General features: G+C 32.0%; 36 protein-coding genes (2 of these 36 cut by a window edge). 25 read left to right on the top strand and 11 right to left on the bottom strand.

Features of this window, described 5'->3' with window-relative positions; genetic code table 11:
- The 3 genes in view from CLV91_RS11390 to CLV91_RS11380 are tightly spaced (at most 49 nt apart) and all read left to right on the top strand, a layout consistent with a single transcriptional unit that may run on beyond the window.
- A protein-coding gene (locus tag CLV91_RS11390; protein ID WP_211333217.1) for a glycoside hydrolase family 127 protein crosses the window boundary here: on the top strand, positions 1–1,092 show its 3' portion. The gene continues 996 nt to the left of window position 1, outside the view; the window shows 1,092 of its 2,088 coding nt (coding positions 997–2,088); the start codon falls outside the window, past its left edge; its stop codon occupies positions 1,090–1,092.
- Positions 1,093–1,110: 18 nt separating this feature from the next.
- Positions 1,111–3,168, top strand: a complete 2,058-nt coding sequence (locus tag CLV91_RS11385; RefSeq protein WP_121068041.1) for a glycoside hydrolase family 127 protein — start codon at positions 1,111–1,113, stop codon at positions 3,166–3,168.
- 49 nt (positions 3,169–3,217) lie between these two features.
- On the top strand, positions 3,218–3,628 hold the full coding sequence (locus CLV91_RS11380; RefSeq protein ID WP_121068039.1) for a c-type cytochrome: 411 nt from the start codon (positions 3,218–3,220) through the stop codon (positions 3,626–3,628).
- Positions 3,629–3,718: 90 nt separating this feature from the next.
- On the opposite strand, the gene CLV91_RS11375 is transcribed toward CLV91_RS11380, so the two are convergent.
- From CLV91_RS11375 to CLV91_RS11330, 10 genes are read right to left on the bottom strand one after another with little or no spacing between them, the layout of a single operon-like run.
- Positions 3,719–4,699: an SMP-30/gluconolactonase/LRE family protein gene (locus CLV91_RS11375; protein WP_170146749.1), complete on the bottom strand. Its 981-nt coding sequence runs from the start codon at positions 4,697–4,699 to the stop codon at positions 3,719–3,721.
- A 10-nt stretch (positions 4,700–4,709) separates the two neighbouring features.
- A complete protein-coding gene (locus CLV91_RS11370) occupies positions 4,710–6,896 on the bottom strand; it encodes a xanthine dehydrogenase family protein molybdopterin-binding subunit (RefSeq protein ID WP_121068035.1) in 2,187 nt (728 codons plus the stop codon).
- Between the two features lie 2 nt (positions 6,897–6,898).
- A complete protein-coding gene (locus CLV91_RS11365; RefSeq protein ID WP_170146748.1) occupies positions 6,899–7,357 on the bottom strand; it encodes a (2Fe-2S)-binding protein in 459 nt (152 codons plus the stop codon).
- Positions 7,358–7,360: 3 nt separating this feature from the next.
- Positions 7,361–8,377 carry a 4-hydroxy-2-oxovalerate aldolase gene (gene dmpG / locus CLV91_RS11360; RefSeq protein ID WP_121068031.1) on the bottom strand — a complete coding sequence of 339 codons (1,017 nt, stop codon included), beginning with the start codon at positions 8,375–8,377 and terminating at the stop codon, positions 7,361–7,363.
- A 2-nt stretch (positions 8,378–8,379) separates the two neighbouring features.
- Complete coding sequence (locus CLV91_RS11355; RefSeq protein ID WP_170146747.1) at positions 8,380–9,315, bottom strand: acetaldehyde dehydrogenase (acetylating); 936 nt, start codon at positions 9,313–9,315, stop codon at positions 8,380–8,382.
- Between the two features lie 11 nt (positions 9,316–9,326).
- Entirely contained in the window at positions 9,327–10,115 is a 789-nt protein-coding gene (locus CLV91_RS11350; protein WP_121068027.1) for a 2-keto-4-pentenoate hydratase, read from the bottom strand.
- Positions 10,116–10,129: 14 nt separating this feature from the next.
- The gene (locus tag CLV91_RS11345; RefSeq protein ID WP_121068025.1) at positions 10,130–10,471 is read right to left on the bottom strand and encodes a 5-carboxymethyl-2-hydroxymuconate Delta-isomerase; all 342 of its coding nucleotides are present in this window, start codon (positions 10,469–10,471) and stop codon (positions 10,130–10,132) included.
- 26 nt (positions 10,472–10,497) lie between these two features.
- The gene (locus CLV91_RS11340) at positions 10,498–11,835 is read right to left on the bottom strand and encodes a GntP family permease (protein ID WP_121068023.1); all 1,338 of its coding nucleotides are present in this window, start codon (positions 11,833–11,835) and stop codon (positions 10,498–10,500) included.
- Positions 11,836–11,853: 18 nt separating this feature from the next.
- Positions 11,854–13,578 carry an IlvD/Edd family dehydratase gene (locus tag CLV91_RS11335; protein WP_121068021.1) on the bottom strand — a complete coding sequence of 575 codons (1,725 nt, stop codon included), beginning with the start codon at positions 13,576–13,578 and terminating at the stop codon, positions 11,854–11,856.
- A 3-nt stretch (positions 13,579–13,581) separates the two neighbouring features.
- Positions 13,582–14,349: a 2-keto-4-pentenoate hydratase gene (locus tag CLV91_RS11330; RefSeq protein WP_121068019.1), complete on the bottom strand. Its 768-nt coding sequence runs from the start codon at positions 14,347–14,349 to the stop codon at positions 13,582–13,584.
- A gap of 501 nt (positions 14,350–14,850) precedes the next feature.
- Between CLV91_RS11330 and CLV91_RS11325 the strand changes: the two genes are divergently transcribed.
- The 21 genes from CLV91_RS11325 (at position 14,851) to CLV91_RS11225 (ending at position 53,609) form a co-directional block, all read left to right on the top strand.
- Positions 14,851–16,419, top strand: a complete 1,569-nt coding sequence (locus CLV91_RS11325; RefSeq protein WP_121068017.1) for a sugar porter family MFS transporter — start codon at positions 14,851–14,853, stop codon at positions 16,417–16,419.
- A 17-nt stretch (positions 16,420–16,436) separates the two neighbouring features.
- Entirely contained in the window at positions 16,437–18,422 is a 1,986-nt protein-coding gene (locus CLV91_RS11320; protein ID WP_121068015.1) for a glycoside hydrolase family 127 protein, read from the top strand.
- A gap of 160 nt (positions 18,423–18,582) precedes the next feature.
- Entirely contained in the window at positions 18,583–20,265 is a 1,683-nt protein-coding gene (locus tag CLV91_RS11315; protein ID WP_121068013.1) for a sulfatase, read from the top strand.
- Positions 20,266–20,276: 11 nt separating this feature from the next.
- A complete protein-coding gene (locus CLV91_RS11310; protein ID WP_121068011.1) occupies positions 20,277–21,773 on the top strand; it encodes a sulfatase-like hydrolase/transferase in 1,497 nt (498 codons plus the stop codon).
- Positions 21,774–21,938: 165 nt separating this feature from the next.
- A complete protein-coding gene (locus CLV91_RS11305; protein WP_211333216.1) occupies positions 21,939–26,006 on the top strand; it encodes a hybrid sensor histidine kinase/response regulator transcription factor in 4,068 nt (1,355 codons plus the stop codon).
- A 206-nt stretch (positions 26,007–26,212) separates the two neighbouring features.
- On the top strand, positions 26,213–27,685 hold the full coding sequence (locus CLV91_RS11300) for a sulfatase family protein (protein ID WP_121068007.1): 1,473 nt from the start codon (positions 26,213–26,215) through the stop codon (positions 27,683–27,685).
- A 30-nt stretch (positions 27,686–27,715) separates the two neighbouring features.
- Entirely contained in the window at positions 27,716–29,530 is a 1,815-nt protein-coding gene (locus CLV91_RS11295; RefSeq protein ID WP_121068005.1) for an alpha-1,3-galactosidase-related protein, read from the top strand.
- A 1-nt stretch (position 29,531) separates the two neighbouring features.
- On the top strand, positions 29,532–30,434 hold the full coding sequence (locus tag CLV91_RS11290) for a sialate O-acetylesterase (protein ID WP_121068003.1): 903 nt from the start codon (positions 29,532–29,534) through the stop codon (positions 30,432–30,434).
- Complete coding sequence (locus CLV91_RS11285; RefSeq protein ID WP_211333215.1) at positions 30,431–31,978, top strand: sulfatase family protein; 1,548 nt, start codon at positions 30,431–30,433, stop codon at positions 31,976–31,978. The genes CLV91_RS11290 and CLV91_RS11285 overlap by 4 nt, the downstream gene beginning before the upstream one ends.
- Before the next feature lie 11 nt (positions 31,979–31,989).
- Positions 31,990–33,540 (top strand): sulfatase, encoded by a 1,551-nt coding sequence (locus tag CLV91_RS11280; RefSeq protein ID WP_121068001.1) that lies wholly within the window; start codon positions 31,990–31,992, stop codon positions 33,538–33,540.
- A 191-nt stretch (positions 33,541–33,731) separates the two neighbouring features.
- Positions 33,732–37,535, top strand: coding sequence for a hybrid sensor histidine kinase/response regulator transcription factor (locus CLV91_RS11275; RefSeq protein ID WP_170146746.1), 3,804 nt, complete (start codon positions 33,732–33,734; stop codon positions 37,533–37,535).
- Between the two features lie 104 nt (positions 37,536–37,639).
- Complete coding sequence (locus CLV91_RS11270) at positions 37,640–41,548, top strand: DUF1592 domain-containing protein (RefSeq protein WP_121067997.1); 3,909 nt, start codon at positions 37,640–37,642, stop codon at positions 41,546–41,548.
- Positions 41,549–41,573: 25 nt separating this feature from the next.
- Positions 41,574–42,923 (top strand): DUF1552 domain-containing protein, encoded by a 1,350-nt coding sequence (locus tag CLV91_RS11265; protein WP_121067995.1) that lies wholly within the window; start codon positions 41,574–41,576, stop codon positions 42,921–42,923.
- A gap of 44 nt (positions 42,924–42,967) precedes the next feature.
- On the top strand, positions 42,968–44,293 hold the full coding sequence (fucP, locus tag CLV91_RS11260) for an L-fucose:H+ symporter permease (protein ID WP_121067993.1): 1,326 nt from the start codon (positions 42,968–42,970) through the stop codon (positions 44,291–44,293).
- A gap of 36 nt (positions 44,294–44,329) precedes the next feature.
- A complete protein-coding gene (locus CLV91_RS11255) occupies positions 44,330–45,289 on the top strand; it encodes a cytochrome-c peroxidase (protein WP_170146745.1) in 960 nt (319 codons plus the stop codon).
- A gap of 23 nt (positions 45,290–45,312) precedes the next feature.
- Positions 45,313–47,214 (top strand): outer membrane protein assembly factor BamB family protein, encoded by a 1,902-nt coding sequence (locus tag CLV91_RS11250; protein WP_121067989.1) that lies wholly within the window; start codon positions 45,313–45,315, stop codon positions 47,212–47,214.
- 102 nt (positions 47,215–47,316) lie between these two features.
- A complete protein-coding gene (locus tag CLV91_RS11245) occupies positions 47,317–48,774 on the top strand; it encodes an alpha-galactosidase (RefSeq protein WP_121067987.1) in 1,458 nt (485 codons plus the stop codon).
- 42 nt (positions 48,775–48,816) lie between these two features.
- A complete protein-coding gene (locus CLV91_RS11240) occupies positions 48,817–50,286 on the top strand; it encodes an arylsulfatase (protein WP_121067985.1) in 1,470 nt (489 codons plus the stop codon).
- A 110-nt stretch (positions 50,287–50,396) separates the two neighbouring features.
- Complete coding sequence (locus CLV91_RS11235; RefSeq protein ID WP_121067983.1) at positions 50,397–52,109, top strand: GMC oxidoreductase; 1,713 nt, start codon at positions 50,397–50,399, stop codon at positions 52,107–52,109.
- Complete coding sequence (locus tag CLV91_RS11230; RefSeq protein ID WP_121067981.1) at positions 52,109–52,675, top strand: gluconate 2-dehydrogenase subunit 3 family protein; 567 nt, start codon at positions 52,109–52,111, stop codon at positions 52,673–52,675. The genes CLV91_RS11235 and CLV91_RS11230 overlap by 1 nt, the downstream gene beginning before the upstream one ends.
- 16 nt (positions 52,676–52,691) lie before the next feature.
- Positions 52,692–53,609, top strand: a complete 918-nt coding sequence (locus CLV91_RS11225) for a hydroxypyruvate isomerase family protein (protein WP_121067979.1) — start codon at positions 52,692–52,694, stop codon at positions 53,607–53,609.
- A 133-nt stretch (positions 53,610–53,742) separates the two neighbouring features.
- Here CLV91_RS11225 and CLV91_RS11220 read toward each other — a convergent pair whose 3' ends face one another.
- Complete coding sequence (locus CLV91_RS11220; RefSeq protein WP_170146744.1) at positions 53,743–56,421, bottom strand: outer membrane beta-barrel protein; 2,679 nt, start codon at positions 56,419–56,421, stop codon at positions 53,743–53,745.
- Positions 56,422–56,784: 363 nt separating this feature from the next.
- Between CLV91_RS11220 and CLV91_RS11215 the strand changes: the two genes are divergently transcribed.
- On the top strand, positions 56,785–57,671 hold the 5' portion of the coding sequence (locus CLV91_RS11215) for a sulfatase (RefSeq protein WP_121067975.1). Its footprint extends 484 nt past the window's final position; the window shows 887 of its 1,371 coding nt (coding positions 1–887); it begins with the start codon at positions 56,785–56,787; the stop codon falls past the right edge of the window.

The raw sequence follows: 57,671 nt of genomic DNA, 5'->3' as shown, positions 1-57,671 counted from the left end.
AGAAAGATGTATGTTACTGGTGCTCAAGGACAAACCCATCATGGAGCTACTCAAAGCGCAAGTGGTAGAACAGATATGGTTCACGAATCGTTTCAGGAAGATTTTTTAATGCCTAATAAAACTGCATATAACGAAACATGTGCAAATATTTCAAATGCAATGTTTAATTACCGTTTACTTTCTGCTAAAGGAGATGCAAAATATGCTGACATTATGGAGTTAGTAATGTATAACAGTGCATTAGTTGGTATTAGCGTAGAGGGTAAAGATTATTTTTATGCAAACCCACTTAGAATGTTAGATGGTGGAGTAGATTATACACACGCAACTACAGAAAGAAGACATCGAGTACCTTATATCCCTGTATTTTGTTGTCCTCCTAATTTAGCCAGAACTATTGCTAAATCAGCAGGGTGGGCGTATAGTAAATCTCCAAATGGAATAGCAGTTAACCTTTATGGAGGTAATAAATTAGAAACAACATTACTTGATGGTTCTGAATTAAAATTAAATCAAAAAACATTATATCCTTGGGAGGGTGCAGTAACCTTTACCGTAGAAGAATGTAAAAGCACACCTTTTGAAATTCTTTTAAGAATTCCTGAATGGGCATCTGGTACAACTATTAAAGTAAACGGAGAAGATGCAGGGATAGAAGTTACTCCTAAAACTTTTGCAAAATTAGAGCGCACTTGGAAAAAAGGAGATGTTATTTCTATGAACATACCTATGGATATTAATTTTGTAGAAGGAGACCCAAGAATTGAAGAAACAAGAAATCAAGTAGCAATAAAAAGAGGGCCATTAGTATATTGTATTGAATCTCCAGATTTACCTGAAGGAACAAGTATTTTAGATGTTTATATTCCTCAAAACGCGAAACTTAAAGCAAATCATCGTCCAGACTTTTTAGGGGGCGTAACAATGATTGATGGAGAGATAAAGCTACGTACTCAAAATGAAAACACCATGTATCGTAAACTCGAAGAACCTTCATGGAAAACGGTTAAGAGCTCATTTGTACCATATTTTGCTTGGAGTAACAGAGGGGAATCTGAAATGACAGTTTTTGCACCTATTATTTGGGAATAATTTAATCTTTATATAAAAATGAAAAATATAGTAATTACAGTATGTAGTTTATTTCTGTTTAATTCTTCTTTTGCACAAGAAAAAGGACTAATTAATAATGAGGCTACGCCAAACATGAAATTAAAGACAATCGATTTTGCTGATTGTCAATGGACAGATGGTTTTTGGGCAGAAAGACAAAAATTATGTCATGAAAATATGCTTCCAAATCTTGGAAGATTAATGGATGACCCAAATACAATTCACGCTTTTGATAATTTTAAAGTTGCTGCAGGTTTAGTTGAAGGTGAATTTAGAGGATTTTCATTTCTTGATGGCGATTTTTATAAATATGTAGAAGCTTTAGCCTATACGTATGGTGTAACTAAAGACGAAAGTTTAAATAAGCGTATGGATGAAATCATAGCTGTAGTTGCAAAGGCTCAGCGTGAAGATGGTTATTTACATACTAAAATTCAAATAGGTCATGGTATAAATAAGTTTCCACGAAAAGATCAACAAACTTTTGAAACTTTTAATAAGCCTTTCACTATAGATTTTGACCATGAGTTTTATAATTTTGGACACTTAATGACTGCAGCTTGTGTACATTATAGAATTACAGGGAAAAGAAATTTTTTAGATATAGCTATTAAAGCAAGTGACCTTATTTATGAAAAATTTATTAATCCTACGCCAGAATTAGTTGCAATAGACTGGAATCCACCACATTATATGGGGTTGGTAGAAATGTATAGAACTACAGGAGATAAAAAATATCTTGAATTAGCCCAAAGTTTTGTAGACAAGTTAGGTACTAGTAAAGAAAGTGGGGCTATGGAATCTAGAGGATTAGATCATAGTCAAAAAAGAACTCCTTTTAGAGAAGAAACAGAAGCAGTTGGTCATGCTGGTCATGGAAACTATATGTATTGTGGAATAACGGACCTTTATGCTGAAACGGGAGAGGTTGCGTTATTAAATTCATTAGAAAATGTATGGAGTAATATAGCAAATGAAAAAATGTTTGTTACAGGGGCTACAGGTTCATATCATCATACAGTTTCTAGGAATAATGATAAAATAAGTGAGGGTTATGCAGAAAGTTATGATCTTCCTAATACAGTTTCCTATAATGAAACATGTGCTAATATAGGTAATGCTATGTTTAATTGGCGTATGTTTCTATTAAATGGAGAATCTCGTTTTGCAGATATTATGGAGCTTGTTTTTTATAACAGCGCTTTATCTGGAATTGATTTAAAAGGAGAAAATTTCTTTTATACAAATCCTTTGCGTTTTGTTCAAGGTCAGTCACAGATAACAAGAGATTCTGGTGAAAGAAGAGAGTTTATGCCGGTATTTTGCTGTCCTCCAAACATTATTCGTACTATAGCAAAAATGCATAGTTACGCGTATAATACTTCGGATAAAGGGGTTTGGGTTAATCTTTATGGAAGTAATACTCTAGATACAGATTTGGAAGATGGAACAAATGTAAAATTATCTCAAAAATCTAATTACCCATGGGATGGTGCTATTGAAATAAATGTGGATGTAAAAAGAAAAAAAGAATTTTCTTTAATGTTACGTATTCCTGCTTGGGTTGATGGGGCTACTTTAAAAGTAAATGGAGAAAATGTATCCGAAACATTAAAGTCAGGTACTTATTTTGATTTAAAACGTCAATGGAAAAAAGGAGATAAAGTGGAGCTTAATTTACCAATGAAAGCACAATTAGTTACAGCTAATCCTAATGTAGAACAAACACGAAATCAAGTAGCTGTTAAATACGGGCCTTTAGTATACTGCTTAGAATCTAAAGACTTGCCTAGTGATGTTAGTTTATTAGATGTTGTTATTCCTCAGGATATACATTTAACACCTCGTTTTGATGCAAATTTATTATCAGGAGTTACAGTTTTAGAGGGCGAAGCAGGAATTCTTGAAAAACAAGATTGGACAAGTAATCAATTGTATAAAAAATTGGAACCTCGTCAATTAAATAAGGTAAATGTTAAGTTAATACCTTATTACGCATGGAGTAATAGAGGCAAAACAGATATGTCTGTATGGTTACCTGCTGAATGGAAATAAATGGAATAGTTATTGTACCCATTAGTGTGAATATAAAAACTTAAAAAAAATGAATTTCTGTAATTTTTTGTCTTTACTAATTTTAGTATTTATTTCTTTTACTGCTAAGGCTCAAAATGAATCTAGTAAATTAAAAGAGAGTATGTCTAGTGGTAAAGATATATATGCTGCTAATTGTGTGTCATGTCATATGGCTACAGGAGAAGGAATAATTGGAGCTTTTCCGCCATTAGCAAAGTCTGACTATCTAATGGAAGATGTAGAAAGAAGTATTAAAGTTATTATTGAAGGTGCAACTGGAGAAATGAAGGTTAATGGGCAGTCTTACTATGGCTCAATGGTTGGATATAATATGTTAACAGATAGGCAAGTAGCTGATGTACTTAACTATATTAGAAATAGTTGGGGTAATAAAGGTGATATTGTTGAAAGTGAAGAGGTTTCCAAAGTAAGAAAGTAAGAATATTTGAATAAAGTCATTCTTATAAAATTTAAAAGAGGTTGAATAATTTATTATTCAACCTCTTTTTTTATGTATTTAAGCACTCCGCTATTTAAGACTAACTTTCTCTAAGGTCCATGTTTTAGCATTTTTATTTTTCCAATCTTGATTAAGCACATAATATATTTCTGAATTTACTTGTGCAATAGTTGAACTTCTATTAATAGAGATTTTTTGAACTACTTTAGCTGTTTTCCATTCATCTTCAGTAGACAATTCAAAAACAAAACCTCTTTTAGGATTATCAAAATTTTTAGCGACACCAACAAGGTTTCCTTTTTCATTTAAAATCATACCATCAAATCCTCTAAAATCAAAACCTTTAATTTGTATAATTTCAGCTTTAGTTGGAGTATTGATTGGAATCTTAATTAGATTTGCTTCTTCTTTTGTGTAATATGAGACTAATAAATAACCTTTTGGGTTATAAATAATACCATTAGGAAGACCAAGACCTTCTTTTTGATATAGAATAGACGGTTTTAAATTTGTATCAATTTTATAGATAGTGTTTTCAAGTCGTCCTGTAACATAGATAATATCATTATCATCAACAATTAAATCGTTTGCTTGAAATAACTTTTTTTCAGGAAGTATCTCCGATAAATTAATAGTATGCTTCAGCAAACCACTAGTAAGATTATAAATAGCTATATGACTGCTTGATTCCAAATAATTTGCACAAGCCAATAAATAGTTGTTTTTGTAATCAATTTGTAAACCAAAACTTTCCCCTTGTTTTTTTTCTTTTTCATCTGAAAAGACCTTAACATTACCTTTAAAATCTAATGTAATAATAGCAGGGTTTTTATTAATAGAACTTAAAAAGAATAATTTTCTTTTTTTATCATATTCTATACCTTCAGGGTTTTGTCCAGGTGCCTTTGCAATAATTAATTTAGGTAAAGTGTCTAGTTCAGAAGTAATAGAATAATTTTCTTTTTTCTTTTGTTCATTGCACGATATAAAAAAAACCATACCTATTATAGGTATGGTTTTTTTTAATTGTTTTAGTTTTTTTAAAAGCATATTGTATAAGTTAAACAAGTCCATGATCAGATAAGGGTAAAGTTCGATAACGCTTTCCAGTTGCCTTAAAAATAGCGTTAATAATTGCTGGTGCAATAACAGGAACTCCAGGTTCTCCAACACCAGTTGGTTTGTCATTGCTATTAACAATTTCTACCTGTATTTTTGGAGCATTTGGCATTCTTAACACTTGGTAGTTGTGGAAATTACTCTGTTCTATTGCGCCGTCTTTAGCAGTTATTTTTCCATAATATGCTAACGACATTCCAAATATTGCCGCGCCTTCCATTTGCGCAGTTATAGTATCTCTATTAATTGCAGTTCCGCAATCTATTACTACAGATATTTTATGTATAGTTAATTTCCCATTAGTAACAGAAACCTCTATAGCAGCAGCTACATGAGAGTAAAAACTATAATGTACAGCTAATCCAATTGCATGGCCTTCGGGTAATTGTTTATCATATCCAGCATTTTTTGCCGCCGTTTTTAAGACATGTTTTAATTTACTAGTATCATATTTATAAGCATCTTTAGTTTCTTGAATGCGGTCTTTTCCAATTAAATTTAATCTAAATTCTAAAGGGTCTTTACCTGCTTCGTGAGCTAATTCATCAGCAAACACATTTATAGCAAATCCATGCGGTATGTTTATTACAGAACGTAACCAACCAATTCTAACATGCGCGTCCGCTTTACCAGCTTCAATTTGTAAATTAGGGATGTCATAAGGAACATCAGTAGCACTTCTTGCTTCCCAAGGTTGTGGTAAATCTCTTCCAGGAGTAAACGTAGACCCAATAGTAGGTAACGCAAAACGATGCAACCAACCTGTTACTTTTCCATTTTTATCTATAGCTCCTTTTAAAAATTGGGAGGAAACAGTATGATAATAACTATGTTGTATATCGTCTTCTCGAGACCACACTACTTGAACTGGTCCATTTATTGCTTTAGAAACAGCGGTAGCTTCTACAATAAAATCAGGTTTTGCTTTTCTTCCAAAGCCACCACCTAAAAAAGTTACATTTATAGTTACATTAGATTGGTCAGTTTCTAAGAAGTTTGCAACTTCCCTTCTGGCGGCCTGCGGAGATTGTATAGGTGCCCAAACTTCACAGATATCTCCTTTTACAGAAACTACTGCGTTTGGTACTTCCATAGGAGCATGCGCTAAATGAGGTAGTTTATAGGTTGCTTCATGGGTTTTATTTGCTTTTTTAAAAGCATTATCAATATTTCCAATACTTTTTTCAACCTTACCTGGTTTGTGTACGTTAGCGGTAATGCTATCCATAAAAGTTTCTGAATTATAGGAGGTGTTTTTACTATAATTCCATTCTATTTTTAAAGCATCTCTACCTTTAAAAGCTGCCCAAGTATTTGTTGCAATAACAGCTACACCACCTAAAGGACCAAATGCCTTAATTAGCATAGGTACTTCAACAACATCTAAAACGCCATTTATTTTTAATGCTTCCGTTTTATCTACAGATTTAACGGTTCCAAAAGCTACAGAACAGCGTTTTATAGCAGCAAACTTCATATTTGGTACACGCTTGTCTAAACCAAATACAGCACTCCCGTTTGATAAATTTTCTACATCAATACTCGGTAGTTTTTTACCTATGAATTTAAAATCTTTGGGGTCTTTTAATATTACGTTTTCTGGTATAGAAATTTCTTTTGCGATTTCTACTAAATCGCCAAAACCAATTTTTTTACCACTAGAGTGGATTATAAAATGATTTTTTGCAATACATTCGCTTTCAGGGACTTTCCAAGATTTTGCTGCTGCTGTTATAAGAACTGCTTTTACAGTGGCTCCCATTTTACGCATGGTTTCAAAGAGTGTTCTTACGCTTCTTGATCCATCTGTATTTTGGTTTCCATATTTGGCATCACCAGTAGCTTGTTTAACTATTACTTTATCCCAATCTGCCTCCATTTCATCTGCAATGACAGATGTTAATGAGGTTCTAACTCCTTGGCCCATTTCAGAACGAGAAGCGACTAAAATTAGGCTGCCATTAGAATTTAACTGCACAAATAAATTTGGATTAAATTCTAGTATATCCTCTTCTTTAGAACCAAAATTAGAGAATGAGTATGCGCTTGAAGCTAAAACCAATCCGCCAGAAGCTAAGCCAATACCTTTGATAAAACCTCTTCTGCTTATATTTTTAATAGGCGCCATAATTAACCTTTATTTTTTAATTCAACACAATGAGTAATAGCTTCTTTAATTCTTGTATAGGTGCCACATCGGCAAATATTACGAGACATATTTCCATTAACTTCATCTTCACTAGGGTTTGGATTATTATTTAGCATGGAAGTTGCTGTAATTAATTGTCCTGATTGACAAAAACCACATTGTGGAACATTAAATTCTGCCCAAGATTTTTGAAGTGCTTGAAGGTTTTCTGTTTTCCCTTCAATGGTTACTATTTCTTTTCCTTGTATTGCAGAAATTGGCATTTGACATGAGTTAATAGCATTTCCATCCATTAGAACCATACATGCACCGCATAAGCCTTTGCCGCAGCCAAATTTTGTACCAGTAAATCCAATAATATCACGAATTACCCATAATAGGGGCATTGTAGGATCCACATCTACGGAATGTTCTTTTCCGTTAATTTTTAGTGTTATCATAATTTACATTTTAGATTTATTAAGCATGTCTAATGCTACATCAACAATCATATCTTCTTGTCCGCCTACCATGTTTCTTTTTCCTAAAGCTTCTAATATGTGTCTTGTGTCAAGACCGTAGCGTTTTGCTGCTCGTTCTGAGTGCAATAAGAAGCTAGAATATACTCCTGCGTAGCCTAGAGATAAAGTCTCTCTATCTACTCTAACAGGACGTTCTTGTATAGGGCGAATAATATCATCGGCAGCATCCATTAGCATATATAAATCACTATTGTGATTTGCTTCCATTTTATTTAAAACAGCAATTAAAACTTCTAATGGGCAATTACCAGCACCGGCACCCATTCCGGCCAAAGAAGCATCCAATCTCGTTGCGCCATGTTGCATAGCAACTACAGTATTAGCAACTCCTAAACTTAAATTGTGATGACAATGAATACCAACTTCTGTTTCTGGTTTTAATTCGTTTCTAAATGTTTTTACACGTTCAGCAACACCATCCATAAGAAGGGCACCAGCAGAATCCGTAACGTATACACAATCGGCACCATAAGACTCCATTAATTTTGCTTGTTCTACTAAAACGGATGGTTCAGCCATGTGAGACATCATTAAAAAACCACCAACATCCATACCGAGTGATTTTGCTTTTTCTATATGTTGTGCAGATACATCTGCTTCCGTACAATGTGTTGCAACTCTAACACTTTCTACTCCAAGTTCTCTTGCTTTTTTTAAATCTTCAATAGTTCCTATGCCAGGAATTAAAAGAGTAGTTAACTTGGCATGATTTAAACTATCCGCAATGCCTTCTAACCATTCCCAATCTGTATGAGCACCAAAGCCATAGTTAAAACTAGCGCCTGCAAGCCCATCTCCATGAGAAATTTCTATAGCATCAACTTTGGCTTCATCTAAAATTTTTGCTAATTGGGTAATTTGTTCTTTTGAATATTGGTGACGAATGGCATGCATACCATCTCTCAACGTTACATCTTGTATATATAATTTATTATTCATGATTAGGCGTTTTGGTATTTTAATAGAGCTATTTTTTCAGCGGTAGCTTTTGCTGCAGAAGTCATTATGTCAAGATTTCCAGCGTATTCTGGTAAATAATGACCTGCTCCTTCAACTTCTAATAGAACCATGGTTTTAAGTCCGTGACGATAACCTAAACCTTCAATAAATACAGGTTTATCTTTAGGTATTTCATCAAATTGAACCTCTTGATGTAATCTATACCCTTTTACATATTTTTGAACCTCAGCAACCATATTAGCAATGCTTTGTCTGATTTCTTCTTTATCTGCTGGTTCACTTAATGTTAATACAGTATCGCGCATCATCAATGGTGGTTCAGCAGGATTTAAAATAATAATCGCTTTTCCTTTATCAGCTCCTCCAATTTTTTCTATAGCTTCAGATGTTGTTTCTGTAAACTCATCAATATTAGCTCTAGTTCCTGGGCCAGCAGATTTACTTGCAATAGAGGCTACAATTTCTCCATAATGAACATTTGCAATTTTAGATACTGCAGCTACTATAGGAATAGTAGCTTGACCTCCACAGGTTACCATATTCACATTATCACCTTTTGTTATAGCATCTGAATTTACTGGAGGTATTAAATAAGGACCTACAGCAGCAGGTGTTAAATCTATCATTTGCTTATTCGGAAATGCTTTAATTTTATCGTAGTTATATAGATGCGCTTTCGCAGAAGTTGCATCAAATATGATATGGATATCTTTAAACTCCTCCATTTTTATTAAGCCATCTACACCTTCATGGGTAGCTGCTGCCCCCATTCTTTTAGCTCTTGCTAAACCATCTGATTTTGGGTCAATCCCAACCATTACTGACATTTCTAGAATATCAGAATATCTTAATATTTTAATCATTAAATCGGTTCCGATATTTCCAGAACCAATAATTGCACATTTTACTTTTTCCATCATCCAGAGTTTTATAGATCACTAAATTTTACTGAAACACTTCCTAGTCCACTAATTTTGGTTACAACCTCATCACCAGGGTTTACTTTTGCCATAGGCCCTAAAGCACCTGATAAAATAACATCACCCGCTTTAAGTGGCCTCCCTAGTTTTGCCATAGTCTTAGCTAACCATAACGAGGCATTTATAGGAGAACCCATGCATGCAGCTCCTTTTCCTTCAGAAACTTTTTCGCCATTCACAAACATCTCCATTTCGCAACCAATAAGATCTAAGTTTTCTAGCTTAACAGGTTTGTGTCCTAGTACAAAATGACTTGCAGATGCATTATCTGCAATGGTATCGGTTATTTTAATGTCCCAATTAGCTATTCTACTGCCAACAATTTCAATAGACACTAAAGCATAATCTATTGCGGAAATAATATCTGCAGCACCTATTTGAGTATTAGATATATCCTTTTTAAGAACAAAAGCAATTTCTGCTTCAGCTTTTGGTTGCATTAATAAATTGAAATCCATTTCAGAACCATTCTCAATTTCCATATCATCAAAAAGAACTCCAAAATCTGGTTGGTCAACTCCTAATTGTTTTTGTACTACCACAGATGTTAATCCAATTTTACTACCAACAATTCTAGCACCAGATTTTCTACGTTTTTCGGTATTAATATCTTGAGTAGCATAAGCAGCTTCGATATCTTCAATACCTATAACATTTCTAATTGGTTCACAGTAATCCCCTGTTTGGGATGCTTTGAATAAGCGGTCTGCAATTTCTGTAATTTTATTTGTACTCATAATTAATGTAATCTTTATATCATTGAATTGTTAACGAATGTTGCTTTTTCAAACTCTCTTATGTTTATAGAGATTTTTGGCACATCAGGAAACATGTTTTTAAGTAAGGTCACTACGTTTTTTGAAAATATTTTTTTGTTTTCTAATGTTCGCCCTTCTAAAATATTAGCGAATATGTATATGAAATCATCTTTGGTTCCTAAAGTTGTATAGTGTTTATATGGAATTATTCTAACCATAACATTATTTTCAAAAGAATCTATAGCTGTTACAGTATTGTATATCTCTTTAATAAGGTTATCGGGGGATTTCTTATTTAAGATATTCTCGGAGCATTCAACAATTAAATGTGGCATTCTGTTTAGTGATTTAATTTATTTTCTTATTGTATAAATAATGAAGCTGTCCAAATGATTAAACCTGAAGTTAATCCAACAACTAAAGTTCCTCTGGTATATAATTTATAACCGGTTTTTGTATCAAAATTAGACATGGATGTAACCACCCAGAAACCGCTATCGTTGGCATGCGATACAACTGCAGCTCCAGCTCCGATTGCTAAAACAACCAAAACTTTTTGAAGTTCTGTATCAAAACCTAAAGTCCCTAGTAAAGGAGCCATAATTGAGGCTGTAGTAATTAAAGCAACTGTTGAGGACCCTTGTGCTGTTTTAATTACAGCGCATAAAAGGAAAGGTAAAATGATACCTAGGTTTAAACCTGATACCAATTCGGTGACAGAATTTGCCATACCACTGTTTTGTAATACAGTTCCAAAAATACCACCAGCTCCAGTTATTAAAAGAATATTCGAAGCCTCTCCTAAAGATTTGCCAATCCAGCCTGAAGCAGAGAACATTTTAACATCAAGTTTCTTAGGTAAAGTAAAGGCTAACAACATTCCTATTAATAATGCTATAACTGGAGTTCCTATAAAACTAATAAAATATAGAAATCCTTCTTTCATTGCTTCACTTCCCAATTTGAAATCTAAAACCGATTTACTAAGGATTAGTAAAATAGGAACAAGAATTGGTAAAAATGATTTAAAAGTACTCGGTGCATTTTTTAGTTTTTCCTGTACTTCTTCTTCAGAAACATCTGGGTTTGGGTCTATGTATGTTTTTTTGCCAATATATTTGGAATAAATAATAGCGACAATTAAAGTAGGTATACCAACCAATAAACCTGCTAGCATTACTAAGCCAACATCAGCCTTAAGTATTCCTGCAGCAGCAATAGGCCCTGGTGTTGGCGGAATTAATATGTGTGAAATAAATAATCCTAACTTTAATGCTACAGCAGTACCTGCTAATGACAGCCCTGCTCTTTTAGTTAAGCTTTTATTTAATGGAGCTAGAATAATGAAGCCACTATCAGAGAACACGGGAATGGATACAATAAAACCTGTTAAACCCATAGCCTCATGAACACGTTTTTTGCCAATTAATTTTAAGATAAGTTCTGATAATTTATAGGCTGCTCCAGATTTCTCAAGGAACGTACCCATAATGACACCAAGAATTATTACTAATCCAATTTTTCCTAACGTTTTTCCAAATCCACCATTTATAGATTCTACAATAGTTTCAAAAGCCATTCCAGAACATAGGGCAAAGAAAAATGCAGCTGCAAGTAGTGCTAAAAATGGATGAACATTAAGCTTTGCTGTAAGAAGGATAATAATGATAATACTAAAAATTAAAAGTAAAATAGTCATAAATAGAATTTATTAGTATTAGTTATCTTTTGAACCTCCAACGAGGAAATCTAAATCTGCTCCTAGATGAGCTTGTTGCACTGTATTTATAAATAAATTTGGATAACCTCGTTTTGCTTTAGACTCAGGAGCTATCCATTTATCTCTTCGCTTTTGTAACTCTTCGTCACTTATTTCCATATTTAGAGTTCGATTAGGTACATCTAGTATGATAGTATCTCCATTTTCAACTAAAGCTAAGTTGCCTCCAACAGCTGATTCTGGTGAAACATGAAGAATTACTGTTCCAAATGCTGTACCACTCATTCTACCATCAGATATTCTAACCATATCTTTAATTCCCTTTTTTAAGATTTTTTCGGGAAGGTCTAGGTTTCCAACTTCTGGCATACCAGGAAAACCTACTGGCCCTACACTTTTTAATACCATTACGCTAGTTTCGTCTATATCTAAATTAGGATCATCTATTTTATTCCTGAAATCGGTCATGTTTTCAAAAACAACTGCCTTTCCTGTATGAACTAATAATGATTCTGTAGCTGCTGAAGGTTTAATTACGGCACCATTCTCACATAAGTTACCTCTAAGAACTGCTATTCCAGCTTCTTTTTGAAGCGGATCTGACGGTTTATAAATAACATCATCTCTAAAGCAAATAGCATCATCATTATTCTCACCTAATGTATTTCCGTTTACTGTAATAGTATCATTATGAAGATAGTCCTTCATATAATTTAATACTACAGGTAGTCCGCCGGCATCGTAAAACTCTTCCATAAGATATTTACCAGATGGCATCAAATTAACTAAGAGTGGAATTTTACTTCCTAAGTCATCAAAATCTTGCAAGTTTAATGCAACACCAATTCTACCAGCAATGGCTTGTAAATGAATAATAAAATTAGTTGAACCCCCAATAGCTGCATTCACCACAATTGCATTCTCAAAAGCTTTACGGGTTAATATTTTAGATATTTTAAGGTCAGATTTTACCATTTCTACAATCTGTCTACCAGAGAGTTGTGCCATGGTTTTTTTTCTAGAATCTACTGCAGGAATTGCAGCAGCCCCTGGAAGAGTAAGCCCTAAAGCTTCTGCCATACATGCCATTGAAGAAGCTGTGCCCATTGTGGTACAATGTCCTTCACTTCTGGCAGAACAAACTTCAGCGTCCTTAACATCTTTTTGAGTAAATTCTCCTGTTTTTATTTTTTCTTTGAGTTTCCACACATAGGTACCGTTACCTATATTTTCACCCCTAAATCGGCCATTAAGCATAGCCCCACCTGGAACAACAATAGTTGGAATATCTACACTTGCAGCGCCCATAATGGTTGCGGGTGTTGTTTTATCACAACCTGTTAAAAGCACTACACCATCTAATGGATTAGAGCCAATACTTTCTTCAGCATCCATACTCATTAGATTTCTAAATAGCATGGCTGTAGGTTTTATTATAGTTTCGCCAGTACTCATTATAGGGAATTCTAATGGATAGCCTCCTGCTTCAATAATACCACGTTTTACAGATTCTGCAAGTCCACGAAGATGTGTATTACAAGGAGACAATTCTGACCAAGTATTACATATTCCGATAACAGGTTTACCATAAGTATCAGCAGGGAGTCCTTGATTTTTTCGCCATGCTTTACGGTGTACAAATCCTCCTTTGCCTCCTCCAGAGGGTGCAAACCACTTTTGGCTTCTTAATTCTTTATTATTATTATTATTATTATTTGACATTATTTATTTTGCATTAAAACTTAGATTACCTAAACTTCCAAAATTTGCTTCAATCGTATCTCCTGGATTAATAGCAATTGCAGAAGTTGCTGCACCAGCTAAAATGATCATTCCTTTTTTTAATTCTTGACCATATTTAAGAGATAAGCGAACTGCTTCTACAAGAGATTGAAGAGGGTTTCCTAATATAGCGTTTGAGTTACCAGAGGCTTCAATTTTTCCATTTGCTCCAATGGTAATACCTACATTTGAAATATCTGTATTTGGTGCATGCCACTCTCCAATGACATAACCAGATGATGAACAGTTATCAGCAATTACATCTTCTAGGGAGAACTTAAAATTTTTATATCTTGAGTCAATAATTTCGATTGCAGATGCTAATCCAGATATACAAGATTCCGCTTCCTCAATCGTTATAGTAGAGTTGATATTTTTTTTTAGTAAGAAAGCAATTTCAGGTTCTGCTCTCGGATGAATAAATTTATCTAAGTTCATAATACCTTTATCTTGAATTTCCATGGTATTTGTGAGTCTTCCCCAAATCATATCGTGAACACCCATTTGTTCCATTTTGGCCTTACTTGTAAACCCCATTTTTAGGCCTGTTAATTTTTCGCCTCTAGCTAATCTTAAATTGATACTTTCTGCCTGAATAATGTAGGATTCATTCAGTGATATTTTTTCAATAGTACTTACTTGTATTGTTGGTTTCGAATCTCTAGCAGCATTATCTAAGATGATTGAAAGTTTTTTTGTTTTTTTCTCCATTTTACAAATGAACCAAATTTAGTGTGCTGTTTGTACTTGTTATTTACCTTTGGCTTAACTTATTTTACCATGTAGTATATTTTTGTTTGAAAAAGTGTTAAATCTATGTGGTATTGTTATTTTGTTAATTAATTGGTTTTTATTCGTAGAGGTTTTTTTTGATACTATGTTTTTTTTGCTATTATCTTTATATGACTGTATTTTAACTTAAGGTATATTCGGTGCAATAATCAAATAAATTTTTAATATTTTTTAAAAAAGTATTAGTGGTAAATTTTATAATGTATAAGAATTTGTAGATAATAATTAGAGTTGTTGGTATTATGTTTTTTTATCTGTAAGTCTGCGTAAATTTAAAAGGGTAAAATAGTTTAACTATGTGTTAACTCATAAGTAGTTTTATGTATGTTATTTTATTTTTTTTGTTTGTTGGAACAGTATGGAAAAGGTTAACTTATACGATTATAATGTGTTAATGTTAACTAGATTAAATTACAACTTATGAATTCAAACAAGAGAAATGCCTATGCTTATGCAACTATAGTTGCAATGGGAGGCTTTATTTTTGGGTTAGATGCTGCTCTAATTTCCGGTACGGTTAATTTTATTTCCAAAGAATTTTCACTAGACGCTATTCAATTAGGAATAGTTGTGGGAGCTCCAAGTGTAGGTGTTTTGTTGGCTTTATTTTTTGCTGGCTATGCTTGTAATAAGTATGGAAGAAAAAGAACTTTACAAATTGTTGCTGCACTTTATCTTATTTCTGCAGTCGGTTCTTCTTTATCTCCCAACTACTGGTCTTTATTGTCTTTTCGTTTTTTAGGAGGATTAGCATTTAGTTCTATTTCATTAGCATCTATGTATATAGGCGAAATTGCACCCCCAAAATTAAGAGGAAAACTAGTGACTATGATTCAGATAAATATTGTATTGGGTTTATCTGGAGCTTATTTTATTAACTATTTAATACTTCAATTAGGAAGTTCAGATGCTTTATGGGTAAGTAGTCTAGGAATTAATGAACATACATGGAGGTGGATGCTGGGTTCAGAGATTCTTCCAGCTTTATTGTGGTTAGGTCTTTTACTTTTTGTTCCTCGTAGCCCTGCTTGGTTATTTTATAACGGAAAAAAGGAAGAAGCAAAGAGAACTTTATTAAAATTATTACCAGCTAATGAGGTTGATACGCAATTACTGGCAATGGGAGAAAGTTTAGAAAAAAGCACAGATGATAAATCTACTATAGCGCAAGTAAAAGAGATTTTTGGAAAATCAATGCGTGTAACAATGATTATTGCTATGACTTTGGCAATTGCACAGCAAGCAACAGGTATAAATGCTATTTTGTTTTATGCGCCAACTGTTTTTGAACAATTAGGAATGGGGACAGATGCTGCTTTTATGCAAGCCATTTGGATAGGAGTAACAGCATTGATTTTTACAATATTAGGACTTTTATTAGTAGATAAAATAGGGCGTAAACCCTTAATAATTGGTGGAATGTTATGGATTGTTATTAGTCTAGGAATTTCTTTTTATGGTTTCCAGACAGCAAAGTACACCTTAACCCAAGATGCTATTTCAGAAATTGTGGATTTACCTAATAAAGAAAGATTAAATACTTTAATAGGTGTTACTTATGATAGTGATATTGCTTTTAAATCGGTAGTTATAGAGTCTTTGGGGAAAGAGGACGCTAGGAATTATTCTAGTATGTTAATTCAGAAATCTGCAGATATGAATGCTATTTTAATTTTAATTGGAATCTTGAGTTTCATTGCGGCATTTCATTTTTCTATAGGACCTATAATGTGGGTTTTATTTTCGGAAATATTTCCAATTGGAATACGAGGAACTGCAATTCCTTTTTTTACTTTAATAACAAGTACGGTAAGTTCTTTTGTACAGGTGTTGTTCCCAACACAATTAGAAACAATGGGTATTAGTAATACGCTGCTTTTTTATGCCGTTACAGTATTTATAGGAATGTTAATCTTGTATAAATTTCTTGTAGAAACCAAAAATATGAGTATTGAAGATATACAATTAGCCCTGCATGCAAAAAAATAAAATAATAGTATAGGATAATGAAAATTAGTAACAATCATAAAAAAGCAATAACGAATACCTCAGAAAGTCCATATGTAAAATTAAAGAGTATAAATTTTGGCGATTGTAGATGGAGTAATGGATTTTGGGCAAATAAAGAAAATGCTGCGGCACAAATCATGGTACCGTATATGGGAGATGTTTTATGTGGTGATGTTGGTCATGGGCTAAACAATTTTAAAATTGCTGCAGGAGAAAAAGAAGGGGAACATAAAGGCTTTTATTGGCATGATGGAGATTTCTTTAAGTACATGGAAGCATGCATGTATATCTATTCTTTAACTAAAGACGAAGTTCTATTAAAAAAGTTAGACGAGTATATTGAGTGGATAGGTAAAGCTCAAGAAGAAGATGGATACATTCATACCCATATACAAATTACTGAAGGTGCAGAAAGGTATTCAAATAGGAAGTATCATGAAATGTATAATTATGGGCATTTATTCATAGCTGCTAGTATACACTATCGCCTAACAGGGCAACGAAACTTTTTAGATATTGCTATTAAACAAGCAGATTTGTTATGTGTATATTTTATGCCAGATACCAAACACTACCAACGTTTTGGATTTAACCAAACTCAGATTATGGGATTAGTTGAATTATATAGAACTGTTAGAGATGAGAAGTATTTAAAATTAGCTGAAAAATTCATTAATAGAAGAGGAACATTCAAAATAGAAGACCACTCTACAACAAAAGATTATCCTATTGGAGATATGGTACAAGAACGTACACCATTAAGAGAATCTAAAGAAGCTGTAGGTCATGCTGTTTTAGCTTTATATTATTATGCCGGCGCAGCGGATGTATATGCTGAAACTGGAGAAAAATCTTTACTAGAAGCTTTAGATAGGTTATGGGAAAATGTAACAGGTAAAAAAATGTATGTTACTGGAGCTGTAGGCCAAGCACATTATGGAGCATCTACTAGTTTAGATATGATCGAGGAAGGTTTTATTGATGCTTACATGATGCCTAACATGACAGCATATAATGAAACTTGTGCAAACCTTTGTAACGCAATGTTTAGTAATAGGATGATGGCTTTAAAAGAAGAGTCACGTTATGCTGATATTATAGAATTAGTATTATTTAATAGTGGTTTATCAGGTATTAGTATTGAGGGGAAGGAATACTTCTACTCAAACCCATTAAGAATGGTTAATGGTGCTAGAGATTATGAAGCACATGCAGATGTTACAGAAAGCCCTGTAAGGCAGGCTTATTTAGAATGCTTTTGTTGTCCTCCTAATTTAGTAAGAACTATTTGTAAAAGTTCTGGGTGGGCGTATACATTATCAGAAAACGGAGTTGTAGTGGTGTTATTTGGGGGGAATACCTTAGATACCAATTTATTAGATGGTTCTCCATTAAAGCTAACTCAAGATACAGATTACCCTTGGAAAGGTGTTGTTAAAATTACAGTGGAGGAGTGTAAAGCAGAACCTTTTGATGTGAAAATAAGAATTCCAAAATGGGCTATAGATAGTACTTTAAAAGTAAACGGGGAGGATACTGGTGTAGAAGTTGTTCCAGGAACTTTTGCAGTAATTAATCGGGAATGGAAAGCTAGCGATGTTATTGTTTTAGATATGCCTATGGAAATTAAGTTAATTGAAGGGCATAACAGAATTGAGGAAACTAGAAATCAAATAGCAGTTAAAAGAGGGCCTATTGTTTACTGTGTTGAAACTCCGGATTTACCAGAAAATACTTCTATTTTAGATGTGTATATTAAGGGAGATGCTGAATTAGTAGCAGAGCATAAGCCAGGTTTCTTAGGAGGAGTAACAGTAGTAAAAACTGAACTGCACATAAGAGAAGATAAAAATGATGAAATGTATAGAGCTGTAGTAAAGCCAGTTTTAAAATCATATAAAACACAATTAGTCCCATACTTTTCTTGGAGTAATAGGGGGCAAGCAGAGATGACTGTTTTTATGCCTGTTATTTGGTCTTAAGAGTATTTATGTTTTTGTTTAGTAAAATAATAAAAGATAATAAGTATAAAGGTAAAATACTGTTACTATCTGGTAATTTATATAAAACTAACTTTTAATAAAGTTAAGAACTTTGATGAGGCTTTTTTTATAGAGCCTCAATATATCAAAATATAATAGTATGCAAGTTGTAAATAATAGTTATTGTAAACATTTTTTTTTCTTTTTTATTGGATTAATTGTAGTTGGTTGTCAAGAGAATAAAAAAACTGTTGTTACAGAAAAGAAAAAGCCAAATATTCTTTTTTTGGCTATAGATGATTTAAGACCAGAAATAGGAGCCTATGGTTCAGAAATAGCTATTACACCAAATATAGATAAGTTGGCATCTGATGGATTATTGTTTAACAAAGCATATTGTCAACAGCCAATTTGTAGCCCATCCAGAGCAAGTTTAATGACAGGGGCAAGACCAGAAACTATTAATGTTATCGAAAACTGGACTTATTTTAGAGAAGCAAACCCTGATATTGTTACATTACCACAGCATTTTATAAAAAATGGATACGAAGCTGTTCATACTGGTAAAATTTTCCATAAAGATAAATGGTCAGATGTAGGCAAATCATGGAGTAGAGAACCTGCTTATGATAAAATGACAATAAAGAAAAGTAATGCTCCTGGTGGTTATGCATTAAAAGAAAATCAAGAATTTTCTAAAAAAAGTACTGCAGATGTAATTGCTAAATATGGTAAAAATGCACCTAGAAATGGCTTAGGTAAAGGGCCAGCCTATGAAAAAGCAGATGTTCCAGATTCTTTTTATGAGGATGGTTACAATGCGGAATTGGCAATAGCTACGTTAAAAGATATGTTGCAAAAAAATCCAGATAAGCCTTTCTTTTTAGGTATGGGTATGAAAAAACCACACTTAAATTGGTTAGCACCAGAGAAGTATTGGGATTTGTATGATCCAGAGAAGATTCAATTAGCGACAGAACCTGATGGACCTAAAGATGGTGCTACTATGGGGTTGCATCCTTCTTTTGAGTTACGTGCCAGATATGGTATTCCTAAAAAAGGCCCTATTAATAATGAAATGGCAAGAACGCTTAAACATGCCTATTTGGCTTGTGTAAGTTATATAGATGCGCAAGTAGGTTTAATGATAAATGCTTTAGAAGAAGCTGGAGTAAGAGATAATACTATTATTATTCTGTGGAGTGATCATGGATGGCATTTAGGAGATATGGGAATTTGGGGAAAAGCAACTAACTATGAGATAGCGACTAGAGTACCTTTAATAATTTGGACTCCAGACATGGCAAAAGAAGTGCGAGGTAAAAAATCTGATGCTTTAGTTGAGTTGGTCGATATGTATCCAACATTATCCGAATTAGCGGGGTTAGATTTACCTAAGCACATAGAGGGTCAAAGTTTTAAGCCTTTATTGACTAATCCTAACCAAACTTGGAAAACAGCAGCTTTTAGTCAATTTCCTAATCCGGCATTAAGAGAATGGGCTGCAAATCCGTTATCTAAAGGAATGAGAGAAACTTATTTTGGACCTTTAATAGAAGAGGTAGAAGGAAAAATTAAAGAGCAGCAAAAAGATAAATGGGATAGAGAATTTTTTGAAAATAGGTTAATGGGCTATGCAATGAGAACGCAGCAGTATAGATTTATAGTTTGGAAAGATTATACCCAACCAGAAAAAGAACCTTTGTTTATAGAATTATATGACCATAATGCAGACCCTACAGAAACTATTAACATAGCAAACGACAACCCAAATTTGGTAAGTAAACTGTTATTGCAATTTAACAAAGGTTGGAAAGGTAATATGGCTACAGTAATAAAATAATTAGGATAAGAATGAAACTATTTAAAAAAATTAACAGTGCTCTACTAATGGTATTATTGCTAACTGTTAGTAGTTGTAAGGCACAATCAAGTTTTATTAATGAATCTAAAAAGCCTAATATTCTAGTAGTCTTATGTGATGACCTAGGGTATGCAGATGTAGGTTTTAATGGATCTACAGATATTATAACTCCAGAGCTAGATAATTTAGCAAATAATGGAGTGGTATTTACATCGGCTTATGTTGCACATCCATTTTGCGGACCAAGTAGAGCATCATTATTAACAGGGCGTTATTCACAGGAAATTGGAACGCCATTTAATTTGCATAGCAATTCTAGTAAAAATAATGATGACAATATGGGAGTTCCCTTAAAGGAAACCTTTATGTCTAAAATTTTACAGAATTCTGGTTACTATACAAGTGCAATTGGTAAATGGCATTTAGGAGCTGCTCCTAAGTTTCACCCTAATAAAAGAGGATTCGATAATTTTTATGGTTTTTTAGGTGGCGGACATAATTATTTTCCAGAGCAGTATCTAAAAATTTATGAGAAACAACTTAAAGAGGGAAATAAAAATATTAGAGATTATTATTTGCCATTAGAACACAATAATAAGGAAGTAAGAGAGACTGAATATATTACAGATGCCTTGTCTAGAGAAGCTGTGAATGATATTAAAATTGCATCAAAAAAAGAAACACCTTTCTTTATTTATTTAGCATATAATGCACCGCATGTGCCATTAGAAGCAAAAAAAGAGGATTTAAAGAAATTTGCACATATTCAAGATAAAGATAGGAGAACATATGCAGCCATGGTTTATGCTGTAGATAGGGGTATGGGGAGTATTGTAAAAGCCTTAAAAGAAAATAACCAATATGATAATACATTAATTGTTTTCTTAAGTGATAACGGAGGTAATTTTGATCATGGAGCTAATAATTATCCGTTAAAAGGATCAAAAGGAGACGCTTGGGAAGGTGGTTATCGTGTACCAATGTTTTTTCATTGGCCAAATAAAATTACAAAAGGAAAAAAGTTTGATTTTCCAGTATCCTCTTTAGATTTATATCCAACTTTTGCAGGTTTAGCAAAATCTAAATTGCCAAATGCTAAAATACTAGATGGAAAAGATATTATGCTAAATGTTTTAGAAGATACGGAACCATATAAGGATGAAATGATTTATTGTTTACGTTACCGTCATGGACATTGCGATGTAGGTGCTAGACAAGGCGATTGGAAAATTACACGTGTTGGTAATGAGCCATGGAAATTAACCAATATTACTACAGATATTGGAGAAAAGAAGAATGCAGCAAGTAGGTATCCTGAACGCCTTAATGCTATGGTTTCTAAAACAAAAGAGTGGACAAAAAGTTTTATTACTCCATTATGGTTTTATTCTGCCAAAGATGAAGAAATGTGGAATGATGGCAGAATGCCTAGTTACAACGAAACTTTTGAAGTTTCTAAGTTAATTCAAAAAGCATCCAAGCAATAAGTTTATGAAACTTAATATTTTAATCTCTTCCAGGTAACTTGATCATGGTTTTTAAATCTGTTTAGCTATTTTTACAGTTAATTGTAAGCAAATAGTACTTTTATGTCTTTGGTAAAAAAAGCTTTTTTTTGTTTTGTTTGGTTGGTGTTACTAAGTTTTAATTATGTGACGTCTCAGGATGAAAAAAGATTAAAGTTTGACCAAAATTATACCCTAACAGATGGTTTGGAACACAATGGTGTAACTTCTATTCTAGAGGACTCTAAAGGGTATTTATGGTTTGGAACTTATGAGGGGCTTAATAAATTTGATGGTTATGCTTTTAAAGTGTATAAAAATTCTGTAGGTCAAGAAGTTTTGGCTAGTAATAGAGTAAGAACTATTACAGAAGATGTAAAAAATAATATTTGGATAGGTACAGATAATGGTATATCTGTATACAATTATTTAGAAGAAAAATTCACTACAATTTATTCTAATAGGAATATTAACAAAGGGGTTAAGGGGCCTATTATTAGAAAAATATTAGTTAATAAAGAAGCGAAATTAGTTTATTGTTTAACAGAAGGTAGCGGTATATTAGTTTTTACAGAGGATTATAAGTTTTCTGGACATTATGAAGTTCCTAAGGAGGATAAAAATATTAGGATAGATTTTTATGATGGATTAAAAATAAATAAAAGAACATATTTACTTACAACTTCTAACGGCTTATATTCCTTTGATTTAAAAACTAATGTATTTACTAAAGTTTTAAAAAATAAAATAAAATATTGTAATTCAATAGTAAAAGTAAGTAGTAGTAATTTAATAGTTACCACTAATTTAGGTGTTGTTCATTTAACTTTTGATAGAAATATAAAAGGAGAGGTTAGTTATAAATTTAAGAAGCGAAAATTTATAAACGAAGGCTTTAATAGTTCTTCTTTAGACCCATTAGGGAATTTGTGGTTAGGAACTTTAACCAACGGAATTATTCATATTACTAATGTAGAAAGGTTTCTAAACAACAAACCATATAAGATAGCTACTTTTAATGAAAAAGATAATGTTATAAGAACAAGTGCAATAGCATCTAACATTAAAAGTGGTTGTTGGGTTAGTACATTTAATAATGGTATATATAAATTTAATTTAAGAGAAACACCTTTTAAAAAGTATCATACTAAATTAAATTATCCTTTTGGCCCATTATCTAATAATATAACTTCTATTACTAAGTTTGAGGATAATAAAGTGCTATTAACGGCAAATAGAGGAGGTGTAGTACTTTTCAATATAGAGAAAGAAGAATTTGAACCACTTCCTTTTTTTATGCCTAATAAATATTTAGTGAGAGGGTCTCATATTTATGTAGATTCTAAAAAATGTATCTGGTTAAAAATAGCTGGTATAGGAATATTTAAAATTAAAAAAGGTAAAGTAGTAAAACTAGAAAATGATTTAATAGACATTAAAGAACCTGGACATGTTAGGTTAATTAAAGAAGATATAGAAGGTAATATTTGGATAGTAAACACAGAAAGTATTTATAAAATATATTTAGATGATAATAGAGATATTTTAAAAATAGAATCTCTCTACGATAATCCTTTTTTTAATAAAAACAAGCCCTCACTTTTTAGAGCATTATTTCTAGATCCATTAAAAAAATATATTTGGATAGGTACAGATGCAGATGGTTTATATAAACTAAAATTGAATAATGACAAGTCTCTTGAAAACGCAGAGGTAAAACAGTATATTAATATAAAAGGAGATGAAAATTCTATTTCTAGTAATTTTGTTACTTCTATTTTAAGACTCCCAAATAAAGAGTTATGGTTGGGCACAGAAGGAGGAGGTATATGTAAGATAGAAAATGAAGCAGCAGATTTAAAGTTTGTTTCTTTCACAGAAAAAGACGGCTTGTCTAATAATGTCGTAAAAGCACTAGTTGCAGATGACGAAAATTTATGGGTAGCAACAAATAAAGGGCTCAATAAATTAGATGTAACTAATCGTGTGGTTAGAAATTTTAGTATCTCTGATGGTTTACCTTTTGAAGATTTTTGGTACGTAGCCTCTATGGTAAATAGTAAATCTTTGTTCTTCTCAGGAGTAAATGGGTTTTGCTATTTTAATAAAGATGAACTTCCTAAAAAAGAAAGTTTACCAATTTTACAATTAGAATCTTTAAAGATTTTTAATAAAAAAATAATTCCTGGAGATACCATAAATGGTAGAGTTTTACTAAATAAAAGGCTAAATGAACAGAAAGAAATAAATTTAAAGCACGATGAAAATGTATTTTCTATAGATTTAGCAAGTCTTCATTTTTTAAATCCCAAAAACCATCATTTAAAATATAAATTATTGCCTACAAATAAGGAGTGGATAGAAACATCATCTGATCAAAAATCTTTATATTTTAATGGACTTCAGCCAGGAGAGTATGAGCTTAGTGTAATGGCTTCTAATTCGTTAAATGACTGGACTGCTTCTAAGAATATTAAAATAAATATAGCGCCACCATTTTGGAAAACTATATGGGCGTATTTATTATATCTACTAGGTATACTTTTAGTTTCATATATAGTAGTATTAACTCTATTAAAAATACAGTCTTTAAATCATAAAGTTGAGATTGAGCATTTAGAAATAGAGAATGTAAAAGAAATTAATAAAGCAAAACTTCGTTTTTTTTCTAATATATCTCATGAATTAAAAACTCCATTAACATTAATAGCAAGCCCTGTAAATATTTTGTTAGAAAGATATAAAGGAAATAAAGATGTTAGTGATAAACTTCAGCTAGTTTTAAGGCAATCTAGAAAGATTAGACAGTTAGTAACTCAAGTTCACGATTTTCAAAAATCTGAGGCTAACCTTTTAAAAATGAATTATTCTAGATTTAGTTTTAATGCGTTTATAGAGGATTTAGTGAGCGACTTTAAGTTTATGGCAGATAGTGATAAAAAGAAACTTACTGTCATTAGTCCAGGAAATGAAATTTTTATTTCTGCAGATAAAAATAAACTAGAAAAGGTTTTAAATAATCTACTTAGTAACGCCTTTAAATATACAGAGCCAAATGATTCTATTACAATAGATTTTAGAAGTGATGATAAAGATTTAATACTAAGTGTAAAAGATACCGGAAGAGGTATAGATAAAGAAGATTTAGAACATGTGTTTAAAAGATTTTATCAAACAAAAAGGCAAAAAAATATAAATCTCGGTGGTTCTGGTATTGGTTTAGCTTTTACAAAGAGGTTGGTAGAAATGCATTATGGCTATATATCTGTAGAAAGCGAAATAGATAAAGGTACGGATATGAAATTGGTACTTCCTGTAGTTAAGCAAGATGGAGCTTTAGAACAAGAAGAGAAAGTAGAAATAATTTTATCTGAGGAGAAAAAATTTGAGTTTAACACTCAAATTGTGAAAAACAATACGCAAGAAAAAGTTCTTTTAAAAGAAGATTACTCCACCGTTGTTGTTTATTTTGTAGAAGATAATTTAGATATGCGTGTTTTTGTGACCGATGTTTTAACTCCTTATTTTAAAGTAAAACCATTTAATAATGGAAAGGAATGTTTAAATGCGATGGAAGATGAATGGCCAGATATTATTCTTAGTGATGTACACATGCCTGAAATGAACGGATTACAACTTTGCAACAAAATAAAATCGGATATGAAAACTAGTCATATCCCAGTAATCCTTTTAACTGCTTTTACAAAAATAGAAGGTCATATTCAAGGGTTAAGAGATGGTGCAGATGCTTATATTACAAAGCCTTTTAGTGTACCTTTTTTAATAACACAAATAGCTATGTTATTAGAAAATAGGAAACAGTTAAGAGAGCGTTACCAAATAGGAATTCCCCTAAATAAAGACAATAATAAGAACAACAGAAATGATAACGCCTTTTTAGAAAAGTTATATAATTTAATGGCAGAAAACCTAGATAATCAAGATTTAGATATTAATACATTTGCAAAGGAACTTTACCTCAATAGGACACATTTTTTTCAGAAAGTAAAATCTTTAACCAATCAGACCCCTTTTGAACTCTTAAAAGGGTATAGACTTAAAAAAGCAGGGGAATTAATATTAAACAAAAATGTTTCTATAAATGAAGTTTATGTAATGACAGGCTTTAAAAGTAGAACCCATTTTAGTAAACTTTTTAAAGAAAAATTTGGAGTTTCTCCAGGAAAATATTCAAATTCTATTAGTCCTGATTAATGATTTTGTAAATAGTTTTTTTTATGGAGCTGTAAAAACACAGCTCTTTTTTTTTTGATGTTAAAGTAAAAAGAGTTCTGTAGACCCTTATAAACTATATTTATGTTATATATGTACGTATAGATACATAAACTGTACTGTTAGGTACTCTTTTTGCTTTAAAAAATGCCTACTTTATGGTGGTATAAAATATCAAACCAAAAGCAATGAAATTATTTACTTCTAAACTACTATTTCTTACAATTGTAATTATAGCTTTCTCTAGTTGTGAAAAGAAACCTAAAGAGAACAAACCTGAAAAAAATATAGCGTCTAAACCAAATGTTATATTATTCGTAGCAGACGATCATGGTACAGATGCACTTGGTTGTTACGGGAATAAGGTGATACAAACACCTAACCTAGATAAGTTAGCATCGGAAGGCACTCTTTTTAATAATGCATATTGTACAAGTGCAAGTTGTGCCGCGAGTAGATCCGTAATTCTTTCGGGAAAATATGGTCATGCAACTGGTTCGTATGGACATGTGCACGATTACCATCATTTTAGTACGTTTGATTCTGAAACGTCCTTACCTCTAATAATGGAGGAAGCTGGGTATGAAACAGCTAGGATAGGAAAATACCATGTGGCACCAGAAAAAGTATATCATTTTAATACTGTTCTAGAAGCGGACCCAAGGAATACTGTGGAAATGGCAGATAAATGTAAAGATGTTTTAGCATCTGAAAAACCGTTTTTCTTGTACTTCTGTACAGATGATCCCCACAGAGGACATCCTTTTGAACCTGAACAATGGGATACTCCAAATAGTTTTGGTAACAAAACAGAAGGATATGCGGGAGTGGAAAATATAGTATATGATCCTAAAGATGTTTTGGTTCCTAGTTTCTTACCAGATACAAAACAAAGTAGAGAAGAAATTGCACAGTATTACCAGAGTGTTTCTAGAATAGACCAAGGTTTTGGTAAATTAATGAAAATGCTTAAGGATACAGGGAAAGATAAAAATACGGTTGTAATTTATATTTCAGATAATGGAATGGCATTCCCAGGAGCAAAGACTACGGTTAGTGAACCGGGTATAAAACTGCCATGTATTATAAAAGACCCTACGAACGGAGTTAAGGGTATTGCTAATGAAGCAATGATTTCTTGGGTAGATTTAACTCCAACAATCTTGGATATGGCAGATATACATTATGATAAGGAACAATTTCATGGTAAATCTTTTAACGCCATTGTTGATAAAACGAAACCAGAGGGCTGGAACGAGATTTATGCATCGCATACTTTTCATGAAATTACTATGTATTATCCAATGCGTGTGGTACGTAGCGGAGATTATAAATTAATATGGAATATTGCTTGGAGGTTAGAGTATCCTTTTGCATCAGACTTGTGGGCGTCTTCTACCTGGCAAGGGATTTATAGAAATAAAATAGAATATTTTGGGCCAAGAAAAGTAGAAGACTATTTATTTAGACCAGAGTTTGAACTTTATGATTTATCTAAAGACCCAGATGAAAGAAATAATTTAGTTGGGAATAAAGATTTTGAAGAAAAATTAGAATCCCTAAAAACCAAACTTAAAGGTTTTCAAAGAAAAACAAAAGACCCTTGGATGATTATGTGGGATCATGATTCTTCCATTCAAGGAACAGGAGTTAATTTATAAAAAAACGTATAAAACAGAATTAATAATTATATGAAAATTAAAACTTACGCAATCCTATTTTTAGCAATTGTTAATGGGCTAAGTGTTTATAGTCAGGAAATAATTGATATTAAACATGCCAATGGAGATATGACAATGCTTGTCCGACAGGCCATAGAAAATGCAAAAGGAAAAGATATAAAATTAGTATTCGAGAAAGGGGAATATACCTTTCTTACGGATTATGCTATTGGGAAATATCTTTATGTTACTAATCACGGTAATGGTTTTAAAAAGATAATATTTTCTTTTGATGGTTTTAATTCTGTAGAAATTGAAGGTAATGGGTCTGAGTTTATTTTTAGAGGACAAACAGCTCCTTTTGTTTTTGAAGGATGTAATAAAATCGATGTAAAAAACCTTACCCTAGATTGGGATATTCCTTTTAGTTTTCAAGGAGACGTTATAGCTGTAAATAAAAAAGAACAGTGGTATGATTTAAAACCTTATACAAACGGTTATTCTTGGAAGCTTTCTAAAGGGCGCATAGTTTTTCCAAATATTAATCATTTTAGCTTTACCTCCTTAGGGAGTTCATTACCTCATAATAAAGAAACAAAGGCTGTAGATTATGGAGCATGGGACATGTCTTTAAATTCTAATTATGTAGAGGAATTAGCTAACGGGAATCTTCGTTTTTATGATAAAAATGTAAAACATTTTCCCAGAGTAGGGTCGGTTTTACAATCCAAAGGAGATAAAAAAAACAATAGATATGCTCCTGCCTTTTTGGTGCGTAACTCTAAGAATATAACATTTAATAATGTTATAATTTACCATGCTTTAGGGATGGGTTTTTTGTGTGAAAGGTCAGAAAATATAGAGATACTCAATAGTGGTATTTATATTAGAGAAGGCTCCGATAGAGTAATATCTATTATTGCCGATGCTACCCATTTTGCAAATTGTAAAGGAGATATTTTAATAGAAAAATGTCGTTTTGAAGGTATGTATGATGATGGTACCAATGTGCATGGTACCTATGTGTTGGTCGATAAAATTATAGACAGAAAAACTGTTCGTGTTAAATTAGGTCATGATCAACAAATGGGGTTTGAATTTGCAGGCACTAAAGACGAAATATGGTTTATTAAAAACCCAGATCCAAGAAGAAAAGAAATAAATGTGGTAGCTAATGTTACTGTTATTAATGATTATTACTCAGACATAACTTTTGTAAATAGTATTCCAGAAGATTTAAAGAAGGATGATATTTTAGAGAACAAAACTTGGAACCCGAATTTTACGATGCGTAGTAATATTATTCGTGATCATAGGGCAAGAAATATCATTATAAAAACGCCAAAGAAAATCATAATTGAGGATAATGATTTATCATCCATGATGTCTTCTATAATGTTAAGAGGAGAAACATTCTATTGGTTCGAATCTGGAAACGTGGAAGATGTAGTAATCCGCAACAATAGATTTAAGCATTGTGCTTATGGAGGATCAGAACATGCAATATTAAAAGTCTCGCCAAGATTAGCTAAAACTTTTGATGTTACAATTCCTTATGATAGAAACATTGTTTTTGAAAATAATAGGATAGAAACTTTTGACAATAGAATTATTTGGGCAGATAGATTAGATGGGTTAATTGTAAGAGGTAATACAATTATACAAACGAATACCGAAAAACCGAAATACCCCGACGCTTATATGTTCGATTTAATCAATTGCAAGAATGTAGAAATAAGCAAAAATGTTTATAAAGGTAATTCTAAGAATGGAATTAAAACAGACGAAGCATCGGCTAAATCATTAAAAGTAAAAAGGAATAAAGGGTTTAGTCAAAAATTTTAAGATGTATAAAAAATCGTCACTTATTATTTTAGTAGCAGTATTCATGCAGCTAAGTTGTAAGGTTAAAAAGGATAAAACCTCTTATGTAAAAGATGAGGTTCAAGTAGTGTTATTGGCTGGACAATCTAATATGGCTGGCGCAGGAAATTATGATGAACTAAGTGAAGAGCTTAAAGCTAGAATAGCTAAGGTGTCACATAGAGTATGGGTTAGTCAATCTAATACATTGCAAAAACCTTTGAGTTTTTATGATAATAAACCAAGTGAAAAATACAATTTTAAAAAGCGATTTGGTCCAGAATTATTTGTAGGGTTAACCTTGGCAGAAGCATACCCTAATCAAGAGTTTTTATTAATAAAAGAGGCTAAAGGTGGTACAGCACTTTATGGTGCTTGGAACCCAGAATGGACTCTGGAAAAAACAAGAGAAATAGAAAAAGGCGAAGAAAAACAAAGTTGGAATTTATGCGATATACACATAAATAGTATAAAAGAAAATTTGATAAATCTTGATCAAAAAAACAAAACACATCATTTTTTTGGAATGGCTTGGATGCAAGGGGAGAATGATGCTCGGTTAAAGGTTTCTATTAATAGCTATGCGGAGAATTTAAAAAAGCTAATTAGAAAATACAGGACTACCCTTAATGTTGAGAAGTTACCTTTTGTGGCTGGACAAATAAATTCGCACTATGGCATGGAGGGCGGGGTTCGTATAATAAGAAATGCCTTTTTAGAAGTTGCTGCTGAAGATGAAAATGTTTTGGTAGTAGAGACTAAAGAGAATAGTCCATACACAGATTTTCCAAAACATTCGGATAATGTCCATTATAATACAGAGGGGCAAATTAGGCTGGGAACTATTTTTGCTAATAAACTTATAGAATTACAAAATCTAAAATGATAAAGAATAAAAGCACCATGAGTAATTTAAAGAAATTTTTGGGCCTATTGGTTTTTATGGTCTTACTATCTGGTTGTAAATCAAAAGAAACGGTTAATGCTAGGAAACCGAATGTTTTATGGATTGTAGCTGAGGATCTTTCTCCTTTTATGGGGTGTTATGGAGACTCTGTTAACACAGGGCATACGCCAGTAATAGATAAACTAGCCAATGATGGTGTTTTATTTACACGAGCTTATGCAACGGCACCAGTTTGTTCGGCCAGTAGGTCGGCTTTAATTACTGGAGTTATGCAAACCACTACCGGAACGCATAATCATAGATCTAGTAGAACAACAGATGGAGTGATTGTACCCAAAGAGTTGCGAATAAATCTTCCAAATGGCATGAAGACTATACCAGAACTTATGAAAGATGCTGGCTATTTTGTTTTTAACTCTGGTAAGGACGATTATAATTTCCATTATGACCGTAAAGCTTTGTATGAGGTAGGTAATGAGAAAGATTACAAGCCAGGGATGAATGGTTGGCAAGGAAATAAAGCGGTTAATTATATGTCTGTTACCGATGGGGTTTGGAGTGCAAGAAAAGATAAAAATCAACCATGGTTTGGGCAAGTACAAATAATGGGAGGAAAAAAAGATGCTAAATACGTTCGTGAAGGTGAAAAATTAGCAGATAATGATGTTCCTTTACCTTCTTATTTTCCGAACATTCCTTCGCAAAGAAAAGCTTGGACAGAGCATTATAATGCTAATAGAGGGTCAGATGTTACTGTAGAAAAAATAGTAAAGCAACTAGAGGCAGATGGCGAATTAGAAAACACGATTATATTTTTCTTTTCCGATCATGGTAGCAATTCATCATTGAGGCATAAACAATTTTGTTATGAAGGCGGAATGTTAGTTCCTTTGATGATAAAAGGAAATCATCCGGCTATACAAGCGGGTACCGTAAGTGATGATTTAGTTTCTCTTTTAGATATTTCCGCAACTACTCTGGCAATGGGCGGGGTTTCTTTATCTAAGTATTTAGACGGTCAAGATTTATTAGCGAAAGAATATAAAGCTCCTAAGTATGTTGTTGGAGCTAGAGATCGTTGCGATTATACAATAGATAGAATACGAACGGTAGTATCTAAAGATTACAGATATATACGTAATTACTTTCCTGAAAGACCAATGTTACAAGCGGGTTATAGAGATAATAAACCGATAGTAAAAGATTTTAAAAAATTACATGAAGAAGGTAAATTAACTTCATACCAAGAAGAGCATTGGTTTGGCACACGACCAACAGAAGAGTTATATAATTTAAAAGCGGATCCAGAACAAATAAATAACCTAGCAGCTAAATCTAAGTACAGTTCTATTCTTTTGGAGCATAGAAAGGAATTAGAGAATTGGATAGAAAAAACAGATGATAAAGGGCAGTATCCGGAAGTTGCAACACAACTTAAAGCTACATACGACATGTGGAAAGATAGACCTAGGTTCCGAGATGCAAAAGTAAACCCAGAGTATGATCAATTTAAAAAGAAATAAGATTTAAGTGTATGAAATATCAAATATCAAGATTTCAATCTATATGTTTTATTTTAATAGTTGTCCTACTAGGTTCCTGTAAAACAACATCGAAACAAAAAAAGATAACGCAGAAGCAAAAACCAAATATTGTTTTTATTTTGGTAGACGATTTAGGGTATGCAGATGTTGGGTTCAATGGTTCTACTTATTTTGAGACCCCCGGAATGGATGCTTTGGCTAAAGAAAGTTTAGTATTTAATAATGCTTATATGTACCCTACCTGTTCTCCTTCTAGAACAGCAATTTTCACAGGAAAACAATCTTTTAGAACCGGAATTTATACGGTGCCAGTGTTGGAAAAAGGAACTGCAAAAGAAAATATCTTTTCGCGATGGACGGTAGGAAGAGAACATCCTATTTATGCAGAACCATTAGCTGAAGCTGGTTATAAGGCTATTCATATTGGAAAATGGCATATTGTAGGGCCGTACCCAAATGAAGAATTAAAAATGGAATTTCCGATCCAACAAAAACTAAAGCAACCAGACCCGGGAACTTATGATTGGGCGGAAATTCATAAAACACCAGAAGTGCAGAAATACTATCCAGAAGGGCGAGGATTTATAAAAAATGTTGCAGGAACATATAGAGGAGACCCAGCGCTAGAAGTTGGTGGGTATAAAAGTATTAGTGGTGGGTATTGGGCACCGTTTAACAACCCATTTATAGAACAAAAACCTACAGATAATTGGCTAACCGATAGATTAACAGATGAAGCAATTGAGTTTATAGACATTCATAAGAAAGAGCCTTTCTTTATTAATCTAAATTACTATGCAGTACATGCTCCAGTAAGAGCTCGTAGTGAAAAATTGCTTAAGAAATACCTAGACAAACCTGTAGATTCTATTACAGGGCAGGGAATTGCAGATAAAGAAAAAAGAAGAGAGCACTATGCTGGTTATGCTTCTATGGTAGAATCTGTAGATGATAATATTAAACGAATTGTAGCATATTTAGATGCTAATGGATTAAGAGAAAATACCATGATAATTATAACATCAGATAATGGGTATAATGGCGGACAAAGTAAAAACGATTTATTAAGAGGATCCAAAGGTTATATTTATGAAGGAGGAATTAGAGTTCCTATGTTGGTTAATTGGCCAGGGAAAGTAAAAGCTAGAAGAACCAATACAGCTGTAAGCTGTTTAGATTTTTTTCCTACCTATTTAGATGTGAGCGGAATTAAAGATTATAAAGGAGAATTAGATGGTAATTCTATTACTCCTTTATTTCAAGAAGATACTACGGACTTAAGCTCTAGGCCATTATTTTGGCATGTTGCTAGTCAATGGAAGCATGGTACATGTTCCGTTATAAGAAAAGGAGATTATAAGTTGATACAGTTTTTGGCAACGGGTAAAGTAGAACTTTATAACCTTCTAGATGATCCAAAGGAAGGTAATAATATAGCAGAACAAGAAGAGGAGATTACAAAGAATATGTTAGATGAACTTTTAGCTTGGCGTGATGAAAATAAAGTGCCATTACCACCAAATTCTCCTTTAGATAAATAGTTTTTAGTTTGACAATATAGTTAAGAATAATTTTAATGTTGCTTTCAAGAATATTAACTTCCTTTTTTTGAAAAAGGGAAAGTTGTATATTTCTACATCAATATTGATTACTGAATTATATGAGCAAAAGTGTGAATTTTAAAAAAATGCAAAAAAAAAGACCTTTCGTATTTTTTTTAAAATTTACACTTTTGTTTTTTTTGTACCCCATTATTGGTTCTGCACAATATAATTACACCTCTCTTTTTGAAACAACAGATTTACCTACCACGACCGTATCTAGAGTAAGACAAGATAAGCAAGGGTTTATTTGGTTTACATCAGAAGACGGTTTATTTAAATTTGATGGTTATAGGTATGAGCAGCATGCTTTTTTAAATAACAATCCAGATTTTCCGCTCAGAGGAATAAAAAAAATTGAGTTTGATGATTATGGTAGAATTTGGCTAGTAACCAAAGATAATACTTTGCATTGTTATGTTATAGAGAGTAAAAGGCTTCATAATATCACATTTAAAGGAGATAATACAGCTTCTTTTGTTAATAGTATGACAATAAATGATTCAAAATTATTTGTTGGTAGGGGAGCACCTTTTTATTTTTCAGTTAAAAATCTAGATATCAATAATATAGAACCAAAATCAATTGTAAAAAAAAATGGAGGATCTAGATTAGGATATAGTAGATCCCACTTTATATGGTTTGTTACTGGGGAATATATGGTTTTTTTTGATTCTAAAGCGGAGAAACTTATTAGGGTTATAAGTATGCCAGTAAAGGCAAGTAGCATATGTGTGGACACAGAAAATAATGTTTGGATAGGAGATGGTACAGATAAATTATATAAATACAATAACAAAACTAAGGAATGGGAAGTGCCCTTTACAATAGAGGAAGGAGTTCGTTGGTTAGAGTATGATGAAAAAAGAAATAGAATATGGGTAACTAGTCATCTTAAGTTAAGTTATATAGAATTAGGTTCTTTAGAAAAAGAAGTAATAAAATTACCAGTCTCAAGAAGATTTATACGTAATGCAGAATCTTTTGTAGATAAACAAGGTAATTTATGGATGGTAACATCTAATGATTTAATAAAAATAAATTTTAGAGGAAATTTGGCTTTGGATTCTAATTTTAAAGAACTATTTAATTCCAAAAATAAAAATACTATTTCTCAAGATTTTACTGGAGCTGTATTATTAGGAACATCAGATTCTGGTTTAATTAGGAAGAATTTTGAAACAGAAGAAACCAAAACATATTTAAAAGGGAAAAATATTTTTTGTATTAATAGTGTAACAGATTCTTTGTTTTTAATAGGAACAAACAAAGGCTTGTATGAATTTAAATATAACGATTCACTTAAAGACTATACCATAAAGCAATTGCAATTAGATATTACAATTGGAGATGTGTTTTCTGTTGTTAAAAGTAAAGAGAATGTATATTGGGTTGGGTATTATGGTGGACTATCTAGAATAGAATATTCTGCTCGTAAACCAAAAATAGAACGAGTAGCTCGTTGGAGTAATGTTGGTTTTGTAATATATGATAAAACTAATAATGCTATTGTTACTAACGCTATTAATAAAGGAATTTTCCAGGTTTTGTTAGATGCTAATCATGAAGCTATAGATATTAAAAATATCAATCAATCAAAAGATTTAGGGAGTAATTCTGTTCAGATGCTTTATAAAACTAAAGACAATTTATGGGCAGCGACAGCATTGGGATTAAGTAAATTAAAATTTAATCTAGATAAGAGAGAATATATTGTACATAAGAATTATACAACGCATGATGGTTTATCTAATAACTATGTATCGAGTTTAGTTTCAGAAAATGATAGTGTTTTATGGATAGGTACGCATAATGGATTAAATAAATTTAATCACTTTAAAGAAAAATTTACTAATTACTATAAAGGTTTTGGATATTTCTCCAATAGGTTTTCAGATAAAATAGCATACTATTCTAAAGAAAATAAAATGCTTTTTGGAGTAAATAAAGGGATAATTGCTTTTGATCCAGAAAAGTTTTCGCCAAGTAAAAATGATTATACTATTTTTATTCAAGATGTTCAAATTAATGGTATTTCTGGAAATACAGTTAGTGACCTTAGTGCTCTAAATCATTATCAAAATAATTTAACTTTTCAAGTTTCAGTTCCAAATTTTATTTCTCCAAGTGCTATAAAATATCGCTATAAAATTCAACAAGAAAATAGCAAATGGAATATTAAATTTGCTAAAGATAATTTGTTTACCCTAAATAATTTGCCTCAGGGAAATTATAAAATTTGGTTGCAATGTACTAACGAAGACGGTAAATGGAACTCAGAAATACAGTCCATAAACTTTACTATTTATCCTCCTTTTTGGTTAACCTGGTGGTTTATTACTTTTTGGGCTGTAATTGGTTTAGGAGCATTAATTTTATTTACACGTTTTTCTATTATTAAACAAACAAGGAAAAAGACTTTAAACCTTGAGTTAAATTTAGAAAAGAAACTTAGAGAAACAGATTTAGAGAAAATTAAATTTTTCACAAATATTTCTCATGATTTAAAAACACCACTAACAATGGTGAAAGAACCACTAGAAAAAATTTTAAAAACTTCTTTACCAGAAGAGGAAAAGAAATTTTTATTAGAAACGGCTTCTAATAATGCTAATAGGTTAGTTAAATTAATAAACCAAGCTCTTAATTTTAGTACTATTCATACGGGAGAATTAACTTTAAATATTCAAAAAGTAGAGTGTGTAAGTTTTTTTAAGTTGCTTTTGGACAATTTTAAGTACCAAGCAGAAGAAAAAAATATAAACTTAAATTTTTACTCAGATAGCCCTAGACAGCCATTATATATTGATAAAGAAAAAATAGAAAGAGTTTTTTATAACATACTATCTAATGCTTTTAAAAACACACCGAAAGGTGGTGAAATTACTTTAAAAATAAGACATGATGAGGAAAATCAGTTAGTTGGAGTAAGTATAAAAGACACTGGGAAAGGAATTAGTAAAGATAAATTACAGGATATATTTTCTAGATTTTTTCAGTCAAACACAGATACTAAAGGACAGGGGATAGGTTTATCTATTGTAAAAGAGTATATAGAAGCACATGAAGGAACTGTAAAAATAGAAAGTGAATTTAAAAAAGGGACAACAGTATTTTTAAGCTTTCCGAGTGAAGAAGAAAAAGTGGAAGTTTCTAAAGAGGTTACTACCCAAAAAAAAGAGTTTGAATATAGTATATTAATTGCAGAAGATGATGATGAACTTAGGAAATATTTAACCTATGAACTAGCTACAAAATACAAGCTTTTTGTTGCAAATAATGGAAAAAGGGCATTGGAAATAGTTTTAAATAAAATGCCAGATATTGTTTTAACAGACTTAATGATGCCAGAGTTAAATGGAATAGAACTTTGTAAAAAAATTAAAGAGGATATTAGAACATCACATATTCCAACAATTATAATAACTGCATCCGGAAAAAAAGAAATTGAAGTTTTAGATAGCGGGGTTAATGATTATATAACAAAGCCATTTAAAACAGAGAGTTTGCTCTTAAAAATTAAAAATCAATTAACGATTATTAAACAAACAAAAGATTGGTTTCAAAGAGAAATTAATTTAAAACCTCAAGAAGAAAAAATTGAATCTTCGGGAACCATTTTTTTAAAGAATTTAATGCAAGTTATTGAAGAGAATTTTATTGAAAATAAATTAGACATTTCAGTACTAACATCTAAAATGAACATGTCTAAAAGTTCTCTTTATAAGAAAACTTCTCAGCTAACAGGAATGTCAATTAATGAATTGATAACCTCTATTAAGTTAACAAAAGCAGCCGAATTATTAAGTAAAAATAATTACTCTTTTAACGAAATAACTTTTATGTTAGGGTATAATGATGTTAAATATTTTAGAGAATTATTTAAGAAAAAATACGAGCTTACCCCTACAGAATATCGTAAAAAACATATGTAAATAGGCATATTATACTATACTCCCCTTAATGTTGGATAATTACCCCCTATTAAATTTTTAAGGAAAATTAACTTTGGGATATAGTTATAAATTTAAGCTTGTTTATGAAAGTAACTTTTTATGTTGCGTCCTTTTTTACTCTAGTTTTAGTAGGGTTATTATTTATCCCAATTCAAATAAATGAAGAAGGTGGAGTTTTTGCATTTTTAGGTAATTTTCATCCTTTATTATTACATGTGCCAATTGGTACTCTCATAGTATTAGCTGTTTTAGAAATAGTAGATTATTTTAAACCAGAATTAAAAATAAATAATGCAAGTTCTATAGTACTTTGGTTTTCAGTATTAAGTATTATTCCAACCGTTTATTTGGGTTTTTTCCTTGCAGCTTCTGGCGGTTATAACCCAGAAAAACTTTTTTTACACAAATGGTTGGGGTGGGGTACTGCTTTACTTAGTATATGGTTAGCAGTATATCATTCTTGGGTGCAAGAAAAATCTAAAAACTTTAAATTAAGTTATAAGGTACTTGTAATTCTTGTAGTAACATTATTATCTGTTGCAGGGCATTATGGAGGTTCTTTAACACACGGTTCAGATTACTTAACTAAAGACATGCCAGTAGTAATGAAAAATTTCTTTGGTGTTAAAAAGACAGAATCTGAGATTATTCTCTCCCAAATAAAAGAACAAGCAAAAGATACCATAAACCATAGAGCTCTTGCTTTTGCAAATAAGGTACACCCTATAATGGAAGCAAACTGTTTTGAATGTCATAATGCAGATAAACAAAAGGGAGATATACGATTAGATAATATTAATTGGAAAGTTAATACTCCCGAAGATGTAGAAAAGTGGCAAACAATATTAGAAGAAGTTTCTGAAGGGAACATGCCTCCAGAAGAGGAAGAACCACTAACAACAGAAGAACGTAATGGATTGTTAAGCTGGATAGAACAAACTTTAAAAAAACCAGAAGTACTTGATAGTATTATAAATAAGATACCTAAAAAGCAAATAGCTATGGCAATGCCAATAACCAATGTGTCTAATTTATCTCCAGAAGCATCCGAATATGTAAATAATATAAGACCTATTTTAAATAAATATTGTTTTAGTTGCCATGGGGCAAAAAAACAAAAAGGTAGTATGCGTTTAGATGTTCTTAACTGGGATATGGTTAATGGTAATGATGCCCAAAAATGGCATTCTGCTTTAGATGAAATTAATGCCGGAGAAATGCCACCAAAGAAAAAGAAGCAATTAACTGATAATGAGCGTAGAATGCTAGTAGATTGGCTCACAAATTCTTTAGAGGAAGCAGCAAATGCAAAAAGAGGTAAGAACAAAAAAGTAACACGTAGGTTAACAAAATCGCAATACACAAATTCTTTAAAACACTTGTTAAAACTGCCTGTAAACTTTGGAAGTGTATTACCAGACGATGGTAAGTCTAAAATGGGTTTTACAAATAATGGCGATGTGTTACAGGTTTCTTCTTTGCATATAGATTATTATCAAAAAATAGCAAGGGAGGCTCTAGATAAAGCTATTGTTTATGGAGAAAAACCAACACCTAAAAAGTACAAAGTAACTTTTGCAGAAAATATAGGGGTAGATGGTATTGCGGCAGAATTTGGTGGTTTTCAATCTGCACCAATAAAGAAAGATAATTTTCTTGTAGAAGTTTTAAGTAAAGATATTAAGGCAAGTATAGATACTATTAAAAGAAATATAGGTGTTGGTATGCGTGGCTCTATGAGTGATAGATATGAAATTACAAAAAATGGAATGGTTTTATATTCTGCTTTACCACATAAAGATGTTCCTCCAAGATCGTGGCAAGGTCCATCTCCAAATTTAAAAATGCTAATTAAGAATAATTTTCCTAAAGATGGTCCATTTATATTTAGAGTACAAGCATCTAAAGGGCCTGTGATAGAAAATAAAGAGGGTTTAATAAGTTTACGAAAAAACGTACCTGCAAAAGTTTTACCAGAAACAATAATTATAAAAGCTAAAGAAGCTACAAAACAACATAGAGCAGTATTAAAAGATAATAAGTGGTTATTGGCAGATGCAGTAGACTCTTATGTAAATATAGAACTAAATGTTAATATACCTAAAGAAGGGTTTTATCAGGTAGATTTTGTGCACCCTTACTCTTCTGAAGAGAATATGCCATCTTTTTTAATGGAAATAGGTAGATTTAAAAGAATACAAGAGCGGTTAAAATTAGATAAAAGTTTAGAAACTAAAGAAGAAATTGTTACACCTGTTACTTTAGGCTTTTTTAAAAAAGGAAACTATAAATATAAATTAGGAGGAAAGTTTTTTGTAGGTTTTAGCGAATTACGGATAACACCTCTTGCAGATAATGATCCTTTACCAGAAAAGTTAAGAAAAGAAGCGGATGTTAATAGGCAAAAGTTTAAGGATGCCCATCCGTCTATTAGAGCGTTTGTAGGGTCTAGAACAGATGATGGTTTAGATTATAATACGTATGATGTAAGCAAAACAGTAACTACTAACATTGGAGATTTTTCTACCTACGAATTTAAAGGCAGATTAGAAAATTTACCTATGCCGGTATACAACCCAACTGAAAAATCGGAATTGGCTAGTACAATGATTGTTGGTTTATGGAATAATAATTTGGTAAAAAATAAAGGTGAAACTGGCCCACCATTGCTTGTTAAATCTATAGAATTAGAAGTACCATATTACCCAGTATGGCCGCCAGAATGCCATACCAATATTTTCTTTGATTCTCCTAATATAAATAACAAAGAAATCTATACAGCAGAAGTACTTAAAAAGTTTATAGAAAAAGCTTTTAGAAGACCATTATTGGAAGGCGAGTTAGAAAGGTATTTAAATTTTTGGAAAGACACTAAAGATAATTTTACTACATACGAAGATGGTGTTAAAGAAGTTTTAGTAGCAATTTTATGTTCGCCAAATTTCTTGTATTTATTAGAGACCGAAAAAGCAAAGCCAGAGAAAATTTCTGATGATTATTATTTGGCTTCTAAAATGTCGTATTTTTTATGGAATTCTCCTCCAGATGCCAAACTAATTTCCTTGGCAGAGCAAGGGAAGTTAAAAGAGGAATTGTCTAATGAGCTGCCAAGGATGGTTGAAAATCCTAAAATATGGAAAATGATTAAAGCTTTTACTTATGATTGGCTACGTATTGATCGTTTAAAAGGTATGAGTGCTAATATGTCTTTATATCCAGATTTTACAAGATTTGTTAAAGAAGATATGGCACAAGAAACATATAGTTTTGTGCATCATATTTTAGAAGATAATTTAAGTATATTAAATTTTGTAGATTCTGATTTTGCTATGTTAAATCAAAATTTAGCAGAATTTTATGGTGTTAAAGGAATAAAAGGGAATGAATTTAGAGTGGTTGCCTTACCAACTAAAGAAAATAGAGGAGGGTTATTATCGCAAGGGGCTTTTTTAACAGGGCATTCAGATGGTGTACAAGCGCACCCTATAAAGAGAGCGGTATGGTTAAAAGAAAAAATACTTGGAGATCCATCTCCGCCACCACCACCTAATGTACCTGAATTAGACCCAGAAACCCCTGGGTTTGATAAGTTGACTTTAAAAGAACAATTAGATTTACATAGAAACAAAGCATCCTGTATAGATTGCCATTTAAAAATAGATCCTTATGGAGTAGCATTTGAAAATTATGATGCAGTAGGAAGGTATCAAGAAAAAGCTAAAGATAGGTTTATAGATTCTAAATCTACATTACCAGATGGTACACAAGTAAATGGGGTGCAAGGGATAAAAAAATATATTCTGAATCAGAAAAAAACAGAATTTACAAAGTCCTTAGTAGAACATTTATATGCTTATGGATTAGGTAGAGATGTAGGCTTTTCTGATGAAAAGGAAATAAATAATATTGTACAAAATGTAATTAAAGAGGATTATAAATTTCAATCTGTTTTAGAGCAAATTATACTATCAGATTCATTTATAAATAATTAATTGTTTAGAACTAAATAACAAAATTATGAGTAGAAAACCATGGCATTTAGATCGTAGAACATTTATTAAAGGGTTAGGAGCAGCTTGTATGCTTCCGTACATGGAAGCTATGGGAATGCCTAAATTAATAGATTATAATGGCAGTAGTACTGCTCCAAAAAGACTTTGTTTTTTATATTTTCCAAATGGGGTAAGTATGCCTAGTATGGATAATTTAAAAGAAAAAGATTGGAGTTGGTTTCCGCATACTTCTGGCAAAGATTACAATTTTACAAAACCTTTAGAGGCATTAGCACCATATAAAAACGATATTTCTATTTTAGGAGGATTAAGTCATCCAAATAGTAGAAATGTTTTAGGACATATGGCAGGTGATACTTTTTTAACTGCCGGAGATTTACGAGGAGATAAGTACAATAATTCTATTTCTGTAGATCAAGTAGCAGCTCATAAATTAAGAAAACATACAAGAATACCTTCTTTAACTATATCTACAGATGGTGGTGTAGGCTACAAATCAAGGGCAAGTACTCTTTCTTTTGATAATACAGGAAAAGCAATACCTTCAGAACATAGACAAAGAGAAATTTTTGAGAGGTATTTTTCTCCAAATGGAGGTACTACCACTTTGGAGAGACGTAAAAGTTTACAACAAGGAAAGAAAATTGTGGATCTAGTTCTGGAAGATAGCAAACGTTTAAAAAAACGTCTAGGGTATAATGATAAGTCTAAGTTAGATGAATATATGACTTCATTAAATAGAGTAGAAGAGCAAGTAGCACGTAATGAAAAATGGTTAGATGTTCCTATGAAGAAATTTGATGCTTCTAGAATTAATCTTAGTGTGGATGCTACTGTAGACCCAGAAGCGTATTTAAGATCTACGTTAGATTTAATGGTTTTAGGTTTCCAAACAGATTTAACTCGTGTTATGACTTATATGATGGCTCGTGAAGATGGAATGGGATTTGGAGATGCTTTTCCAAAACTAGCTTTGGGCTTAAGCGGACACCATGGAATGACACATGATAAAAGAGAAGGGCATTTTGAAAGACAAGGGAAGTATGATCAGTGGTTAACCAAGCAATACGCTTACTTTTTAGAACAAATGAAAAATACTAATGATGAATATGGCTCTTTATTAGATAATACCCTTGTGCTTTATGGAAGTGCTTGTAGTTCTACACATAATGCAACTAATTGCCCATTGGTATTAGCGGGGGGCTCTAAATTAGGAGTTAAACACGGTAGTTATACTGTTTTTGAAGAAAAGCATGAACCATTATCTAATCTATTCGTAAGTATGCTTAATACAGTAGGAGTGCCTACAGAAAGTTTTGCAGATAGTTCAGGGGCTTTATCTGCAGTTTTATAAGCAACAACCAACCAATCAATCTTTTTTTAAATAAAATATTCTAGATGAATAAAGAAACCAAGCCAGTTATAGTAAGCAAAAAATTATTGTTTCCATTTATAATAATAACCTCTTTATTTGCTTTATGGGGAATAGCTAACGATTTAACTAATCCAATGGTATCTGCTTTTAAGAAAGTAATGCCAGAGTTATCTAACTTACAAGCTTCATTAGTACAATCTGCTTTTTATTTTGGCTATTTCTTTATGGCTTTACCAGCAGCTTTATTTATAAGAAAATATAGTTACAAATCTGGTATTATTTTAGGACTTGTATTATATGCCATAGGAGCTTTTATGTTTTATCCTGCAGCGGCTTATGAAGATTTTAATTTCTTCTTAATTTCTCTTTGGGTAATTACTTGTGGGTTGTCTTTTTTAGAGACAACAGCAAATCCGTTAATACTGGCTTTAGGAGATAAAAGAACCTCAACGCAGAGATTAAATCTTGCACAAGCTTTTAATCCTGTTGGCTCTTTAACAGGTATGGTTATAGCACAAGTATTTGTTTTGAGTGCACTTAAATCGGATGATTATACTACCGAGGCTTATAATGCATTGTCATCAGAAGAGTTGTCTATTGTTCGCGAAAATGATTTGGGAGTAATTAGTTTGCCATATATAGCTTTGGGTATTTTGGTTTTAGTAATTATGGGAATAATAATTTTCACAAAAATTCCAAAAACTCCGGAAGAAGATAAAATGAGTTTGTCAGAGTCTTTTAAAAAGTTATTCGCAAATAAGAATTACATAGGGGGTGTTGTTGCACAAGCAGCTTGTGTAGGTTCCCAGATTATGTGTTGGACATTTATTTTTCAATATGTAGATAATTTAAATGCTACATATGATATGAACATTACCGCTACCAATTTTAATATAACGGCTATGTGTTTGTTTTTGACTGGTAGATGGATAGGTACTGGTTTAATGAAAAAAATGAACCCTTCGAAAGTATTAATGATTTTTGGTTTTTCTGGAGCCATTTGTGCTATTGGTGCAGTTGTTTTACCTGGTGTGCCAGGGTTAATCTCTCTCGTAGCTATTTCCATATTCATGTCCATTATGTTTCCAACTATTTATGGTATTGCTTTAAAAGATATGGGGGACGAAGCCAAAATTGGCTCTGCTGGTTTAGTAATGGCAATTGTTGGGGGAGCTTTTATGCCTCCTATACAAGCAGCTATTTTAGATATAGGAGGAGACGGTTTTAATGATGTAAGTTTCTTAGGATATATACCAGAAGTTAATTTTTCTTTTTTACTGCCTATGTTATGTTTAATAGTGGTTGGTTTTTATGGATTTAGAACAATGAAGAAATTGGGGAAGGTGTAATTTATTAAAATGAACTTTTTAAAATGGATCGTACTTATGGTAATTCCCATAGGTGTCTATGGGCAAAAAACAACGAAACCTAAGGTAGAGGAATTAAGAGAAATCCTGAGTCCATATTTTGTTCCTTTTTCTTATGATACTAACTTTTTAAAGGAAGAAAAAGACAAAATTGATTTAGGAAGAGCGTTATTTTTTGAAACTCAAATATCTGAAAAAAGTACTATTTCTTGTAATAGTTGTCACGATTTAAAAAAAGGAGGAACTAATGGTGCTCATTATCTAGATTTAAAAGAAGAAGGAGTGTTTTATAGAGATGTTCCTTCTGTTTATAATGTAGCTTCTCTTTCTTTATATAATGCTGATGGAGGAGAAAAATCATTTAAGAAAAAAATAGAAGACACTTTTGCTACCTCACATGAAATGGGAGTAATAAATGAAAGTGTTTTTGTAGATCGACTTAAAGAAAATAAAAAATATACATTATTGTTTAGTACTGCATATCCATCAGGAAAAATAAGTTTTGAAAATGCAGTTAATGCTTTACAAATGTTTATTAAAGGCTTAGTTACTCCTGCACCTATAGATGTTTTTATTAGTGGCGATAATAAAGCTTTTTCGGAGGCTCAAGTAGAAGGGGGATTAGTATTCAATGCGTTGAATTGTTATACCTGCCATACTGGTTCTAATCTGGGAGGACAAATGATTCAGAAGTTAGGGATAGCTCATGATTGGCCAAATCAAGAAGATTTAGGTTATTATCGTTTAAATAAGAATCCAGATTATAAAATGTTTTTTAGAGTTGCTCCCTTGCGTAATGTTGAAATTACAAGCCCCTATTTTCATGATGCATCTTCAAAGAAAATATGGAAAGCAATTCAGCAAATGGGAAAGCATGAAAGAGGAATACAAGTAAGTATCGAGGATGCTTTAAAAATAAAAGAATTTTTAAAAACCTTGACAGGAAAAGTAGATGCTAATTATATAGAGCCTAATTAATAATGGAATAATATCTAAAATATATGAATACCTTTTTAATACAATGTTTTACCTTTTTATTACTCATTACTTATAATATTACGGCTCAAAACAATACGGAAGCTGTAATAGGTAGCGCTAACGAATGGCCTATGTCTGGAGGTCCTAACGGTAATTATAAAATTACAACAAATAAAGATGTACCGTTAAAATGGTCCGTTAGAACAGGGGAAAATATAAAATGGAAAAAAACTTTACCAGAAGGAGGGCAAAGTGGTATTGCTGTTTGGGGATATAAGCTTTTTCTAACTATTAATCCTCCTAATACAAACCCAAAACATAAAGATGTTCTTAAAAAATATGATGTTGTAAAAAATAGATACGAATTTCTCTTTAAGAAGGAAGAAGAGAAACTTAAAAAAATTAAAGACCTTTCATATGCAAATCTTAAAGAAAATTTAGCAGAGCCATTGAAGAAATGGCAAAATTTACTAAAGAATAATTCGCATTACCAAAAAGCATCTAGTCTAGAAAGATATGATATAAAGAAAAACTTAATGCGTAAAAATGATGTAGGTAAGGATTATGCTATTTTTAATAATAAACTTGTAGCATATATTCATACCCAATCCCAAAACCTTCAAAAAACTTATGATTCATTAATAAAAATTGGAAAAGATAAAAGAGGAGGAGCTTCAAGTAAAAATATAATATTACTATGCTTAAATGCTAACACAGGAGAAACCCTTTGGGAAAAGACTATTAAAGGAACTTTTAGTAGTCAGTATAATTATGGTTTTAGTGATGCTACTACACCTTGCCCTATGACAGATGGGAAGAATGTATGGGCAATTAATGCAAGTGGAGGTATGGCTTGTTTCTCTATGGAAGGGGAACTGGTGTGGGAAAGAACCTGGGAGCCAAGTTCAGGAGGAAAACCCTTTAATAAACAATTTGATTCTGTTCTTTTTGAAGATTTAATACTTAACGTAGAACCGCCAGAGAAAGAAGATAAAGAGCGTAACAAAGACTGGAACTATGTGCATGCTTTTAATAAACTTACAGGAGAGCGGGTATGGGTTACTAAAATGGCAATTACCCATTATAATACACCAATTATAGGAAAAACAAAAGAAGGAAAACCAGCCTTGTTAATTGGTAGAGGCGGTCCACATGGAGTGCCAGAAAGACCAATAGGTCTTAGTTTAATATGTCTAGAAAAAAATAACGCTGGCAATGCTTTATGGAACTGGGAGCCAAAAGAAAATAATGCATTAGCAGGTTGGGGAGCTCTTAGTACACAGCACTGGGATATAGATAAAGCCTCATGGTTTTATAAAGGTAATGAGCATATAACAGTAGATACACAAACAGGGAAATTAATTTCAGAAAAAAAACTGAATACTGTTGACCAGTTTAATTATGATATAGAAAAGGGTAAATATGTGTTATCTGAAGAGGTAAAAATTAAAGAGCTTCAAAACCAAAGGCACTGTAATATTTTAGATGGAGATTACTTATTTTATATGGTTCGTTATAGTCCATTTATAGCTCGTCATAATGTAGCAACAGGCTTAAATGAACACATAGAAGTCCCAAGAGATATTGACAGGGATAATAATTTTATTTGGAAAATTCAGCATACCAATAATGGATTAAATTCTAAGGGGCAATTAAATGCTTTTGATACAAGAACTAGAGGAAATGGTTTTCAAAAATGTTTTTTAGGTTCACCAACTATGATTAATAATTATATATTTTTCACAAATGCTGTAGGAATGGTGTATGTTATTGATGCTACCGTAGAAGAAATGAATGAATCTGCCTTAGTTGCAGTTAATGACTTAGGGAAAAGTGGCAAGACTTGGACCGTAAATACAATGAGTTACGCCAATGGTAAAATTTACCATAGAACTATGAAAGAAGTTATTTGTATTTCAGAGTAAGTAAGTTTATTCTATTTTTTAACTGTAACATACAAAGTATGTATTAATAACTACATACAGGATTGCAGTTTATACGATTTTAGTTGATGGAAAAACATTACAATGAGAAATAGAAGAAACTTTATAAAGAAGAGTGGTTTAGGACTGGCGGGAGCTGGCTTAATAAGTTGTGGGGCTAGTAAAATAGAAAAATCGGAAGATGGGTATAGTTCAGGGGCTACTATAAATGGAAGTAGGACAGTTGAGCAGGTACCTATAAAAGTAAAAGCACCTTTATTTTTCCCTTACTATAGTATTTCTACCCCAGAAGAAAAAGGAGGAGGGGCTCATTATTATAAAAGCACTGCTTTTATGCATAACCCATTTATTATAGAAGCTTCTGGCATGTCAGGTTCTCCAGTAATAATAGATGCTAATGGAGTTTTTGTTGGTTTTATGACTTCCTATGGTTATGAAAATTCTACCTTTAGTTTTGATGGAAAAGAAACTTTAATAGTTTCTGTACCTGAAGGACAAGAGTTGTTTGTAAATGAAAAAGGAAATGGAGATAAAGCTTGGAAAGAGTATAATACAATAATGATGCAAAGGCTTAATTTTAAGCCTTTGACTACAATACCAGATTTTTGGTCAGATGTAGAATATTGTACCTGGGTGGAGCAAAAATATATGTCCAAGATAAGAGGAGGGCATTTTCATTTATTAAATCATGATTTTGTTGCCTCTTATTTAGATAAAATTATAGAGTATGGGTTTCCTAAAGGAAAAATGACTTTAGATCATGGTTGGGGACAATTCCCTGATGGTTCTGTAAAATCTGGTTTTGGAACTTGGCAAGCGGACCCAAAGAAGTTTCCAAATTTTAAGAAAACCATGGATATGATTAGCGAAAAAGGCTTTACGCCAGGGTTATGGATTGCATTCCCTAAAATACATCATGCGAGCACTATTGCTAAAAAATATCCAGACCTATTGGGAGATTGGAAAGTTACAGGAGATGTAGACAAAAATACCGCGGAAAGATGGTTAAATCCTAAAGCAGATATTTTTGAATATGCTTCGGAAGTAATATATCGTTTCTATTCCATGGGAGTCAAGAAGTTTAAGATTGATATGTCTTATAATACTAAATCTAATATGTTGCATATTCATAAAGAATTATACAGAGCGGCAAAAGCTATTAATCCTTATATAGAAATGGAATTTCATGTGCCAGATATTTTCTTTACTAAATATACAGATGTAACAAGAACCAATGATGTTTGGTTAAATGATAATTATGATTGGCCTGCAAGAGTAAAAAATCACTACGATATTGCTTTTAAATCTTCTCCAGGAAGGGCAATTAATTTGGATCATATCGGAGGTAATGATACCTCTGCAAAAGCGCTTACAGAAAAGAATTATTTAAGACATTTAGATATGTTCAAAAATAAAACAGGTTACCCATTAGTTTCTGTACTACCACACCACATAAGTCAAAAATGTGTAGATAAAACGGGAGAGTATTTATGGGAGTATGAAAAGGGTCCTAAGAATATAATTTCCGATTTTTATAACTAAGAGACAAATAGAAAATAAATTTTATAGTGTATTATTAATTTTATGAAATTAGAGCTAAATAATAGGAGTATTTATATACTAATTTGTATTCTCAATACAGTATTGTTTTTATCATGCCAGAATGATAAAAGTAAAGTTGTTTCAAAAGCTAGTAAGCCAAACATTATCTATATTCTTGCCGATGATTTGGGCTATGGAGATCTAAGTTCTTATGGCCAAGAAAAATTCCAAACTCCCAATATTGATAGGTTGGCAGAAAGAGGAATAAAATTTTCCGAACATTATAGCGGATCCACGGTATGTGCGCCATCTAGGTCTTCATTAATGACTGGTCAACATACAGGGCACACTCCGATTAGAGGAAATAAAGAAATAAAAGGAAGAGAAGGGCAAACTCCAATGCCCGCAGGTTCTGTTACTATAGCAGAAATATTAAAAGGCGCGGGATATAGTACAGGAGCTTTTGGAAAATGGGGGCTCGGGTATATAGGCTCTGAGGGAGATCCCATAAATCAAGGTTTCGATACTTTTTATGGTTATAATTGTCAAAGACAAGCGCATAGATATTACCCTACGCATTTATGGAAAAATGATAAAAAAGAAATGTTAGAGGGGAATAATTTAACTAATATAGTTACATATGCTCCGGATAAAATTCAAGAAGAAACTTTAAAATTTTTAGAGGACAACAAAGACAAGCCATTTTTTGCATATGTACCTTTGGTATTGCCTCATGCAGAACTAATTTCTCCGAACGATAGTCTATTACAAAAGTATATTGGTAAATATGATGAGGTTCCATATAAAAATGGTTCTGACTATGGAAAAGATATTGTAGAAGCCAAGTATTGCAATACAGAAACACCCTATGCAGCTTTCGCCTCTATGGTAGATAGGATGGATATTTATGTAGGCCAGATAATAACAAAGGTTAAAGAATTGGGTATTGAAAATAATACAATAATTATGTTTGCTAGTGATAACGGACCGCATGCAGCAGGTGGTGCTAGTCCAGAATATTTTAATAGCGCTGGAGGATTAAAAGGAATAAAAAGAGATTTGTATGAAGGCGGAATACGCTCTCCTTTTATTGTAGTTTGGCCTAAGAAAATTAAACCAGGAATAACAACTAATCATATTTCTGCTTTTTGGGATGTAATGCCAACAGTTTCAGAAATAGCGAATATAGATACACCTACTAATACTGATGGAATTTCTTTTTTACCAACACTTTTAGGCCAAGAAAAACAGGAACAACATACATATTTGTATTGGGAGTTTAACCATAAAGGCGGTAGGCAAGCAGTAAGAAAAGGAAAGTGGAAAGGGATTTTATATAATGCTATTAAAGACCCAAAAGCTAAATTAGAACTATATGATTTATATACAGACGCTACAGAATCTAAAAATGTGGCAGATGAGAATCCAGAGATTGTAGCAGAAATAGAGCAAATTATTAAGGAGTCTCATGTAGACTCAGAATTATTCCCTTTTAAATTAAAATCTATTTGATTTATATAATTAAACATATGAGGTAGGTATTAGAATTTAAAATTCCGAATATGCAATATGGGTTTTACTAGGCATTACCATAAGTTTTAAATAAGAAACAAAACAAAAAAATGAATAAATTTTATTTTAACGAAGAACAAGATTCTTATGATGCAATAGTTGTAGGAACAGGTATTAGTGGCGGTTGGGCTGCAAAAGAGTTGTGTGAACAAGGTTTAAAGACATTAGTTCTTGAGCGTGGTAGAATGGTAGAACATATTACAGATTACAAAACTGCTAATTTAGATACCTGGGACTTTCCTAATGGAGGCAAGCTTACTAAAGAAGATAAGGCTAAACAGCTTAAACAAATAAGAACTGGCAGAGTTAATAATGCAGATGCTAATCATTGGTTTGTTAATGATTTAGAGCACCCTTATAAAGAAACTAAACCTTTTGATTGGGTTAGAGGTTACCATGTTGGTGGTCGCTCAATAATGTGGGGGAGGCATAGTTACCGTTGGAGTGAAATAGATTTTGAAGCAAATAAAAAAGACGGTCATGGAGTAGACTGGCCTGTACGTTATAAGGATATTGCTCCTTGGTATGATAAGGTTGAAACTTATATTGGAGTTTCTGGAGAAAAAATGAACTTACCTCAGTTGCCAGACGGACAATTTTTGCCAATGATGGAGCACAATTGTGTAGAACAACATTTTAGAGATAAAGTTTACGAAAACTTAGATGGTAGAGTTGTAACTGCGGGTAGAATAGCTCATATAACGGGAGATAAACCTTTTGAAGGTAGAACTAAATGCCAATTTAGAAACCGTTGTGCCAGAGGATGCCCTTTTGGAGGGTATTTTAGTAGTAACTCATCTACATTACCTGCGGCAGAACGTACTGGAAATTTAACTCTAAGACCTGATTCTATTGTGTCTGAAGTTATTTATGATCCTAATACCAAAAAAGCATCTGGGGTAAAAGTAATAGATAGGTTAACAAAAGAAGAGTTTGTTTTTAAAGCAAAAGTTATTTTCTTATGCGCTTCATCCATGGCAACAGCATCTATTTTGTTGCAATCCAAATCGGATCGTTTTCCAAATGGTTTAGGGAATGATTCTGATCAAGTTGGTAGAAACGTAATGGATCATCATTTAGGAACAGGAGCAAGTGGTAAGTTTGATGGTTTTGAAGATAAATATTATAAAGGGAGAAGGCCAGGAGGTGTTTATATTCCAAGATTTAAAAACCTAGGAGGAAAATCTAATAGTAAAAACTATGTTAGAGGTTTTGGTTTTCAGGGAGGAGCCAGTCGTAAAAACTGGAAAGACTCTATAGCAGAATTTAGTATGGGAGCTCAAATGAAAGACGAGCTTTTAAAACCTGGAGGGTGGACAATGGGTATAGGTGGTTTTGGAGAAATTCTACCATATGAAGATAATAGAATGACATTAGATTATAATACCTTAGATGGTTGGGGTTTACCAACAGTAAATTTTAATGCAGATATAAGAGATAATGAGCTTAAAATGCGGGAAGATATTATTGTTAATGCAGCCGAAATGTTAGAAAAAGCAGGTTTTAGAGATGTAAAAGCACGTGATGGTGGCTATAATATGGGACACGGTATTCATGAAATGGGAACGGCACGTATGGGAAGAGACCCTAAAACCTCTGTAGTTAACGGACATAATCAAATACATGCAGTACAAAATGTTTATGTAACAGATGGTGCTTTTATGGCATCTTCTAGTTGTGTAAATCCGTCATTAACTTATATGGCTTTTACAGCAAGAGCTGCAAATCATGCAGCGCAAGAACTTAAAAAAGGAAATATATAATGGATAGAAGAAAAGCATTATTAAAAATGGGAATGTCAATGGGCTACGTAGTTGCAGCACCTACCTTCCTAACTATATTACAAAGTTGTAAAGGAGAAAAGGAAGTATCTTGGATGCCTACTTTTTTTAGTCAGAACCAAGCATTAATTCTTGTAAATGCAATAGACGCTATCCTACCTAAAACAGATACGCCATCTGCCTCGGAAGTAAATGTTCATATTTTTTTAGATCAGTTTGTTAATGAGGTAATGGAAATTAAACAACAAGACCAGTTTAAATCTACATTAGATATTTTGGCTGTAGATACTCTTAAAGCATCCGGAAAGAATGAAATAAAAGAATTAACACCAGAAGATATAGCACCAATTTTAAGAACAGCATTAGAATCTCCTAAGGATAATAAAGAGCTTTCGTTTGTGAAAAATATTAGAGACTTAACTATTTGGGCCTATAAGTGTAATGAATATATTGGAGAGGAAGTTTTAGCATATTTACCTGTTCCAGGGCAATATGTTCCGTGTGGTACCATAGAGGAGTTAACAAAAGGAAAAGCATGGTCTATATAACTATAAATAGAAACTAATGAAAAGAAGAGGCTTTATTCAAAAAACAGCATTATCTGCAGGAGCAATTACCTTGGGTTCTGGTGCAGCTTTTGCAGCTAGGAAAAAAGAAGTATCTAAAAAGCATAATTTTAATTTAAAATATGCTCCACACATAGGGATGTTTAAACACCATGTAGGAGAGAATCCTATTGATCAGCTTAATTTTATGGCAGATCAAGGCTTTACAGCATTTGAGGATAATCTTATGCGTAAAAGGGATGTTGCTCTTCAAGAGAAAATGGCAAACACTATGCAAAAAAGAGCCCTAGAAATGGGAGTTTTTGTTGCTGTGTTTTTAAAAGAAGGGAATGTAGCATCTGGGGACGTAAAAAGTAGAGAAGCTTTTTTGAACTACTGTAAAGAATCTGTTGAAGTAGCAAAAAGAGTAAATGCAAAATGGATGACTGTAGTTCCTGGTAATGTAGCAAAAAAGGTTAGAGGAGCATACCAAACTGCAAATGTAATAGAGACTTTAAAACAGGCTTCCGCTATATTTGAACCTCATGATTTAACAATGGTTTTAGAGCCATTAAATTTTTATAACCATCCTGGAGCTTTCTTAACAGAATCTCCACAAGCATATGAAATATGCAAGGCAGTAGATTCTCCATCCTGTAAAATTCTATTTGATATTTATCACCAACAAATTCAAGAAGGGAATCTTATTCCTAACATGGATGCTTGTTGGGATGAAATTGCATATATACAAATAGGGGATAACCCTGGGCGTAAAGAACCAACAACAGGAGAAATAAATTATAACAATGTTCTTAAATTTATCCATGGAAAAGGATACCAGGGAATATTAGGAATGGAGCATGGCAATTCTAAGCCAAATAAAGAAGGAGAGCAGGCTGTGATAGATGCATATAAAAAAGTAGATAATTTTATGTAATAGTGAGTGTTATAAATACACTATGTTTTCAGAAAAAACTGTGCAGAAGAATAATTCTTTTTGCGCAGTTTTTTAATTTTTACATACATAATGAGATACTGTAATAGTATCTAATGGTATCTTTTATATAGGATTACTTCTTTTTTCCCCTGTTTAATCTGTGTGTAAAACTTAAAATAATATATCTTCCAAGACTTTCAGAGGTGGTCTCTTCAAAAAAGTTAATGGTGCTATTACGATAAATATCTACATTTTTATCTAATAAATCTATAAGAACTAATTTTAGAATATCATTCTTTTTATTAGAAAAAGCATAAGATAAAGTAGCATTCCATAAAGGAAGCTTTTGGTCCGATGAAAATTTATTATCCTTGTAAATTATATAATCAAACTGTGTGTTGAAATTTAATTTTTTAGTAAAGTCATAATCAACCATAGAATAATATTGTTGTTTTGAAAATTTTCGGTCTAAATCATTCTCAATAGAAAAACCTGTATTATTAATACTATAGTTAGCTCCTGCTTTTACATCTATAATTCTTTTATTGTTGTTCTCTAAAATTAAAGAGAAAGAGTAGTCTTTAGTATCTACTTGGTTAGACTGTAAATTAATTATAGAGTTAGATGTTGTAAATAAATTTCTATTTTTTAAGGTGTAACGTAGCCCTATTTTTTTCATTCTTTTACTAAAACTTAAAGAAGAACTAAATCTACTTTTTTGTCCGTTATTAGCATAGCTGGTAGTTTTAATGAAGTCATCATCTACGGCAATACTTCTGGTTATCCCATTATTAGAATGTTGGTATTGTATTCTGGTATTAAAGTTTATTCCGGACTTAAAATTATGAATAATACTAAGTAATGAAAATAAGTTTATTTTTTCTGGCTTTAAATCCGGATTTCCTTTGCGTATGCTAAATGGGTTTAAATCGTTTATAACAGTAGAACTTTCATAGGAATTAGGAGTTTTTATGGTTTTTTTATAGGAAAATCTGTATCGCTGTCCTTTTTTTGGTTTGTATTGTAAAAAGGTGACAGGGTTAATATAGGAGTTGCTTATGGTTATGTAAGGCTCTTTTTTTACTCCAAATAGTCTATCTATGTTTTGTAACTCTACACCTATATAACTATTAAATTTTGGAATATTATAGGCATGTGCCAATCTAGTTTGGTAGCTATTTAAAACGTGTTTATAGTCATACAGTAAAATTTCTTCTTCAGAGGTTGTTTTAATAGTGGTTTTATATTGATTTACATCTTCACCTCTTCGTTCATTCTTTATGTAAGATTCTAGTTTTAAAGAATTATTGCCTCCTAAAGGTTCCGTGTATTTAAAATTTATGTTATTAATGTTGGTACGAGTACTTTCATCTCTTAAAGTATTTATTTCTCGAGAACTTTTGTTGTTGTTTTGTAATCCCCTTTCTATAAAAGTGTTTTGATTGTTATTTAGTTTAAAAGTGTTTAAAGAGGTGTTAAAACCAATATTAAAGTTACGTCCGGAGTCATTTAATTTTTGAAAATAATTTAAAGATATATTACTAAGAGTTTTATTTCTTTCAATAGTATTTTTATTAAAATTTGTAGTTGCTAGGATGCTGTCGGAAATAAAATATTGTCCATCTCTCTCTGTTTCAGAAACTACATTGTCTGCTCTAAATTGTCCTTTAATAAAAAGTCTGTAATTCTTATGTGATTTATTTTTGTAGTTAAGATTTAAATTATGGTTATTTGTGCTGTTACTATAATAATTATTTGCCTTGTAATCAAAATTGTTATTATTAGAAAATGTAATTCTTTTAGAATTAGAGTTGCCATTATTTTCAGAAAGATTGTAAAAATAATCTACATTAAAATCTTCTTTCTTTTTAAACTCATGTCCTATATTAAACCCCGCAACCCCCGTTTTAAGAAAACCACTTAAGCTTTTTGTTCTTTTTGCAGAATTAGAATCCTCTTCTTCAGATTCGTCTATACCATTGGTATTTTTTAAAAACCCTTGAATATTAGAACCTGTAACATTGATGTTATTAAATTTTCCAATAACTGCAAATTGAGTTTTACTAGAGAATTTATTATAATTTAGATTACTAAAATATCTTTTATCTAGGCCAATACCTGCAGAGGCTTTACCAAATCCCTTACTTTTTTTTGTTTTCTTTAAAGTAAAGTTTATTACAACCTCTTTGTTGCCATCTTCTACACCAGTTAATTGCGATTCTTCACTCTTTTGGTCAATAATTTCAATTTTGTAAATATCGTCTGCCGATAAGTTTTTTAACACAACAGCTGGGTCACCTCCAAAAAATTCTTTACCATCGACCATAATTTTAGCAACATCATTACCTTGGGCATTTACCTTACCATCAGAATCTATATCTACTCCAGGTAATTTATTTAATAACTCTTCTAAGTTGTCGTCTGGATTTGTTTTAAACGAACTAGCACTAAATGAAACAGTATCTTGTTTTATTTGTACGGGAACTACTGCAGTTAAGGTTATGCCATCTAACTCCATTAGATCTTCTTCAAGAATAATTGTTCCTAAATTTATTTGTGAGTTAGAATAGGTTATGTTTTTAAAATAAGATTTAAAACCAAGAGAGGATAACTGTAGTAAATAAGAATTGGGAGGTACTTCCTCAAAGCTAAAATTACCATCAAAGTTACTTATTGTATATTTTATATAGGTAGAATCTTTAGGGTGTAATAAAGTTATAGCAACGGCTTCTATAGGCACTTCATTATTATCTATTACAGACCCAATAATAGCATCTAAAGAAGATTGAGCAATAGATAAATTTGAGTTCATATAAATGTATCCAAGAATTAAAAGACGGATTATTAATTTTAATTTCATAAACGTTAAAAGAATAGTTTTAAGAAGTATTAAAAATAGTTACGCATTATTGTTATTATGTCTTAGAGAATAAATAAATTGTAGTTGCTGTAAAAGTATATAGATCACTTTTTTTAGACTCTAAAGCATTACCCTATTTAGATAACATATGGTTTTATAGACTTTTTTAAAGTAGTATTTACTTAGACATACATTTTCTATACTTATAACCACAAAATTCAAGTATAAAAGGGGCATATTTACATGTTAGCGAAAGTGTAATAAGTTTTATTTCCTGTTTATATAGTAATTGTATATTAAATATTAATAGTAATAATGAGCAAAATTGTAAGAGTAGTACTCGTTTTTTTTATTTTATTGCCAATTTTGGCATGTAAAGAAAAGGTAGAGAAAAAAGGAAAAGTTGCAGAGGTAAAGAAGCCTAATATTGTATTACTTTTTGTAGACGATTATGGATGGTCAGATGTTGGTTATAGAAATCCAATTTTTAATACCCCTAATCTAAATAAGTTAAAAGAAGATGGTTTAGATTTTTCTAGAGCATATATACCTACGCCAACCTGTAGCCCTAGTAGACTTTCTATTCTTACGGGAAAAGAAGCAATACGTCTTGGAATGCCAAGACACATTTCTATAGACCCAAAAGACCCAGACGCGGAGTATAATTTATGGCCAACAGATCCTGTACAAAGGCCTTCAAGAAATTATTTGCCATTAGAAGAAGTTACCTATGCAGAAAGGTTAAAAGAATATGGTTATTATAATTATTTTGTTGGTAAATGGCATTTAGGACATAAAGGGCGTTATCCAAAAGATCAAGGCTTTGATGCTGAATTTGGAACCACAGATCATGGGCATCCAAAGAGTTATTATTATCCTTTTTTTAAAGATGGTGATCCTAATGGTTTTATGAAAAATTATAAGGAAGGAGATTATTTAACAGATGTACTTACAGATGGCGCAGTAGATTTTATAAAAACGTACGATAAAGAAAATCCGTTTATGCTTTCCTTTTGGTATTATTCTGTACATGGACCATCTATTGGAAGGAAAGATTTACTTAAAAAGCATCAAGATGCTGGTTTAGAGGGTAAATATGCGCACCATGCCGCAATGGTAGAAGCCATGGATGAGTCTGTTGGGAGAGTAAGAAAAGCTTTAGAAGAAAAAGGAATTGCAGATAACACAGTTATTCTAGCAAT

The organism is Maribacter vaceletii, assembly GCF_003634105.1.
Lineage (GTDB): Bacteria > Bacteroidota > Bacteroidia > Flavobacteriales > Flavobacteriaceae > Maribacter_B > Maribacter_B vaceletii.
This window is presented reverse-complemented; position numbering and strand designations above follow the sequence as displayed.

Bases quoted from the DNA above. Each gene is read 5' to 3' on its own strand.
- CLV91_RS11265 (WP_121067995.1), top strand. From the start codon at position 41,574: ATGAGTAGAAAACCATGGCATTTAGATCGTAGAACATTTATTAAAGGG.
- CLV91_RS11300 (WP_121068007.1), top strand. From the start codon at position 26,213: ATGAAATTATTTACTTCTAAACTACTATTTCTTACAATTGTAATTATA.
- CLV91_RS11240 (WP_121067985.1), top strand. From the start codon at position 48,817: ATGAAATTAGAGCTAAATAATAGGAGTATTTATATACTAATTTGTATT.
- CLV91_RS11370 (WP_121068035.1), bottom strand. From the start codon at position 6,896: ATGGCGCCTATTAAAAATATAAGCAGAAGAGGTTTTATCAAAGGTATT.
- CLV91_RS11365 (WP_170146748.1), bottom strand. From the start codon at position 7,357: ATGATAACACTAAAAATTAACGGAAAAGAACATTCCGTAGATGTGGAT.
- CLV91_RS11335 (WP_121068021.1), bottom strand. From the start codon at position 13,578: ATGTCAAATAATAATAATAATAATAATAAAGAATTAAGAAGCCAAAAG.
- CLV91_RS11355 (WP_170146747.1), bottom strand. From the start codon at position 9,315: ATGGAAAAAGTAAAATGTGCAATTATTGGTTCTGGAAATATCGGAACC.
- CLV91_RS11330 (WP_121068019.1), bottom strand. From the start codon at position 14,349: ATGGAGAAAAAAACAAAAAAACTTTCAATCATCTTAGATAATGCTGCT.
- dmpG (WP_121068031.1), bottom strand. From the start codon at position 8,377: ATGAATAATAAATTATATATACAAGATGTAACGTTGAGAGATGGTATG.
- CLV91_RS11255 (WP_170146745.1), top strand. From the start codon at position 44,330: ATGGTAATTCCCATAGGTGTCTATGGGCAAAAAACAACGAAACCTAAG.
- CLV91_RS11315 (WP_121068013.1), top strand. From the start codon at position 18,583: ATGCAAGTTGTAAATAATAGTTATTGTAAACATTTTTTTTTCTTTTTT.
- CLV91_RS11245 (WP_121067987.1), top strand. From the start codon at position 47,317: ATGAGAAATAGAAGAAACTTTATAAAGAAGAGTGGTTTAGGACTGGCG.
- CLV91_RS11230 (WP_121067981.1), top strand. From the start codon at position 52,109: ATGGATAGAAGAAAAGCATTATTAAAAATGGGAATGTCAATGGGCTAC.
- CLV91_RS11295 (WP_121068005.1), top strand. From the start codon at position 27,716: ATGAAAATTAAAACTTACGCAATCCTATTTTTAGCAATTGTTAATGGG.
- CLV91_RS11345 (WP_121068025.1), bottom strand. From the start codon at position 10,471: ATGCCACATTTAATTGTTGAATGCTCCGAGAATATCTTAAATAAGAAA.
- fucP (WP_121067993.1), top strand. From the start codon at position 42,968: ATGAATAAAGAAACCAAGCCAGTTATAGTAAGCAAAAAATTATTGTTT.
- CLV91_RS11325 (WP_121068017.1), top strand. From the start codon at position 14,851: ATGAATTCAAACAAGAGAAATGCCTATGCTTATGCAACTATAGTTGCA.
- CLV91_RS11235 (WP_121067983.1), top strand. From the start codon at position 50,397: ATGAATAAATTTTATTTTAACGAAGAACAAGATTCTTATGATGCAATA.
- CLV91_RS11375 (WP_170146749.1), bottom strand. From the start codon at position 4,699: ATGCTTTTAAAAAAACTAAAACAATTAAAAAAAACCATACCTATAATA.
- CLV91_RS11340 (WP_121068023.1), bottom strand. From the start codon at position 11,835: ATGACTATTTTACTTTTAATTTTTAGTATTATCATTATTATCCTTCTT.
- CLV91_RS11385 (WP_121068041.1), top strand. From the start codon at position 1,111: ATGAAAAATATAGTAATTACAGTATGTAGTTTATTTCTGTTTAATTCT.
- CLV91_RS11290 (WP_121068003.1), top strand. From the start codon at position 29,532: ATGTATAAAAAATCGTCACTTATTATTTTAGTAGCAGTATTCATGCAG.
- CLV91_RS11350 (WP_121068027.1), bottom strand. From the start codon at position 10,115: ATGAGTACAAATAAAATTACAGAAATTGCAGACCGCTTATTCAAAGCA.
- CLV91_RS11320 (WP_121068015.1), top strand. From the start codon at position 16,437: ATGAAAATTAGTAACAATCATAAAAAAGCAATAACGAATACCTCAGAA.
- CLV91_RS11380 (WP_121068039.1), top strand. From the start codon at position 3,218: ATGAATTTCTGTAATTTTTTGTCTTTACTAATTTTAGTATTTATTTCT.
- CLV91_RS11220 (WP_170146744.1), bottom strand. From the start codon at position 56,421: ATGAACTCAAATTTATCTATTGCTCAATCTTCTTTAGATGCTATTATT.
- CLV91_RS11225 (WP_121067979.1), top strand. From the start codon at position 52,692: ATGAAAAGAAGAGGCTTTATTCAAAAAACAGCATTATCTGCAGGAGCA.
- CLV91_RS11250 (WP_121067989.1), top strand. From the start codon at position 45,313: ATGAATACCTTTTTAATACAATGTTTTACCTTTTTATTACTCATTACT.
- CLV91_RS11280 (WP_121068001.1), top strand. From the start codon at position 31,990: ATGAAATATCAAATATCAAGATTTCAATCTATATGTTTTATTTTAATA.
- CLV91_RS11310 (WP_121068011.1), top strand. From the start codon at position 20,277: ATGAAACTATTTAAAAAAATTAACAGTGCTCTACTAATGGTATTATTG.
- CLV91_RS11285 (WP_211333215.1), top strand. From the start codon at position 30,431: ATGATAAAGAATAAAAGCACCATGAGTAATTTAAAGAAATTTTTGGGC.
- CLV91_RS11270 (WP_121067997.1), top strand. From the start codon at position 37,640: ATGAAAGTAACTTTTTATGTTGCGTCCTTTTTTACTCTAGTTTTAGTA.